The following is a 42,348-nucleotide window of genomic DNA, read 5'->3' on the forward strand; positions in this document are numbered from 1 at the left end:
GGGCGGCCGGGCGGGCTCCGGTGCGGGCGTGCCGTACCCGTCGCGGTGGAGGGTTTTGGCGGCGGCGGAGTGGTCCCCGCCGTGTTCGAGGAGGGCGTATGCGCCGAACTTGGTGTAGGGGACGTCCGTCTCGAACTCGGTGGAGGTCGAGAACACGAACAGCCGGTCGCGGTCGTCGCGCATGCCGGTCGTCGCGGAGATCCCGAGGCGTTTGTCGGGGCGTCGCCAGTACCTCGCGTTGCCGCGGTGTGCGACGACGGTCCAGCCGTGGGGGCCGAGGATCTCGCTCCAATCGGTGCGGGCCTCGTAGTCGTCCCCGGGAGTAGTTCCGCCTTCGGATTCCCTACCGGTTGGCTGGGAAAAGCTCGAGGTTCCCGCCGGGGCTTCGGGCCGGGGCGTCTGGTCGAACGTTGCGCACAGGGTGTGGAAAGCTGCGCGCTCGTCGGCGGTGATGGTGGGAATGGTGGCGGGGCCGCCGGCGAGCAGGACCCATGGGCGGCCGGTCTCGTGGGTCGAACCGTGGCTCGGGGCGACGACGACGAACCCGCCCTCCCCGCGCGTCTCGATCAGCGGGAGCCGGTCGGCGGTGCGGGCAAGTTTCAGGTTCCCGGGGACGGGCGCGCCGTCGAGCCGGTAGAGGATGTGGAGGCCGCCGGATGGGGATTGTTCGAGGTATCCGGTGAGGAGGCGGCGGGCGAGGTCGCCGAGCCCGGTTTCGTCGGCGAGCTGGACGAGTTGGGCGAGGATTCCGGCTTGGACGGCGCGGGCCTCCAGTTCGGTCATTTCGGTGTTGCCGGAGATGGCGCCGCAGACGATGCCGATGCCGGGGTGTTCGCCGTCGAACCATCCTTTGAGCTCGTCGACGCTCATGCGTTCGTGCTGGTAGCGCTTCCACGCGCCGAGGGGGGCTTTGGTGCCGTCGATGGCGGCGGGGATGACGGACAGGCCGGCGTCGTGGAGGGCGAGCGCCGCCGCGGTCAGGGTGGCGGGTGGCTGGGGCGCGGCGGGCTCGGTCAACTCGTCCTCCGGAGGATTACGTGGTAGGGGCGGCGGGTCAGCAGGCATCGGCGCAGCCATCTGGGGCCCGGGTCCTGGATGGTGTGGAGGTGGGTGCGGGAGCACCAGGGGCACATGTCGACGACGAGGAGCGGCCACATGACCGGGGGTGGCGGGTACTCGATCCCGGACGGCCCGACGTAGGTGGTTTGGGCCCTCGACGCGCGGACGATCAGCCTCGCGGCCACATGGGTGGTGATGAGGCAGAGGTGGACGGGCCCGGGGCGCCGGTACGTTTTCGCGCAGATCGGGGCGCACCACCCTCCCCGGCACGCGCGGCGGTGCTGTCGGCAGGTGACGCAGATGTCGCCGCACGGGATCGGGTCCGGTGGGGGTTCGTTGCCGGTGCGGACGCGGGGGACGCGGATGAACGGTTCCCGGGCCGTCATGCCGCGGCCTCGATCCGGTCGAGGAGCTCGGCGACCGCGTACGCCCCCTGCCTCGGGACGACGCCGTTACCCAACGCCTTGAGCTGCTGGTTGCGGGTGAGGCCGGGGACGGCGGTGACGTGGCCGTCGGGGAGGCCCATGAGCCACTCGACGAACCGGGGGCTCAGGCGGGGTCCGGTTCGTCCAGGCTCAGTTGGAGCTGGTGCGGGCCGTCCGAGGACGCGGGCCCATCGGTCGATCGCGGGGGTGTAATCGCCCCACTCAACGTGGGGTTGCCCCGCGCGAACCTGGTGCTCGTCCGGTCGCCGTCCGCCGCCGTCGGCGTCGGCAGCAGCACCTGCGACAGTGGGGGCCGCCACCCCGGCGAGGCGCGGCGTCCGGGTGTCCCGGTGTCGCTGGCCCTCGGTGTCGGCAGCAGCGTCGTCACGGCGGTGCGCAGGTCCGCCCCGCCCTGGCCGCGGGTGCCGGGTCCGTTGGTGTCGGAGGTCCGCGGCGTCGGCAACAGGCTCGCCGGCGGCGGCAGGGTCGGCGGCGGCGGCGAGGTCGAGGCCGCCGTAGCCGGTGCACATCGAGCCGAGGCGTAGCGGGTTGTTCACGTGCCCTCGATCGGTCGTGAACCGGTGCCCGGCCGCGCCGGGGTCGAGGACTGAGGTTAGGCGTGCCAGAGGTCGACGATCACGCCTGATCCGTCGGCGAAGTCGATGTGGAACGTCCCGGCGACGTCGGTGACGACCTGGGTTGACTTCGCGTTGGGCAGGGTTGCGGCGGCCTTCATGAGCTGGTCGCGGACCTCGTTGAGTCGCTCTTCCGTCTTGTGTGTTGTGTCGCTCATCGGGTTGTCCTCCTCCGAGGGGTTAGGCCCGGCCTCGCCGCCCCGGGGGAAGCGAGGCGGCGAGGCAGGGCCGAGCGGGTTATTGCTGCTGGGGGAGTTTCTGGAGGAGGGCGATGACCTCGGGGGTCAGGTTGGTGACGTCGACTCCGCCGATCGTCTGTGGCGCCGCCGGTGCGGGCGCGGCGGGCTGCGGCGGGGCGGCGGCCGGTGCCGCGGGCGGCTGCTGTGCCTGCGTCATGGCCTGACCGACCTGGGCGAGCGTCGGCGCCTGCGGGACCGGGGCCGCGGGCGGAACGGGCTGCGGCGCGTACTGGATCGGCTGCGGCGCGGGCGCCTGCGGAACGGGCTGCGGGACCGGGGCGGGCACCGGCTGAGGCTGCGGAGCGGGGGCGGGCGCCGGGGCCTGCTGCTGGGCGGGCTGCCCGAAATTGTTGATCGGATTCGCCGTCAGCCACGCCGACGCGCGCATGTCATCGGCGCCCGGCGTGAACGGCCCCAGCACCCACGCGGGGTTGCCCTTCTCGGTGGGGATCTGCCCGACCCGGCCGAGCACCATTTCCCCGGTGCGGGCGGCGGTGCCGAGCTTGTTGCAGATGCCCGGGTGCGACACGGTGACGCCCTGCTGCAGCTTCGGCGCGGGGTCGTCGAGGTCGACCATGTCGACGACGGCGAACGGCTTGTCCTTGCCGTACATGGAGTCGTACCGCTCGCCGGTCTCGGTGACGGCGATGATGAGGATGAGGTGCCCGTGGTGGTCGGCGGGCTTGAAGAAGCTCCCGCTGGACGGCTGGGCGAACTGGTGCGTCATGTGTTGTTCTCCGGTTTCCGATGTGGCCGTTGGCCGATGTGGATGTGGTGTTTCAGGTGGTCGGCGGGAGGTCGCCGGGGCAGCCGTCGCCGAGATCTTTGGAGCCGGGCCGGTAGTACGGGCAGTAGGTGCACTCGTGGCCCGGCTTCGCGGGAATCAGCCCGAACGCTTCGGGGTGGTGGTGGGGGTCGAGGACACTGACGAGCTGGTTGACGGTCGCCACGCGCTGGATGGCGTCGACGGCGACCTGCCGGTCGTACGGTTCGGTCCAAACCCAGATGTCGGACAGGCGCGCCGACTGGCGGGGGACGATGACGAGGCCGACTTCGCGGGGGTGGCGGCCGGCGAGTTCCCAGCCGAGCCCGTACGTGTGGGCCTGGATCCGGTACTGCTCCCGCGGCCCTTCTTTGCGGTATTTGTCGTAGGAGTATTGGCCGACGCATTTCCAGTCGAGGACGCGGTCGTAGAACGTGTCGTACAGGTCGCAGTGCCCGCCGGGGATGAGCGGCGGCGCGATGGTGAGGTGCTGCTCAACCAGGAACCGGCCGCCCAGCTCGGGGCGGGAGAACGCTTCGGCGGCCCACGTGTGGAACCCGGTGCCGATCACACTGGCGAGGGGGTCGCCGCCGCCGTTGGGCTGCTGCCAGCCGGCGAGCTTGTAGGCCATGCGCCGGTCGCAGGGGGTTCCGGCCTCGGACGGGCCGAGGGTGGTTTGCAGGCTGCGGGGGGCGTTGTTGGCGGCGTCGCGGATGAACTCGGCCAGCTCGAACGCGACCCCGTCGTTGGCGTCGGCCCCGGGCTGCGCGAACGTCACCGCCGTCACCGATTTCCCCGCCCTTCGCGCAGCGCGACGACGACGGCGCGGGCGCCCCACGACGGGACGGTCTCGTAGTCGCCGTCGTTGAATCGCTGCCGCTTGACGAACGCACCCGGGTCGGAGATCGCGAGACGGATGAGCCCTTCGTCGGCGGCGCGCTCGGCGAGCTGCTCGACCTCGGCGCGGGCCGCCGTGAGTTCGGCGTTGATACCGTCCTCCAGATCGCCGCTGACCTCCTCGGCGGCTCGGCCGACGTCGCCGAGCGCCTCGACCGCACGAGCCCGGTCGGCGCGGAACTGCTCGATCTCGGTGCGGGCGTCGGCGAGTTCCTTCTCCAGCTCGTCCTTGCGGGCTTCGAGGCGGCGGATCAGCCCCCAGGGCGCGTCATTCATTGCCGCCCCCGGCCTGCTCGTTGACGGCGAGGAGGACGTACGGGCGGACGGCCTTCTTCGCCTTCTGATACTTCGCCCACAGCTTCGGCTCGTCCGCGCGCAGCGACTTCTGGTCGAGGTAGGTGGACGCCTTGTTGGGCTTCCACGTGATGACCGGCCGCCCGGCGATGCGGGCCTCGTGCGCGTCCCCGATCCGCTCCTGAACCTTCGCCCGGACCGTGTCCCGCGCCTTCGTCAGGTCATCGATGCCGAGCTGCAGCCGCAGCGCCTCAACCTTGGCCTCGGCCTGCTCGATCTGCCGGGTGAGTTTGCGGTCGGCGTCGACCCATCCGGCGATGTCGTCGAGGTCCACCGGCGCCGGCGCGGCCTCGTCCGCCTTCTTGCTGCTGGTCATGCGTTGCTCGTTTCATTGAGTCGCTGGTCGTAGCGCATTGCGGTGCGGTAAGAGATGCCGACCCGGGCGGCGGCCTCCGCGCGGGACACCGACCGGTCGGAGCGGACAAAGGCGTAGTCCTCCACGCGGGACGCGACGGCGCCCGGGTCGCGGGATTGGCCTTTGCCGCCGGGGTTGCCGATCGGCGCGTCGCACTTGGGGTACCGCTTCCGGTAGCAGCCCAGGCACTCCCCGCGCGCGTGGTGCGGCTTGACCTTCCGGCACTTCACGCACTCCCGGAGAGGCCCGGGGCGGCGGTTCACGACGCGCCCGCTTTGAGGCGCCGGTCGTAGCGGAAGAGAGTGCGGATCGACACGCCGAGCCGCTCCGCGGCCTCCTCGCGGGGCACCTGCCACGAGCGGAGCTCGACGTAGTCCTCGATGCGGCTCGCGGCCTCGGCGCCGCGCCCTGCCCGCCGGGGTGGCGGCGGGCCCGAGTCGGGGCGCCCGGCGTAGACCCACCGCTGATAGCAGGCGTGACGCCACCCGTTCGAGGAGTGCCAGCCCTCCAGCCCGCAGCAGGCGCAGACGCACCACCGCCTGTACTTCTTGGCCGCGGTCATCGGGGCTCACCTGCCCGGAGTTCCTGCCCGTGCCGGTAGCACAGGAGCGTGCCGCCGTCCGGGCCCGAAACCCTCCAGCGGGCAACCGCGGCGCGCGGCCCCGCACCGCCGGTTTCGGCAATCGCGCGGGTGCACCAGTCGCAGCGGCGGTGCGTGTCGACGCGGGTCCACACCGGCCGGTGCGGGGCGGGTGGCGGCGCCGCCGGGGCGTCGGGGACGTCGAACAGCGTCAGATCGTCCATCACGCACCGGCCTTCGGCCACTCGACCTTGCTGAGGGCGTCGCGCTGCGCTTTCGGCAGAGCGACGGGCGCCTCGCAGACACTGTCGAGCGCCGCGCACCGCAGCCACCACGCGTCGACCTGGTTGTCGTCGCGCAGGTCAAGCCCGGTCCGCTGCAGCAGCGCGACCCGCATATCGGCCTTCGTCGCGTTTCCCCGCCCCGTCGCGTACTTCTTGAGCGTCGACGGCGTGACCACGGCGTACGGGATCCCGGCGGTGTGCAGCGCGCAGACGACCTGCCACCACAGCCCGGCGGCCTCGTGGTGCCCCGCGCCGAGGGCCCGCGAGTAGGCGGGGCCCTCGATGGCGACGACGTCCGGCACGCCCCCAGCGGTCGTGATGGTGAGGATGCCCTCGCGCATCTCGGCGAGGCGGGCGGCGCCGCGCAGGCCCTTGCCGGGCTGGACGGTCAGGGTGACGCCGCTTACGGGGGCGATGCCGGTAGCGGTGAGGGACAGATCGAGACCGACCGCGTTCACCGGGCGCCCCGCTTGTAGAGGGCGGCGGTGCGGTTCATCTCGGCGCGGTCCCGGCGCTGCGTGGCGGCCTGCTGCGCGCGGACACCGGCGTTGTGGCCGGCGACGTAGGCGACCATCGCGATAGCCGTGACGGCGACGAAGACGACGGTCGCCACGAACACGACGTCACCCGCCGTGTACACGATCACGTGCAGGTCATCAGACACGGTCAGACCCACTTTCCGATGTCGATCCGGTGCGGCGGCAGCGCCGTCACGGTGTGGGAGGCGAGCCACTTGGCGGTGTGGTGGCCGGGGTGCGGGAGCAGGTAGGCGCGGGCCACGACCCCGGCCGCCGCGGCGGCCAGGACGAGCAGCACGAACAACGCGATCACGACGCGGCCTCCGTCCCGTGGATCGGGCACGCGGCGTCCCCCGCGTCCGGGGCGGTGCAGGAACACGGCGCGGGCGGACGTCCAGCGCGGGCGGCGATCTCGTCCAGGTACGCCACGTCGTTCAGCAGCTCCGCCGCACGCGCCTCGTGCTCACGGGCACGGGTCCGGTGCTCGTCCGCCTTGGTCGTCTGCTCGTCGAGCACGGCGCGGATGCGGTCGACCTCGGCCATGAGTGGACGGAGCTGCTCGGCGAGCTGGTCGGCGTTGGCCTGCGCGACGCTCGCGGCCTCGGCCGCCGTGGACGCGGTCACCTTGTGCTCTCCGGCCTCCATGCGCTTCCGGTCGGCCTCCTGCGCGAACTGGGTCAGGAGCGTCGACGAGGGCGCCGGACCCGGCTGCACGGGCGCGATCTGCGGGGCAGTGGGGCGGTTGGGGCGCTTCAACGAGGTCACTGGTCGGTCTCCTTGCGGACGGGCATGAGCAGCACCGTCAGGGCGCCGTCTTCGGTGGCGAGAGTGATGGGCCGGTTGCGGGCGAACACGTCGACCGCGACGGGGGTCTCGCGGGGTGTGCGGGCGTTGAGGGTCTTCGCCACTGCGGCGAGCAGGAACGGGCGCAGGTGCACGCGGGAAAGCCGCTCGTCGTCCGGGGTCTTCGCGAGCTGGTCGAGGATCGACCGGTAGTCGACGAACGCGGCCTTTTCGCGGCCGGGGCGGGGGAACGTGACCGTCGCCTCGAATCCGTCCCCGGCCCCCACGTATGCGACGGCGACGCGGTGCTCGGCGTCGAGGCTGACCATGACTGCGCCCTCGATCGGGCGGCGCTTGGTCCCGGCGGGGATGAGGGCGAGGAGCCGCTTGGCGATGTGGGTGGGGATGAGGGTCTCGAACTTCGCGCGCGTCTCGTCGTGCACGGGGAGGGTTTCGACGGACAGGACGTACCGGTTCGTCGCGGCGACCTCGACCAGGCGGCCGGCCTCATCGCTAGGCCGTAGGTTGACGCCGTCGAGGGTCGGGATTTCGCCGCTCTTCTCGGCGAATGCGAGACCGGTGGCGAGCGCTGTCCGGAATGCGGCGGCGTCGACCATGTACGACTCGGGGCCCGTCATGACGCGCCCCCGGCGGGGACGTAGACAGCGCCGCGGCTGCGCGCGTACAGCTCGGCGAACACGACCGGGATGTCCCGATCCGGGACGGCGACCGGCACAGCGAGGTCCCCGTCCATCCGCTCGACGACGATCCAGGCGCCGTACTCGACGCCGACGCGGCGGGCAACGAGGCGGGTGGCGCGCTCCACCGTCACCGTGTGGCCGGCCAGCCCGGACCGGTGCTCGCCGGTGGCGGCAGGCTCGACCTCGATCGCGGTCTTGAGGCGGCGCGCCCAGTCGGGCATCACGTCGAGGACGTCGCGCCACCGGTAGCAGGTGCGGCGACCCACCTGCAGCGGCTCCAGGCGCCCGGCGAAGATCAACGCCCGCTCGGTCTGGCGGATGCCGTTGCGAGCGGCGACCGCGGGGAAGAACCGCGCGTCGAGGAGGTGGATACTGGACATCAGGCCCTGCTCCTTTTGTGTGTTTGTCTCGTGTGGGGTCGTTGGGCTCGTCGCCGTGCCGGGCGGCGGGCCCGTTCTTCACTTCTGGGTCTGGGCTGCGCGTTTGTTGGCGCGCTTCTTGACGAGCCGCGCCATGTAGAGGCGCTGCGCGTTGCGGGCGGCGGCGGGGATATCGGCCTCGGAGACCTCGCCCTCCTCGCGGATGACGCGCTCCCAGTACTCGACCCGCCCGGGGCTGGCGCGGCGCGCGTTCTCGGTGCGCTCGGAGCGGACGGGCGTGCGGGCCCACGAGGTGTTGACGGCGATGCGGGCGTTCAGCCGGCGGACGGCGGGGTCCTTCGCGGCCATCAGTCGTCCTCGCCAGGTCGCGGGGCGTCGTGCTGCGGCGTGTTGACGCAGACGACCGCGGTGTCCGGGTTCCACGCCCGGCAGGTCGGGATGGGGCAGATCCATCCGGGGGTGCGTGCCATTAGCTCGCCGCCTGACGGGCGAGGGCGGGGTCCAGGGGCATCAGGTCCTCGACGGGCAGCCCGAGCGCGTCGGCGACCTGGTGGAGGGTCTCCACCTCGGCCGCGACCCTGCCGTTCTCCAGCCGGGACACCGTGCTCTTGGAGATGCCGGCCTTGTCGGCGAGCTGCTGCTGCGAGAGACGCGCCCGGACGCGCGCCCTGAACAGGCGGTCTTTGTCCTGGGGTAGGCGCTTGTCTTCGATCACCTGCATGAAGCTACGTGGAACTTCAAGGAACTGCAAGTCTCTTCTTGAAGTTTCGTGCCGTCCTAGGCAGGTTCCCCTTACCTGACTTCCGGAGTTGCATGAAGTTCCGTACAGTTCCTTGAAGGAAGACCGAAGCTCCCCACCTTCCCCAAGGGAAACCACGACAATGACCGACCAGACCTCACCCGCCGAGGCCCTGCTCATCCGCCGCTACCGCGAGGCCCTCGGCATCTCGCCAGAGATCGCAGCCACCCGCCTACAAATCAAGCTCTCCGCGCGCCGCTGGCGCCAGATCGAAGCCGGCGAAGAAACCAAAGGCGGCAAACCCGCCGAGGCGAGCCCCAGCCAACTCGCCCACATGGCCACCGTCGTAGGGATAGAACCCGACCAACTCCGCGAGCTCGGCCACGACGAAGCCGCCGAAATCCAGGAGGTCATCAAGGCTCGCCTAGCGGCCGAGCCGACCTCGACCGACCCGCTAGCCGGCCTGCCCGCCGATCCGGGGGAGCGCGTCGCCGAACTCGCACGCCGTCAGCGCGTGCTCGCCACCGAACTCGAACGCGTCGCGGGCAAGCCACCAGAAGCGACGGACGAGGACCGGCGGCAGGAACGCACGAGATAGGGCAAACCCCAACAAAACCTGAACGCAACGTAACTAACTCCTGACCGAATCTGGCCGCCTGACTGACCCTTTACCCTGGCGTGACCTCTGAGTAGGCACGATCGGTCGACCCACGCGCGCACGACAACGACGTCATGGGGTCCACGTGACCGAACCTGATGGAGCCGACCACAACGGCGAGCGCCTCGACCGCATCACCCAACTCCGCCACCTCGAAGCGGAGTACGAGCGCAATCTCGCCGCCGTCCGCGCGGCCATCGCGGAAGAGAAGAAACGCCCCGCCCGTGAACGCGCCAAGCGCCGAGGATGGACCATCATCGGCGGGGGCCTCGCCGCTGCCATAGTCGCCGTGGAACGTTCCGTGCGACAGCATGCTCTTCTGACGACGACGGCCGTAGCCGCGGGAACAGCGGCGACCATCTCGCTAGGGGTTGTCCCGCTCGTCCAGGACCCGCCGCCCCGTCCACCCGCTATCACCGAACCCCGCCCATCCCCGCTGCCTCCGCGCGGACCGGCGCCCACGCCCGCGCCGGAAACCTCCGACGGGACCCCATCCCCGCCGCCCTACGAGATGCCGACCCCTACGCCGACCACGCCGAGCCCGACCGTGCCGCCCTCGACCACGACGTCACCAACGTCGGCCGTCAACGGCGGAGGCGAACCCGTCGACGAGCCCACGCCGCCCGACCAGACGACACCCCCCGACACCACCCCTCCGGCGGAGCCGGACGTCCCACCTGCCGGGAGCGGGCAAGGACAACCGGCTCCGCGTGCCTGCGTCCTCGGCGTGACAGCTCCGCGGCTGCTGCGGCTTCGCGTGTTGTGCGTCAGATCCGGTCCCCCGGCGACAACCGCGCGTGCGCTTTGAGCGCGCGGGCGTCCGCGCGCGCCGCGGTGTAGTGCTGCACCATGGCCAGCGACTTCCAGCCCCCGATGCGCATGAGGTCGAGGGGGTCGCCGCCGGCTTCGAGGAAGTTGTCGGCCATGGTGCGGCGGAACCGGTGCGGGTGCAACCGGCCGTCGATACCGGCCTGCTTGCCGCGTCGGTCGAGCATCTGCTGAATGCCCGTCTTCCCGAGACGGCCCTTCTTGCCCAGCCACAACCACGGCTCGGACCTGGCGTCCAGACGGCGCGCCCTCGCTCGGATGTACCGGTCGAGGGCGTAGACCGCCTTCCGCCCGATCGGCGCCTGATGTTCGTCCCCGCCCTTGAGGACGATGCGGAGCACGTACCGGGAAATGTGCACGTCCTGCGTGTCCGGGTCGTCCGGGGTAAAGCGGAGCCCGGCGAGGCCCTCGACGCGGACGCCGTTGTCCATCAGAATCCGGATGATCGCGGTGTCTCGCCGGTCCTCGAATGTGTCGCCCTTGCAGGTGCGCAGGAGGCCGCGGAGCTCGTCGTCGGTGAGTGGCGGGAACACCTTCCCCGGGACGTTCGGCTCGTCATCGGAGTCGACCGGGGACGGCGATTCCCGTTCCCCTTGTTTGATCAGCCAGTTGAAGAAGGTGCGGAGCGTGCGGAAGTGCTTGTGTGCGTCGGCGGGGGAGTTCCGGCGGCGGACGTGGATGAGGTAGCGGCGGATGTGGACGGTGGTGACGTGCTCGACGCCGGGCGCGCCGAAGTCGAAATCGGGGCTCTTGAAGTCGGCCCCGGCCGGGCACTCCGGCGGGTCGTCGCCGGTGTGCTCGTGGCAGGCGCACGCCGTTTCGTCCCGGAGCCATGCGACGAAGCGGCGGACGACGTACCCGTAGGTGTCGATCGTCTTGTCGGAGAGGTCGCGCGCTTCGAGCGCCAGGAGCCAGGAGTCCCATGCGGCCATGATCGGCAGGCCGGGCGGCGTCTGCTCGGCGGGTTTCGGTGTGCGCTTCGTGCGGCCTCGGCCGCGGCGGGACGGGTCGAACTGGATGACCTCGGCGTGCATCTGATCCTCCCGGAGGGGTGTTGGTCCGCCGGTGCCCTACCGGCCGACCCGTCCGGAAAGCCTGTGCTCTCCCCACGGTGTACGATCGACGTCGGTTGCGCCGATCCGGCGTTTCCGCAGGTGAACAACAGGATGACAAGGGGCCTTAGCTCAGTTGGTAGAGCACTGGCTTTGCAAGCCAGGTGTCAGGGGTTCGAATCCCCTAGGCTCCACCCACCAGAAAGCCCAGGTCAGAACCGAAGTTCCGACCTGGGCTCTGGCCCGTCACGACCTCTTCTTGCGCTTCCGTGCCCGTTGCGTGCCCGTTCTTGAGTTCAGCTCTGGCCATGGCGCTAAGTGTCTCCGCGATCTCCCGATGCCGCTCGTCCGTCGGGTGTAGGTAGATCATGGCCGCGCGGTCACTCGCATGACCCATGCGCTCCTTGAGCTCCGGGAGGGTCGCCCCAGCGATCGCGGCGAGGGTGTTCCCGGTGTGCCGGAGATCGTGGAACCGCACACCCTTGAGCCCAGCCATACCCACTGCCCGCACCCAGTTGCGCCGGAAGTTCGCCCGCACCTAGCCGCGCCCAACTCCACCGCTGGACGTCCGGCGAACTCAAGCGCCTTCCCTACACAGATCACTGCCGCGTCTTAGAGGCGATGTTCGGCGGCCGTCCTGACCGATGTCACGTCGAGCCGTTCGCCTGGAGGTTTGGTCCGCGAGGTCGGCGAGGACGAAACAGAGGCCGGCCTTGTTGGATTGTCGGGCTTCTTGCGGGCAGGTTGGTGGTCATGGATGTCAACTCCGTGATCATCGACTCTGCGGATCCGGATCGGTTGGCGGCCTTCTGGAGTGAGCTGCTTGACCGGCCGGTGGTCGCGCGGGCGGGGCCGTATGTCTGGCTTGAACGGAGGGACGGGTTCGGCGTGGGTTTCCAGCGGACGGACGGCTTCAAGGCTGGGAAGAACCGGCTTCATCTGGATCTGGAGTCGGACGATCCGGCCGCCGAGCAGGCCAGGGTGGAGGCGCTGGGCGGACGCCGGCTGACCGAATACGACCCGGGAGGCTTCCTCGTCATGGCCGATCCCGACGGAAACGAGTTCTGCATCATCCCCAAGGGCTCGTTCGAGCTCGACGACGAAGGCCGGGCCGATTACCTGACCGGAGACGTGGCTACCTGATCTCGGGCGCGTTAGACGGTTTTGAGTAGGCCGCTGTCGATTACCAGTTCTGAACCGCTCATGTTGGGGACTTGGCCGGAGGCGAGGAAGACGACGAGTGCCGCTATCTCGTGAGGGTCGGCGAAGCTGCCGGTTGAGAGGCCCATGCGCGTCGGGAGTTGGTCGGTGATGTTCTCTCTGGCGATGCCTGCGCGTTGAGCGAGGAGGTCGCCTGGGCCGCCTGGGGACGTCCATATGTCCGTCCGGACTGGGCCGGGGGAGATGGTGTTCACTCGCAGGCCTCGGGGGCCGAACTCCTCCGCGAGCGCTTTGCCGAGGTTGGATAATGCGGCTTTGGCGGCTGACTGGGCGATCAGGCGTGGTTGCGGCAAGCGGGCGTTGACAGAACTGATGTTGACCACCGCACCGCGGCGCTCCAGGAGACTTGGCATCGCTTTGCGGATTGTGCGCACGGCCGTCATGAGCGTCAGGTTGAGCGTGTGGTGCCAGGCGTCGTCGTCGAGTTCGAGGAATCCGCCGCTGGGAGTCGAAGTGCCCGCGACGTTGTTGACGAGCAGGTCGATGCCGTTGTGTTTTTCGAGCGCGTGACTTATGAGGCGGTCCGGTCCGTTGGGGAGTGCCAGGTCGACGGTGTACGTGTGCGGGGTTGCGGCTTGTAGGGCCTCGGTGGTCGTGCGGGTGCCGGCCACGACCGTGAAACCGTCCTTGGTGAGTGCGCGCACGATCGCCAGCCCGATCCCCCGGCCCGCTCCGGTCACCACGGCGATGCGCGTTCTACTCGACGTTGTCATCGCGATGTCCTCCACCCGCTGCCGCGGGGTTGCATGGTACGAATCCTCACGTCGGCAAGCATCCAGGTTGAACTATGGTTCAAGTCAATGAGTGAGCTGTCGATAGCCGAACTGCGGGCTCGCACCGGGCTGGCGTCGTCCGCCCTGCGTTTCTATGAGCGCAAAGGACTGCTCCGCGCCGCCAGGCGTGCGGGTGGCAAACGCGTCTACGACGAGGACGCCGTCGAACAGGTCGCGCTCATCGACCTGCTGAAGCAGGCCGGCTTCACGCTGTCGGAGATCGCGGTGCTCGTGGGTCCGAGCGGGCGGACGGCGCCGAACTGGCGAGCGGCCGCGTCGGCGAAACTGCGTGAGCTCGATGAGCGCGTCCAGCAGATACAGCGGGCGCAGAAAGCGTTGCGGCACGCCCTGGACTGCGAGCACGACCATCTCGACGATTGCCCTGTGCACCACCGCATTCTGCGAGCACACGCCGAAACGCTCGCGGCAGCCGCGAGGAAGGCGTCCCCCGCCGCCGACCACCGTCCCGGTCCCGCCTAGGACTTTTCCGTGGCGCTCGCAGAGTGCTGCGCATGACGGCGCCGGTCGGGGTGGACGGTGGTGTCATGCATCTTGTCGTATCCGCCAACGTGTGTGCGGTTGTGGCTTGGGGGGAGAGTGAGTAACGGGCTGGCTTTTGTCGTTGACGGTGAACGAATCGCTCGTTGTGTGGCTGTGCGGTGATGGTCGGCTCGTGCTTGGGAGGGCTATTCGCTGGGCGGGTTATTTGGTTCTGGCGGAAAAGGTGGGGCGGCCGCCTCGTGTAGTGAGGCGGCCGCCGTTGGTGGCCTTTAGCGGCCGGGGGTGCGCTGGGATTCGGCACCCTGGGCGAAGGCGGCGCGGAAGGTGATCTCGCCGAAGATTCCGTCGGCGTCGATCTCCTTGCGCTCCTGGAAGGCCTTGACCGCCGCCGTGGTGGCCGGGCCGTACCGGCCGTCCACGACGAGCGACCGGTCCTGCAGGACCTTCATCGCGTACTGGATGCCCTTGATCTGGGCCACGCGGCCGCTGCCCGCACCGACCTCGCCGCCGTCGTCACGGAGCGCGCCCCAGGTCTCGATGTCGAGCATGCCCGTCTGGGGCAGGTTGTGCGATTCCTGGTAGTCCTCCAGCGCGGCCGAGAGGTTCGACGGCCAGCCCTCGCCGGCGGACGTCGGCGTGCAGTCCTTGTAGAACTGGAACTGCACCAGGTAGCAGCGCATTGAGGCGATGCGGTAGTCGCTGTCGCCGGGGCCTAGTTCCACCCACGGCTGGGACTCGATGGCCTTGACGACCGCGGGATCGGTGTCCGGGCCGTCCGCGCTGGCCGTTCTCATCGCGCCCATGCTGGCGCCGATCGCCAGCAGTGTCACCGCGATGCCGAGCACCGCGCGTAGCAAGATCTTCATCTGTGGAATCCCCCGTTCCGGTCGATTGGATCCTGTACTTCGGTGTGATGCCGACCGATAAGGAATTGTTCTCGGCAATCTCGGATAATTTGGGCGGACGAATGGAACCGGGCGCGGGTTTACATGATTCTGAATAATTTACTTTCTTAAATTGGAGTCGGCTCGGCGGCGCGCTCCCGCCGCCATAGGGATCGGTAGAGGCCGGGGCGGGACACCAGGTCGGCGTGCGTTCCGCGGTCGGCGACGCGGCCGCCGTCGAGGACGATGATCTCGTCGACGGCGTCCAGGCCGGTGAGGCGGTGGGTGACGAGCAGGGTCGTGCGCCCTTCGGTTGCGGTCAGGAGGTCCGCGGTGAGGGCGTCGGCCGTCTCGATGTCGAGGTGCTCGGCTGGCTCGTCCAGGAGGAGGATCGGGAAGTCGGCGAGGAGGGCGCGGGCCAGGGCGATGCGCTGGCGCTGGCCGCCGGACACCCGCGCGCCGTGCTCGCCGACGCGCGTGTCGAGGCCCTGGGGGAGCGCGTCGATCCAGTCGAGGAGGCGGGCGCGGCGGAGGGCTTCGCGGATCTCGTCGTCGGTGGCGGTGGGACGTGCCAGGCGGACGTTCTCGCCGATGGTCGAGTCGAACAGGTGGGCGTCCTGGGCGCATAGGCCGATGATGCGGCGGACGTCGTCGCCCCTGAGGGATTGCACTTCTACTTCGTTGAGGGTTGTCCGGCCGCTGGTGGGTTCTAGGAAGCGGAGTAGGACGGCGGTGAGTGTGGTCTTGCCTGAGCCGCTTGGGCCGACGATCGCGCAACGGCGGCCTGGGGTCAGCTCTAGGGTGATGTCGTCTAGGACGTAGGTGCCGGTGGGCGTCCATTGGGCGCAGAGGTTTTCGACCCTGAGGGTGTAGGGCGCTCCAGGGAGGGGCGTGGGAGCGGCTGGGTCGTGCACTGGCTCGGGAGTGTCCAGGACGGCGAAGATGCGCGTGGCAGAACGGCGGACACGTTCCAGGTACTGCGCGGCCAGCGGCAGTCCGGCCACGACCTCGAATGCGGCCAGAGGCAGTAGGACGACCACTGCTAGAAGCACCCCGTCAAGCGTCCCAGAGCGGACGGCCGGTCCGCCCACGGCGAGACTGCCCCACACGGCCAGACCGCCCGCGAGAGCAGAAATTGCTGCACCGACACCGGCGGTGGTGGCGGAACGGGCCGACGCGCGGGTGAAGTCACGGTCTAGTTGGGTTGCCTTGGCGAGGTGTGCAGGGGCGGCGCCATAAGCGATGAGTTCGGGTGCGCCCTGGAGGGTGTCCACAACGTGGGTGGTTAGATCGGCGCGCAGGTCGGTCGTGCGGTGTTCGGCACGGCGCGCGACAACGGCCGACAACCAGGGGGCGACGACGCCTGCGAGGAGAAGGGCGCACAGGAGGACGGCGCCCGCCGATGGAAGCAGCGCCCAGGCGAGACCTACGGATGCGCTGCCTACGACAGCGGCGACCGTGCAGGGAAGGAGGACGCGCAGGTAGAGGTCCTGGACGGCGTCGACGTCGGCGACGAGCCGGTTCAGGAGGTCGCCGCTGCGGAAAGTGGGAAGCCCACCGGGCGCGAGCCGTTCCAGCCGTTCGTACACGCGGGCGCGCAGGTCGGCGAGGATCCGGAAGGTCGCGTCATGGCCGATGAGACGTTCGATGTAGCGGAACACGCCGCGTCCCAGCCCGAAGGCGCGGACGGCCACGATCGCGACCATGAGCGTCAGCACCGGCGGATGCTGCGCGGCGCGCGAGATGAGCCATGCCGACGTGGCCATGAGGCCGACGCCGCTGCCGAGCGCGAGAACGCCGAACAGGACGGCCAGGCCGAGCCGCCACCGGGCGGGACGGGCGAATGCGAGCAGCCGAAGGATCATGCCGCCTCCGGTCATGTCGTCACCGGGACGGGGTGGGACGGGATGGGGATCGTCCGGTCGGCGAGGGCGGCCAGGGCGGGGCGGTGGGCGACCAGGATCACGGTTCGGGAGGCTGCCAGGCGGCCGACGGCGTCCAGTACTGCCGCCTCGCTCTCGATGTCGAGGTTCGAGGTCGGCTCGTCCAGGAGGAGGAGCGGAGCGTCGCGCAGGAAGGCGCGGGCCAGGGCGATGCGCTGCCGCTGGCCGGCGGAGAGGCCGAGTCCTCGCTCGCCGAGCTGGGTGTCGAGGCCGGACGGCAAGGCGTCGATGAACGGCAGGGCGTTCGCGGCCCGGGCGGCGGCGCGGACGTCGGCGTCGGACGCGTCCGGACGGCCCAGGCGGATGTTGGCGGCGATCGTCCCGCTAAACAGGTGGGGGCGCTGCGGGACCCAGGCGATGCGGGCGCGCCAGGCGTCCGGGTCGAGGTCGGCGAGGTCGGTCCAGTCGATCAGCGCGCGGCCGGAATCGGGCTGGACGAAACCCAGCAGCAATGCGAGCACGGTGGATTTCCCGGCCCCGCTCGGCCCGGTGAGGGCGACCGTTTCGCCTGGGTGAACGGTGAAGGAGAGGCCGTCGAGCGCGGGCGCGTCCCGACTGTCGTAGGCGACCGTTACGTTGTCCAGGCGGATCGTGGCGCGGGTCAGATCGGGGACCGTGGTGCGGGTGCCGGAGGCGGGCGCGGGTGTTTCGATCACCTCGAAGATCCGTCCGGCGGCGGTGAGGCCCTCGACGCTCGCGTGGTACTGCGCACCCACCTGGCGCAGCGGTAGGTACGCCTCCGGCGCCAGGATCAGGACGAGCAGCGCCGTCTCCAGGCCGAGGCCGCCTTCGACGAGCCGGAGCCCGATGGAGACGGCGACGAGCGCGACGGAGATCGTCGAAAGGAGTTCCAGGACGAGTGCCGACAGGAAAGCGATCCGGAGGGTCGACATCGTGGCGCGGCGGTGCCGGTCGGTGACCTCGCGGATCTTGTCCGCCTGGGCGCGGGCGCGTCCGAAGATCTTGAGCGTGGGGAGGCCGGCGACGACGTCGAGGAAGTGCGACGACAGGACGGAGAGCATGCGCCACTGGCGGTCCATCTTCCGCTGGGTGGTGAGCCCGACGAGGATCGCGAACACGGGGATGAGCGGCAGCGTCACGGCGATCGTCACGGCCGACAGCCAGTCGCCCATCAGGATCCGCGCGCCCACCGCCGCCGGGACGATCACGGCGAGGACGAGCTGCGGCAGGTAGCGGGAGAAGTAGTCGTCCAGCGCGTCGATCCCGCGGGTGGCGAGGGTGGCCAGCTCGCCGCTGCGCTCGCCGGACAGCCAGCGCGGGCCGAGCCGCAGCGCGTGCGCGAGCAGCCGGGCGCGCAGCTGCGACTTCACGGCGGCGGACGAGCGGTGCGCGGCGACCTCCTGCAGCCAGGCGACCACCGTCCGGCCGAGGACGACGGCGAGGAGGAGCAGCAGCGGGACGCGCAGGTCGCCGAGCGCGGCGCCGTCCAGGAACGCGCGGGTGAGCATGTCGGCGAGCAGCGTCGCCTGCGCGATGATCAGCCCGGCGGTGGCGGTTCCGAGCGCGACGGACGCGACCAGGAAGGCGCGGGTCGTCCGGGCGTGCTTGAGCAGCCGGGGGTCGAGGGGCTTCATCGCACCGGCTCGGTCGGCCGCGCGTTCGGCGGGCTCGGCGGGGAGTCCGGTGGATTCAGCGGTTTCCGGTCGTCCCGGGCCGTCGCCGGGATGTGGGACGTGCCGATGCGCTTACGGAACACCCAGTACGTCCAGCCTTGGTAGATCATCACGATCGGGGTGAAGACGGCCGCCACCCACGTCATGATCTTGAGCGTGTAGGGGGTGGAGGAGGCGTTGTCGGTGGTCAGGGTGCCGGCCGCGTCGAGGGTGGACGGCATGACGTCCGGGAACAGCGAGGTGAACAGCGTCGCGACGGCGAGCACGATGGCGGCACCGGTGCCGATGAACGCCCAGCCCTCGCGTCCCCTCCGGTTGGCGACGGCGGCGACCGCCAGCCCGATCGCGGCGCCCCCGGCGGTCAGCCAGGTCACGGGCTTGCCGTGGTCGAGCTGCGTGATCAGCAGGAAGCCGCCTCCGGCCGCGATGGCCGCGATCGCGGCGACGCTCGCGATGAACCGGGCCCGCACCCGGATGTCCCCGGACGTCTTGAGCGCGAGGAACACCGCCCCGTGCAAGACGAAAAGGATCATCGTGGTGAGCCCGCCGAGCAGCGCGTACGGGTTGAACAGGTCGGCCAGCGTCCCGGCGTACTCGTGGTCGGCGTCCAGCGGCACGCCGCGGACGATGTTCGCGAACGCCACGCCCCACAGGAACGCGGGGACGAGGCTGCCCCAGAAGATCGCCTTGTCCCACCGGGATCGCCACCGCGCGTCGTCCCGCTTGCCCCGGTACTCGAACGCGACGCCCCGGACGATCAGCGACAGCAGAATGGCGAGAAGCGGCAGGTAGAAGCCGCTGAACAGGGTCGCGTACCACTCCGGGAACGCGGCGAACATGGCGGCGCCGGCGACGATGAACCACACCTCGTTGGCGTCCCAGACGGGCCCGATGGTGTTGATGACGACGCGCCGTTCGACGTCGCTGCGGCCGAGGACGGGCAGCAGCATGCCGACGCCGAAGTCGAACCCCTCCAGGAAGAAATAGCTCGTCCACAGGAAGGCGATGATGATGAACCAGACGGTGGTGAGTTCCATGACCGGCCTGCCCTCTCAGTAGGCGAACGCGAGCGAGCGCTCAGAGTCGTCATCGGAGCCGTCATCGTCGGAAGGGGGCGGTAGTGCCTCGTCCTCGGACGGCGGCCCGGCCTTGGCGTACTTGAGCATCAGCCCGGCGTTGATGACCGCGAGGACGGCGTAGAGCGCGGTCAGCGACACGACGGAGATGAGCATCGACGACGCCGTCACACCCGGTGACACGCTCGCGGACGTCTTCATCACGCCGTACACCGACCACGGCTGCCGTCCCATCTCCGTGAAGACCCATCCAGCGGAGTTGCCGATGAACGGGAGCGTCAGCGACAGCACTCCGACCCGGTACACCCACGGGCTGGACGGCAGGCGTCCGCGCCGCAGCAGCCACAGCCCGCCGAGCGAGACGAGCGCGGTGAGCATCCCGACCCCGACCATGAGCCGGAAATTCCAGTAGATGGCGGGCACGAACGGCCGGTAGTCGCCCGGCCCGTGCCGGGCCTCCTCGGCCGCCTGGATGTCGTTGATCCCCTCGACCTCGCCGTCGAAGGTGCCGGTGGCCAGGAACGACAGGACGCGCGGCACCTTGATCCCGAAGATCTCCTCGTCGCCGTCCGGCGTCCCGACCGTCAAGATCGAGAACGAGGCGGGCCGCTCGGTCTCGTAGAGCGCCTCGGCGGCGGCCATCTTCATCGGCTGCTGCTCGGTCATGACCCTGCCCTGCTGATCGCCGGTGATCGCGACGCCGATGGACGCGACCGCCGTCACGGCCAGCGCCAGCCGCAGCGACGGCCGGAACACCTCCACGTTCTTCCGCCGCGCTAGGTGCCAGGCGCTGACGCCCGCCATGAACATTCCGCCGGTGACGAACGCCGCCGTGATCGTGTGCGGGAACGCGACGAGGTGCGTCGGGTTGGTCAGGACGGCCCAGAAGTCGGTGAGGACGGCCCGTCCGGTCTCCTCGTCGATCCGGTAGCCGACGGGGTGCTGCATCCAGGAGTTCGCGGAGAGGATGAAGAACGCGGAAAGCTGCGTCCCGATGGCCACCAGCCAGATGCAGGCCAGGTGGACCTTCTTCGGCAGCCTGTCCCAGCCGAAGATCCACAGCCCGAGGAACGTCGACTCGACGAAGAACGCGAGCAGCCCCTCGATCGCGAGCGGCGCGCCGAAGACGTCCCCGACGAACCGGGAGTAGTCACTCCAGTTCATGCCGAACTGGAACTCCTGCACGATGCCGGTGACGATCCCCATCGCGAAGTTGATCAGGAAGAGCTTGCCCCAGAACTTGGTGGCGCGCAGGTAGGCGGTCTTGCCCGTCCGCAGCCAGGCCGTCTCCAGCCCCGCGACCAGCGCGGACAGCCCGATCGTCAGCGGCACGAACAGGAAGTGGTACACGGTGGTGATCCCGAACTGCCACCGCGCGATATCAACCGTGTCCATACCCCGGGCCGCCTCTCCGACTATCTACTACAAGCTGTAGTACTACGTCCCGTGGAATATACTACGACTTGTAGTACTACCGCCCGTCGTTAACTCCCTCACAGGCGTTCGAGAGGTACACGGGTACCCTGACCAAGTACCTGCACCAACGGACCGGAGGCGCTACCGGCCATGCACGCGCTGACTCTTCCGTTGCCCTCCGGCGACACCTGGACTCGGGCAGAATTCGAAGCGCTACCGGAAGATCTCCCGGTGCGCGTCAGTCTCATCCACGGAGAACTCGTCGTGAGCCCACGGCCTCGCCCGATTCATCAGCGCATCGCGCGGCGCCTGGCGACTCGGCTAGAAGACGCCGCTCCCGCTGCTTGGCAGGTCGACACGGACGTGGACGTTCTCCTGGACGACGACGAGGCCGAGCCGGTCGAGATGGCCCTCGGCATCGTCGTGTACTCCACTGACCACGACCCTTACGAACGTCCCATCCCTGCCCACCTGGTCACCCTCGTCGTTGAGGTGATGTCGCCGTCCACCAAGCGCAAGGACCGGCGGTCACACCCAGAGCTTTACGCGGAGGCGGGTATTCGCCACTTCTGGCGGGTGGAGACCGACCAGACCGCACCGGCGTTCGCGATCTACACCTACGAGATCGACGACGCCACCGGACGATACGTCGCGACCGGCGTCCACCACGATCGGGTCTCCGTCATCTCGCCATTCGCGCTCGACATCGAGCTCAAGCACGTCCACAATCACTGACCCTGGCCTGACGTGTTGGCCGGAATGCGGGCGGTGTGGATACTTGGCGACTACGCTCGGGAATCGGATGGACACGGTCGGCATGCGCCGAAATACTTGCGAGCCTGGCGAAAACAAGACGCCTCGCATCTCTCACGCGAGAGATGCGAGGCGCTTTCGGTAGGCGTTAGCCGCGGGGGGCGGTGCAGCCGGAGCGGTTGAAGTCGAGGGTGGTTCCGGGGGCTATGCAGTTGGCCAGGATGTAGGTCTGCTGGGCGTAGCCGATCTGGCGGCGCACCGTGACGTTGCCCTGCTCGTCGACCTCGCAGGGGTTGTTCATGGTGCAGCGGCCGCCGCTCTCGTTGATGGTGTTGTTGACGCCGATGACCTTGCCGGACGCGCCGTCGACGGCCGGGGAGCCGGACGTCCCGCCGATGACGTTGCACTGGGACGTGTAACGCAGCGCGTCCTTCCACGTCCACTCGGCCTCACGGATGCGGTAGGCGAACCCGTCGAGCTGGCACGTGTAGATGCGCTTCCAGTAGCCGGAGACGACGTGCAGGGTGCCGCCGGAGGTCGGACGCTGAAGCACCATCTCCAGCGCAGGAGTGTTGTACTGCTGCTTGATCTGGGCGTAGGTGGTGTTGAGCTTGTACAGGGCCGCGTCCGTGTCGGTCATGGTCGCGTACAGCAGCGTCGTCGCGCGCAGGGTGCCGAGGTTTCCCCCGCTGGAGTTCAGGAGGGTGAACGTCCGGCTGGACGCCCGGTTCGTGATCACCTGGCCGGCGGACGGCATGCCCGTCTCGATGCAGTGGCCGTTGGTGAGCACCATCGCGGGGTCGCTGTCGGCGGAGTTGGGGGTGCGCACGACCGAGCCGGAACAGTTGCTCAGGGCGACGATCCCGGTGAAGTCGGCGGCCTTGACTTTCGCCTGCGCGGGAGCCTGTGCGGGAGCTTGCGCGGGGGACGCGAATGCCGTGGCCGTACCTGCGGTCGCCGTGGCGGTGCCAAGGAATGCGGCGACGAGCACGCCGAGAATGCGTCTTTGCATGGCGGGGGGTCCTCTCGGTGTTCTTCGGTTGTGGCAGTGCTACTGGATCGGCAATGGTGCGGAACGTCCCGGCCCCCCCGGTACCGGCATCGCTCTGATCCAGGACGAACGTGCCAGCAGCGTGATCGTAACCGCGCTCCCCGCACCCAGGAAGCACGAGATTCGACTGACCTGGGAGAACGCGGCGAATTCGGCAGGCATTGCAAAGTCGCCCGAGCCGCCGGGGATCGGCTGATCTACACTCCCGGCATGGACATCAGGGACGCGACGCGCATGATCCTTACCGAGTCCGCGGCCCATCCGGAGCTGCTGCGGGTGACCCGGCAGGCGCATGACCGGTTGGCGCTCGGACAGCAGGTGGCGCACACCGATCTGCGCTGGATGCTCAGGGAGGCCGCCCGCAAGAACGTCTACCCCGACCTCCATTCGCGTTACGGCGCGGCGGCCTTCGACGAGATGGTCACCGTCCTGTGCCGCGAGATCGACCGCCAGGACCCGGTTTCTGTCGGGCATGTTCCGGTTCCCGTCCACCACGGCTGACCTGGGACGATGCGCGTCAAGGGGCGGGGAGCGCCGGACGCGGAGCATCCGTGGAATGAGATCGTCCCTGGCCTGTGGATGGGCGGGCACCATTACGCGACCGCGTCCGGAGAACGCGTCCCCGCAGTTGTGACGGACGAGTTCGACACCGTCATCAGCCTGTATCAACGCGAAGGCCACGGCCCGCCAGCAAATGTCGAACACCATTACGCCGAATTGCCCGACGCCCCGTTGACCGCCGACCAGCTAGAGGTCGTGTGCCGGCTGTCGGACACCGCCGTGGACGCGCTCCGCCGGGGAAGGCGCGTCCTCGTCCGGTGCCATTCGGGCTACAACCGGTCCGGGCTCGTCGTCGCGCAGGGCCTTGTCGGAATGGGATATCCGGCCGACGACGCGGTGTTCCTCATCCGGTACCGCCGGTCGAAATGGGCGCTGAACAATCACGTCTTCGTCGACTATCTGAACACCGGGCTGGACGTCGCGCGCCTGCTCACCGGTCTCGACAGCCTCGCCCAAGAGGGCGATCACTGAGCCTCGCCCAAGAGGGCGATCACTGAGCCGCGGCCGTCGCGCGGAAGGTGCGCCGGTACGCGGACGGCGAGGTCTTCATCGCCCGGACGAAATGGTGCCGGAACGTCACCGGGCTCTCGAAGCCGACCGCCGCCCCGATCTCCTCGATCGGTGTGCGGCCCTCCTCCAGCAGCGGCAGCGCCGCCATGATCCGCTGGGCGATGACCCAGCGGAGCGGGCTCGTCCCCGTCTGGCGGTTGAAATGCCGGATGTACGTGCGTGGCGCGAGGCCCGCCTCCCGGGCCAGGCGCGCGACCGTGATCGGCTCGGCGAGATGCGCGAGCGCCCACGCCATGCTGCGCGCGACCGCGTCGTCGTCCGCCGGAGGCGTCACGGCGGCCTCCACGAACTGCGCCTGCCCACCCTCCCGGTGCGGCGGGACGACCAGCCGCCGCGCGACCATGTTCGCGATCCGGGCGCCGTGGTCCTTCCGGACGAGATGCAGGCACATGTCGAGCCCGGCGGCGCTGCCCGCCCCGGTGAGCACGTCGTCGCCGTCCACGTAGAGGACGTCCGGGTTCACGCGCACGTTCGGATAGCGGCGCCGTAGCAGGTCGGCGTACCGCCAGTGCGTGGTGGCCTCGCGTCCGTCCAGCAGGCCGGCCGCCGCGAGCGCGAACGCGCCCGAGCAGATCGACACGACGCGGCCTCCTCGCGCGTGCGCCCGCCGGAGTGCCTCGACGATGTCGGGCGGGGGATCGTCCCGGACGTCGGGGACGGCGACGACGATCACCGTGTCGGCGGCCGCGAACTCCGCCAGGCCATGCTCGGTGGTCATCGTGAAGCCGCCGACCGCTCGTATCGGACCGCGTTCCGGCGAGCAGACCCGCAGGTCGTACCAGGGCACGTCCAGCTCGGGCCGCGGCAGCCCGAACACCTCGATGACCGAGCCGAGCTCGAACGGCGACATGCCGTCGAACGTCAGCACCGACACCGTGTGCCGGCGGGCGGGGGGAGCGATCGCCACCATGGCGAAATCTTATCGATAGTCGGCGATCTGGCCGCTTCCGCGACGGTGCGCCCGCCGCGCAGCATGGGGCCGTACGAGATTCCCGGCTCAAGGAGCGCCACATGACCGACTTCCTGCCCGCGTCCAAGGAGGAGGCCGTCCGGCATTTCGCCGCCCGCCTGTCGTTCGAGACGGACGTGTCCGACGTCGCCGACGACCTCGGCCGTGACACGATCGTGGTCGTCGACGCGCGCGGCACGCAGAGCTGGGAGCAGGGGCACATCCCCGGCGCGATTCACCTGCCGACCCCGGAGATCGCCGGACGTGCCGCGTCGCTGATCCCGCACGGCAGGACCGTGGTCGTCCACTGCTGGGGACCCGGCTGCAACGGCGCCACGAGGGCCGCCCTGGAGTTCGCGAAGCTCGGCTATCCGGTCAAGGAGATGATCGGCGGATTCGAGTACTGGGCCCGCGAAGGGCTCCCCGTGGAGACCGCCCCGGGGACCGTCACGCGCCGCTCCCCCGACCCGCTCACCGCACCCGTCGGCGCCGTTTCCTGCGCCTGCTGAAACCCCGATGGACGAGTGAGCTTGAATGTTCCGGCAGAGGCGGGGCATAACGAGGTGCCCCGCCGACGTTAGACTCTAGGAATCATTCTTCGACGCCCCTTGGCGTCAGGCTCGTCCTTGCAGCCCACGCGGATCGTGGTGCCTCCCGAGACGTGCCCCCCTCTCGGAAGGTAATGCGTGACCACAGCTGACGCTGCACAGAACCCGTCCATGCCCGCCACCACGGGCGACGACCGGGTTCCCACGTTCGCCGAGCTCGGCCTCCCGCCGGTGCTGGTGAGCTCTCTCGTCCGCCAGGGCATCGAGGCGCCGTTCCCCATCCAGGCCGCCGCGATCCCCGACGTCATGGCGGGACGCGACGTCCTCGGACGCGGCAAGACCGGCTCCGGCAAGACCCTGGCGTTCGGCCTGCCGCTCCTCACCCGTCTTTCCGGCCGCAAGGCCGCCCCGAAGCGCCCGCTGGCGCTGATCCTGGTCCCGACCCGCGAGCTGGCCCAGCAGGTCCAGACCAACCTGGAGCCGCTCGGCCGCGGGCTCGGCCTGCGCTTCAAGACCGTCATCGGCCAGACCTCGATGTTCAAGCAGATCGACGCGCTGCGCCGCGGCGTCGAGGTCCTGGTCGCCACGCCCGGCCGGCTCAAGGACCTGATGCGGCAGGGCGCCTGCGACCTGTCCGACATCGAGATCTGCGTGCTGGACGAGGCCGACCACATGGCCGACATGGGCTTCCTGCCCGACGTCACCGACATCCTCGACGCCGCCAAGCCCGGCGGGCAGCGCCTGCTGTTCTCCGCCACCCTCGACAAGGACGTGGACGTCCTGGTCAAGCGGTACCTGAACAACCCGGTGACGCACGCGATCGGCCCGGTGGACGAGTCCGTCGACACGATGGAGCATCACCTGCTCCTGGTCGCGCCGAAGGAGAAGGCCGCCGTCACCGCCGAGATCGCCAACCGCGAGGGCCGGACGATCCTGTTCGCCCGCACCAAGCACGGCGTCGACCGGCTCGCCAAGCAGCTCACCCAGGCCGGCGTCCGCGCCGCGGGGCTGCACGGCGGCAAGAGCCAGGGCCTGCGCACCCGCACGCTCGCCGAGTTCCGCGAGGGCTCGATCAGCGTGCTCGTCGCGACCGACGTCGCGGCCCGGGGCATCCACGTGGACGACGTGACCCTCGTCATGCACGTCGACCCGCCGGCCGACCACAAGGACTACATGCACCGCGCGGGCCGTACGGCCCGGGCCGGGGAGAGCGGCACCGTCGTCACGCTCGTCCTGCCGCACCAGGTGCGCGCCACGTCCGCGATGACGCGGCGCGCGGGCATCAACGCGCCCCGCGTCCGGGTCACCACCGGCGACACGGAGCTGGTCAAGCTGACCGGCGCCCGGCCGCCGTCGGGCATCCCGATCGAGGAGCCGATCATCCCCGAGCGCCCGCGCCGCGAGGGCGGCGGAGGCGGCCGGGGCCGTTCGGGCGGACGCCGCGGCGGACGCGGCCCGCGCTCGTTCGACCGCCAGGACGGACGCCGGCGCGGCGGCTCCTTCGAGCCCCGCAGCGGTTCCTTCGAGTCCCGCGACGGCGAGCACCGCGGTTCCCACTCCGGCGGCGGCGAGCGCCGCGGGGGCGGGCCCCGCACCGGAGGCGGCTCCCGGACGGGCGGAGGCCCGCGCACCGGCGGCGGCTCTCACGGCAACCGCCGAGGCGGCTCGTACACGTCCGACCGCCGCGACAGCGGCGACCGTCGCACCGCCCGCTACAACTGACCGACTGACCAGCGAAACCCAGGAGCCCCGCCCCACAAGGCGGGGCTCTTCGCTCGCCGTTTGCTCGCCGTTGCTTGCCGCGTCCCTGTCAGCCGGCCTCTTCGCGGAGGACGCCATCGTCGCGGAGCACGCCGTCGTCGCGCCGGACCCCGCCGTCGCGGAGGAGCGCGCTGTCGCGCTGGACCCCGCCGTCGCGCCGGACGGCTTCCTCGCGGAGCTTGTCCTGGAGGATCTGGAGGCCCTCCAGGCCGTTGACGGAGAGGGCCGCGAGCTCGTCCAGCGACATGAGCGGGTCGCTGCGCAGCGGCGGCTGCCAGCCGTTCTCCCTGTCGTGGCTGCGCAGGACCTTGGCCGGGACGCCGCCGATCACCGCGTGGTCGGGGAACTCGCCCCGGACGACGGCCCCGCCCGCGACCGCGACGTTCCGGCCGAGCCGGGTGCCCGGGAGGATGATCGCGCCGGTCCCGATCCAGCACCCGTCGCCGATCACGACGGGATTGTTCTCCGGCCACTGCCGTCCGATCGGCGTGTGCAGGTCGCCGTAGGAGTGGTTCTGGTCGGTGATGTAGACGTTCGGCCCGGTGAAGACGTCGTCGCCGATCTCGATGGACTGGTGGCCGACGATATGAGTGCCGCGTCCGATCGAGCAGCTCCCGCCGATCCGGACGACGACGTCCGGCCCGAGGTCGAGGCCGGGGACGAAGCCCGCCGAGATCGTGACGTGCGTGCCGACGAGCGTGTGGTCGCCGATCGAGATCCACGGCTCGCCGTAGATCGCGCCGACCGGGAAGCCGATGCACGCGCCCTCGCCCAGGTAGGCGAACCTGCGGCGGCCGGGCGTGTGCGGGGTGATCTCACCGTGCCGCTGGACCCACTCCAAGGCGCGGTGCACGGCGATGTGAACGCCCTGGCGGGCGCGCTGCCCGGCCCCGGCCGCCAGCGCCTGCCGAATCGAGCGTTTCCGCGACATGGCGTTCACCGTACCGGTTGGTAGCAACCCCCGGGACGGGCGGGACGCGATGGACCAGCGCACCGCGAAAGGCCAGCCCCAATGGACCGGCGCACGGCGAAGGGCCCGGTCGTGGATGACCGAGCCCTTCGGTGAGTCTCCTGAAGCCTGGAAGGGCTCAGTGCGGAGAATGCACCTGACCGTCGACATCGGAGCCGCTGACCGTCATGGAGTCGGCCGACGTGGCGTCCCCCGCATGGTCACCAGAACCCTTGGTGAGGTCGCGGATGGCGCCGCGCCGCGTCGCCACCGCACCGGCCACGCCGACGGCGGCGACCACCCCCATCATCGCCATGAGGGCACCGCGCCCGGGCCGGGCCGGCTTCGGCGGCTCCACCCGGTGGGCGACATCGCTCAAGAACGTGCTCACCCGCGGGGCCAGCCCGGTCTCCACATACTGGGCGGCCTGCCGGAGCCTCGGTGCGCTCCAGCCGCGGACGACCATGACGCGCTCACCCGCGGCGGGCCCGATCCGCTCGGCCGCGGTGGCCGCGCCCTGCCGACACATGTCGGCGCCCTGGCGGGCCGTCTCCTGGACGCGTCCGAACCGTGTCAGACCGTCCTCCTGCGGCTTCTGGCGGATACTGATCATTAGGGACACGCTAACCTCCCTGTTTGCGAGGTCCTGTCATGCAGCCTTCCCAGAGACCGGGGGGTAAACCCTGAACGCGCGACCATTCGACCACCCAGCGTGACATATTCGGGCATGACCGCGACCACGCCGTCAGACGTCACATAACCCACTCACGAGGAGGCGGCCAGCGTGGCCAACGAGATCTTCGCGAACCTCAACACGTCGCTCGGGACGATCGTCGTCCAGCTGTACCCGGAGCAGGCGCCGGAGACGGTGGCGAACTTCGTCGACCTGGCAGAAGGGAACAAGACCTGGCACGATCCGCGGACGGGGCAGAAGTCCGACGCGCCGCTCTACGACGGCACCGTCTTCCACCGGGTCATCGACCAGTTCATGATCCAGGGCGGTGACCCGCTGGGCACCGGCACCGGCGGCCCGGGCTACGAGTTCAAGGACGAGTTCCACCCTGACCTGAAGTTCAACAAGCCGTACCTGCTGGCGATGGCGAACGCCGGGCCCGGAACGAACGGCTCGCAGTTCTTCATCACGCTCAGTGTCGGGCACACCCAGCACCTGACGGGCCGGCACACCATCTTCGGCAAGGTCATCGAGGGCACGAACGTCGTCGACGAGATCGGCAAGGTCAAGACCGGCCGCCAGGACCGTCCGGAGAAGGACGTCGTCCTCCAGTCGGTGACGATCGAGCGCCGTTAGTCGTTTCATACGGTGAGACCCCACGAGGGGTGCGGCCCGAGGCGGGCCGGACCCCGAGACGGGTGAGACCTCGCGACGGCCCTACGGAGCCCTAGATGAGCACAGACCACAGTCCCGCTCCCGAGACCTCGGTGCCGACCTGCTACCGGCATCCCGGGCGGGAGACCTACGTGCGCTGCACCCGGTGCGACCGCTTCATCTGCCCCGAGTGCATGCGGGACGCGGCGGTCGGGCACCAGTGCGTCGAGTGCGTCGCCGAAGGCAACCGGGGCGTCCGCCGGGCCGTTCCCCGGACGCCCCTCGGCGCGCGGGCCGCCACGTCCGCCGTGCCGGTCGTCACGTACACGCTCATCGGCGCGTGCGTGGCGGCGTACCTCGCCGAGCTGGCGTCGTGGCGCGTCGTGTGGGAGTTCATGATGCTCGGCCGGGCCGTGCTGCCGAACGGGGAGGTCGGCGGCGTCGCCGAGGGCGAGTGGTACCGGCTGTTCACCACGATGTTCCTGCACCAGCGCGGCGGGTCGTTCGGCATCACCCACATCCTGTTCAACATGTGGGCGCTGTGGGCGATCGGTCCCGCGCTGGAGCAGGTGCTCGGACGGTGGCGCTTCATCGTCCTGTACGTGCTGTCGGGACTGGGCGGATCGGTGCTGCTGTACCTGGTCGGCGCCCCGCAGGACTCGGCCGTCGGCGCGTCCGGCGCCATCTTCGGCCTCTTCGGCGCCTACTTCGTGATCGGACGGCGGCTCGGCGGCCCGGTCGGGCCGATCGTGTTCCTGCTGGTGATCAACCTGATCATCACGTTCTCGGTGCCGAACATCTCCTGGCAGGGGCATGTCGGCGGGCTCGTGGTCGGCGCGGCGCTCGCCGCCGCGTACGCCTACGCTCCGGAGGCGCGGCGGCGCCTGATCCACATCGCGGCGCCGCTGCTCACCCTCGCCCTGCTCGCGACCCTGGTCCTGGTCAGAACGGCGGATCTGAGCCCGGCGACCTGACCCCTGGCAAGCGCGGACGCCGCCGCTCCCGCCCCACCAGCCCACGGGCGGCGGCGTCCTGGCACTTCCGCACCCGACTGGAACGTGCCATTCCGGCGAACGGCTACCGCGAAGACCGTGACCACGTCCACGACAGGGCGACCACGTCCACGACACGGTCGGCCCCCGGCCACACCGCGCCTGGTCAGGCCGCGGTGCGTCCGGAAACTCGCTGTGGAAAACCTGGGGAAAACCGGGGTGGGAGATGCCCGGCCTGTGGATAACCTACGGTCAGCGCCACCGGGTCGACAGGATCACGCCGAGGATGATCGCCGTGAAGCCGATGCCGAGGTTCCAGTTGTGCAGGTCGGTCATGTACGGCACGTCGGTGCCGGTGCTGGCCGTCACGTAGAAGACGGCGATCCAGATCAGGCCGACGAGCCACAGGCCGACCATCGTGGGCACCAGCCAGCGCGGGCTGACCTCCGGGGCCTTGGACTTCTGCGGGGGCGTGTAAACGGCCTTCTTGCGCACTTTGGACTTGGCCACGGTGGATTCGATCTCCTCGGGCGTCCGGCGGCCGGAGCGCCGGACCGCGCATGGGTGTTTTGTCGGTTAGCGTAGTCGCTGGTGTGCAGAGTACGGCTTCCAGCGTGGGGAAGCATCATCCCAGTTCTCACGCTCCTCGCGGGAACCCTGTTCGCGGCGAGCGCGAGCACGGCCCGCGGCACGAGCCTGCGCGAGCAGGGTCGTACGCGGATCACCGAGCTCATCGCCGCCGAGCAGCACCGGAGCCGTCAGGAGCGCGCCGAGTACCGGCGCCTCCGCCACGAGGTCGACGGTATCTCCCGCGAGGCCGGACGTCACGATGCCCGCGTGAAACACGCCCAGTCCGAGGCCGACCGGATGGCGTCCCGCGCCGGATTCACCCCGCTCGAGGGCACCGCCGTCCGGGTGTCGCTGGACGACGCGCCGCTGCCGGAGTCCGGTGATCTGCCGCGCGGCGTCCGTCCTGACGACCTCGTCGTCCACCAGGCGGACGTGCAGGCCGTCGTCAACGCGCTGTGGGCCGGCGGCGCCACCGGGATGCAGATCATGGACCAGCGGGTGATCTCGACGAGCGCGGTGCGCTGCGTGGGCAATACGCTGATCCTGCAGGGCGTCGTGTACTCCCCGCCGTTCCGGATCACCGCGGCCGGCGACCCGGAACGGCTCCGCGCGGCGCTCGGCGCGTCCCGCGAGATCGCGATCTACCAGAAGTACGTCCGCGCCTACGGGCTCGGCTATTCGGTGCGGACCGTGGAACGCGCCACGTTGCCGCCCTACACCGGCAACGTGACGATGAAGCACGCTACGGTGCCGGCCGGCGGCTAGCCCGGCCCCCGACGGAGGAGGACGCGCGGTGCGGATGGTCATCCGTGGCATGGGCGAGCTGTGCATCACCGCCGGACTCATCGTGATGCTCTTCGTGACCTACTCGCTGTGGGGCACCGGCCGCTACACCCAGGGCCAGCAGGACCGCCTCGGCGACGAGCTCCTGAAGGACTGGAGCAAGGTCACCACCGAGCGGGTGAAGCTCGGCAAGGGCCTCGCGATGATCCGCATCCCCCGCTTCGGGAAGGACTACCGCTTCGTGATCATCGAGGGCGTGGAGCGCAAGGACCTCCGCAAGGGCCCCGGCCACTACCCCGGCACCGCGCTCCCCGGCCAGGTCGGCAACTTCGTGGTCTCCGGCCACCGGACGACCTACTCCGCGCCGTTCAACCGGCTCGGCGAGCTGCGCCGCGGCGACAAGATCCTCATCGACACCCGGGACAAGCAGTACGTCTACACGGTCACCGGCCGCGACATCGTGAAGCCGTCGGCGACGGAGGTGACCGCGCCCGTCCCGCGACACCCGAAGCGCAAGCCGACCGAGCCGCTGATCACGCTCACCACCTGCCACCCCAAGTACTCCGCCGCCGAACGAATGATCATCTTCGGTGAGCTGGCGTCCGCGCTGCCCCGGGTGAACCCGGCGAGCCAGACACGGCAGCCGGCCGCCGGAACCTAGGAGGCACCCGTGTACGCGTGGATCTGGCGCCACCTGCCGGGCGAATGGCAGACCAAGACCGCCACGGCGCTCGGCCTCATCATCGCCATAGCCGTCGTCTTCTGGTACGTCGTGTTCCCGTGGGTAGAGCCCAAGCTGCAGTTCGACCACGGCGTCGTCGACCGTCCGAGCCCGTCCGGCTCACGCACCCCGGGCTGATCCGCCATGCGCATCCTCGTCGTCGACAACCACGACAGCTTCGTCTACAACATCGTCCAGTACCTGCTCGAACTCGGTGCCGCCTGCGAGGTCAAGGACCGCTCGGACGTCACCCTCCAGGACGCCGCGTCCGCCGACGGCGTGCTGCTGAGCCCCGGCCCCGGCCACCCCGCCGACTCAGGGATCTGCCTGGACCTCGTCCGGGCCGCCGACCACAACGGCACACCCCTCCTGGGCGTCTGCCTGGGCCACCAGGCGATAGCCCACGCCTACGGAGCCACGACCTCCCGCGCCCCGGAGATCGTCCACGGCTTCACGAGCGAGATCGTCCACGACCGCAAGGGCGTCTTCCGCGACCTCCCCGACCCGCTCCCCGCGACCCGCTACCACTCGCTCGCCGTAGACCCGGAAACCGTCCCCCGCGACACCCTGGACGTAACGGCCCGAACCCCCGACGGCGTCATCATGGCCCTACGCCACCGCACCCGCCCGATCGAGGGCGTCCAGTTCCACCCCGAGTCGATCCTCTCCACCGGCGGCCACCAACTCCTAACCAACTGGCTAACCACCTGCGCCGCCACCGGGACGCACCGAGCAGATCGCTGACCACCAGCCACCGACCGCACCCGCCCCAGCCCGCCACCGCAACCCCGCAACAACCTGAACGCCTGCGATCGCGTCCGAAGGCAGGTTTCGAGCCTGCGAGAAACCTGATCGCGCAGCGAGCCGCCAGGCGAGACGGAGCGATGCAGCGATCGCGCGCGTTGCTCGACGATGGAGGGCCGCCAAGGCCCGAAGGAGGAGAGCAAGCAATAAGCAAGAGGGCTTCCGCCACTCGGGGGCAATGGCGGAAGCCCTCGTTATGGTCTTCGTCACTAGACCTTGAGACGTTACGGATTTCAACCGAAATTTTCAGATCTCTCGCACATCGCTCCGGTCTGCCGCCGGACACGCAGGTCAGCGATGGTGATCCGCAGAGCTGCACCACCGGACGCACCCACCCCAGCCACCGGACGCGACCACCGCAACCGGCACCTCAGCCTGCAACAACCTCAACGCTGCGATCGCGACCGAAGGCAGGTTCGAGCGAAGCGAGAACCTGATCGCGCAGCGAGCCGCCAGGCGAGCCGGAGCGATGCAGCGATCGCGCGCGTTGCTCGACGATGGAGGCCCGCTAGGGCCGAAGGAGGAGAAAACGCAATAAGCAGGCTTACCCGTCGCCGCCGGGTGGGAAGGGGAAGGTGGGGTCCCCGGTGGGCGGCGGGTTCTGCTGCTTCTGCGCCACGAAAATCGTGACGGTGTCGCCCGGGGCGACCGTCGCGTCCGGGGTCGGCTGTTGGTCGTAGACGAAGCCGGGGGCGACGGGCTTGTCCGGCGGCGCCGGGCCCTTCTCCACGTTGCAGCGCAGGCCGAGGCCCTCCAGCTTGGCGCAGGCGGCGCGCTGGCTGTTGTTGAACAGGTTCGGCACCTTGAGGTTCGACGGGCCGTTGGAGACGACGACCGTGACGGTCGAGTTCTTCGGGGCCTTCGAGCCGCCGGGCGGGTCGGTGCTGATGACGTTCAGGCGCGGGACGCTGTCGCTCGACTCGACCTTCTTCTCGACGTCGAACCCGCGTTCCTCCAGGATCGTCTTGGCCGCGCTGTACGGCTTGCCGGTCACGTCCGGGACCTCGATCTCCGTGGGCGGCTTCTTGCCCTTGGAGACCAGCAGCGTCACCGACGCGCCCTTGGCCGCCTGCGTGCCGGGCCGCGGGTCGGAGCTGATGACGTAGCCCTTCCGGACCTCGTCGCTGTACTCCGACTTCGGCTCGCCGACCTTGAAGCCGAGCTTGGTGAGCTGCTCGGTAGCGTCGCTCTGGGTGGTGTTGACGATGCTCTGCGGGATCGCGACCTGGTCGGATCCGCCGCCACCGCCGCTCATCATCCAGCCGATGAGCGCCGCGCCGCCGATGAACAGCACGGCGAGGCCGACCCACAGCGCGGCCTTCTTGCCGGCGCCGCCGCGGTCGGGCATGTCGTCGTCGTAGCGGGCGGGCGGGAGGCCGTAGTCGTCCGGCGGGCGCCGCACCTGGGTGCGTGCCGGGCCGGGGTAGCCGCCCATGACCTGGGTGCCCTGCGGCTGCCCGCCCATGAGCATCGTGGACGCGGCGGTGGACGCCACCGGCTGCCCCTGCAGCACGCGCTGGATCTCCTGCCGGAACTCCGTGGCGTTCTGGTAACGGTTGTCTGGCTCCTTCGCCATGGCCTTCAGCACGATCGCGTCCGCCCACTGCGGGATCTGCGGATCGACCTGCGAGGGCGGGACGGGCTCCTCCCGGACGTGCTGGTACGCGATCGCGACCGGGGAGTCGCCGGTGAACGGCGGCTTGCCGGTCAGCAGCTCGTACAGGACGCACCCGGTCGAGTAGATGTCGCTGCGGGCGTCGACGCGCTCGCCGCGCGCCTGCTCCGGCGACAGGTACTGCGCGGTGCCGATGACCTGCGCGGTCTGCGTCATCGTGGCGGCGGTGTCGGCCATCGCGCGGGCGATGCCGAAGTCCATGACCTTGACCTCGTGCTGCCGGGTGAGCATCACGTTGGCCGGTTTGATGTCGCGGTGGACGATCCCGCCGCGGTGGCTGTAGTCCAGGGCGCGGAGGATCCCGTCGGTGACCTCCAGCGCCTTCTCGGGGAGCAGCGCGCGGTTCTCCCGAAGCAGGTCGCGCAGCGTGCTCCCGTCCACGTACTCCATCACGATGTACGGGATGGAGTTGTCGCCGATCATGTCCTCGCCGGTGTCGTACACGGCGATGACCGAGGGGTGGTTCAGCGACGCGGCCGACTGGGCCTCGCGCCGGAACCGGGCCTGGAACGTGGGGTCACGGGCCAGGTCGGACCGCAGCGTCTTGACCGCGACGACGCGATCAAGGCGCAGGTCCCGGGCACGGTAGACCTCGGCCATGCCGCCCCGCCCGATCACCGTCTCGAGCTCGTAGCGGCCGCCGAGCAGCCGAGGTTGACTCATATGTGCACTTTCCCTCGTACGTCTACACCTTGTCCTCCGAACCTAGCTTCCCGCTCTGTGTCGGAGAGGGATCCGGGCTCGGAGTTGACGGAGTCGTGGCGCTCCCCGTCGGTGTGGGTGTTGGGTCTGGGGCGGTGGGCGTCGCCCTGTGCGGATTCGTAGATGGCTTCTGTGAAGGGGACGTCTGGCGGGTCCCCGGCGTTGACGGACGGATCCTATGCGTCCGCGGCCCTTGCGTGACAGTTGGCCTGGGTGTGACACGGGACCGGTGCCTGGCCGAGCTGCCCGGCGCGGTGCCCGGGACGTCGACGCTGCCGTCCCCGACGGGCCTTGTGGCCGGGGCGCCGGGCGGGTCCCGTTCGTCCCCGCCGGATCCGGCGAAGGCGAACCCCTTCCACAGCGACCCGATGACGATGGCCGTGACGACCAGCAGCACGGCCGCGGCGGAGGTGTACGCCCGTGCCGGACGCCTGCCGGGGCGTGCGTGCCGGCGCGCCGGCCCCCTGGTGAGGTTATCCGCCGCCTCGGGTCCGTCAAATCCAGACAAAGCAGTCGATTGGGTAACAATATTGGGTCGGGCCGCCGGAGGGTGCCGAACGTCCGCCCCGATCGGCCGGCCCGTGCTGAGCCTCGTGCGGATCGCCAGGGCCCGGTCGGCGACCGTCCCCGCGTCGGCCGGACGGCCCGCGGGGTGCTTCGCCAGCATCTCCATGATCAGCTCGCGGGCGTCCGGCGGGAACCGCGCCGGCAGCTCCGCGGGCGCCTCCCGGACGTGCCGCAGCGCGACCTCCACCGGCGTGGAGCCGTCGAACGGCGGCGCGCCCGTCAGGCACTCGTACGCCACCACGCCCAGCGAGTACAGGTCGGCGGACGGCGTCAGCTTCAACCCCTGCGCCTGCTCGGGCGAGATGTAGTGCGCCGTCCCCATGACCATCCCGGTCGCGGTCTGCGACGCCGCCGCGAGCTGCCGCGCGATCCCGAAGTCGGTGATCTTCAGGACGCCGTCCGGCGACACCATCAGGTTCGCGGGCTTGACGTCCCGGTGCACGACCCCCGCCCGGTGCGCGACGGTCAGCGCCCGCCCCGCCTGCACCAGCAGGTCGAGGACGGCCTCCAGCGGCAGCCCGCCGTCCCGCGCGAGGATCCCGTCCAGCGGCTCGCCCGCCACCAGCTCCATCACCAGGTACGTCCGGCCGTTCTGCTCACCGAAGTCGTACGCCCGCGCGATCCCCGGATGCCGCAGCTCCGCAGCGAACCGGGCCTCCGACTCGAACCGCCCGCGCGCCGACATGTCCGACACGAACTCCCGGCGCAGCAGCTTCACCGCGACCGGATGGCCGGCCACCTCGTCGGACGCCCGCCAGACCTCGCCCATCCCGCCGACGGCCAGCCGCTCCAGCAGCCGGTACCGCCCGTTCAGGACGAGGCCCGTGCTCACTTCTTCAAGACCTTGGACATGATCGCCCCTGCGATCGGACCGGCATTCGTCGCGCCGTCGTTCGGACCCTCGGTCACCACGGCGAAGGCGTAGCGCGGGTTCTCGATCGGGCTGAACCCGACGAACCAGCGGGAGTTCGGGATTCCGGACGCCGGATCCTGCTCGGCGGTACCGGTCTTACCGGCGATCCGCATGCCCTGCAGGTTCTTCGCGGTGCCTTCCGTGATCACGGCCCGCATCATCTCCGCGAGCTGGTCGGCGTGCTCGCCGCTCATCGCCTCCCCGAACTCCTTCGGGGACGCGTTGTACAGCTCGCTCTGGTCCTTGGCCCGCACCTTCTGCACCACGTACGGGTTCATGATCTTGCCGCCGCCGGCGACCGCCGCCGCGACCATCGCCATCTGCAGCGGCGTGGCCCGCACGTTCTCCTGGCCGATGCCGGAGCGGGCCGTCCCGTCCTTGCCGGTCTGGATCGTCTGGCCCTTCGCGTCCGTGACCGACGTCGGGACCGCGCTCTCGGCCGCGAACATGTCCGGCTCCATCTTGATGCGCTCCCCGAACCCGAACTTCGCCGAGCCGTCGTGGAGCTGCTGGATGCCCATGTCGAGCGCCATCTTCGCGAACGAGGTGTTGCACGACTCGGCGAACGCGCCCTTCAGCGGGGCGGTGCCGGCGCAGCTGCCGCTGTCGTGCGAGTTCGGCAGCGGTCGTCCCGACTCCGGCAGGACCAGCTGCCCGGTGAGGACGTTGGACGAGATGTCGAGGTTGAGCCGCTCCATCGCCACCGCAGACGTCACCGTCTTGAACGACGAGCCCGGCGGGAACGTCTGGCTCAGCGCGTTGTCGACCAGCGGCCGGATGACGCCGCTGCCCTTGTTCAGCTGCTCCAGCCGCTTCGCGCCCTTCTCGCCCGTCTGCGGCGCCACCTCGTTCGGGTCGAAGGACGGCCACGACGCCGCCACCTTGAGCGCGCCGGTCTTCACGTCCATCACGACGGCGCCGCCGCGGCGGCCCTGCTGCGTCTTCGCCTTCAGCTGCTCGTACGCCGTCCGCTGCGCGTCCGGGTCGATCGTCAGCTCGACGTTCGCGCCCTCCGCCTTCTTGCCGATGAACGTGTCGAACCAGCGCTGCTGCGTGATCCGCTTGTCCTTGCCGCCGAGCAGCGAGTTGTACGCCCGCTCGACCTGCGTCGCGTTCCCGTTGAAGTACCCGGTGACCGGCGCGAAGATCGGGCCGTCCTGGTAGGTCCGGCCGTACTTCGGGTTGTCCTTGCCGGTCTCCTTCGACACCACGAGGACCTCGCCGCCCGCGGAGATCTGGCCCCGCGGCGAGTTGAACACGTCCGCGTACTGGCGGGCGTTGTTGCTGTCGGTGCGCAGATCCTCCGCCTGGCTCCCCTGGACGTAGTTGACCTGCGCCATCAGCCCGAAGAACAGCAGCAACGCGAAGATCGCCACCCGTCGAACCGGCTTGTCCATGTTCATGGGACGGAAATCACCTCGTGCTCACGATCTGGGTCATGCCCTCGTCCTGGATCGCCTGCGGGGCGGGCTTGCGCGCGTCATGGCTCATCCGCACCAGGATCGCGATCAGGATCCAGTTGGCCATCAGCGACGAGCCGCCCTGGGACAGGAACGGCGTCGTCAGGCCGGTGAGCGGGATGAGCCGGGTGACGCCCCCGACGATCACGAAGACCTGGAGCGCCAGGACGAACGAGACACCTCCCGCGAACAGTTTCAGGAACGGGTCGCGCGCCGCCACGGCGGTCTTCATCCCGCGCTGCACGATCAGCGCGTAGATCAGCAGCAGCACCATCAGCCCGGTCAGCCCGAGCTCCTCGCCGATCGAGTCGAAGATGAAGTCGCTGAACGACAGCGGCGTCCGCCACGGCTCGCCCTGCCCGAGCCCGGTGCCGAGGATGCCGCCCTGCGCGAGCGCGAACAGGCCCTTCATCAGCTGCGCGCTGTCGGCGTACGAGCCGCCGAGCTCGGCGCAGGCCGAGAAGCCGGGCGAGGGCGAGCCCTGCGCGTCGAACCGCTTGTAGATCTCGGTGTTGGGGTTGACGGGGACGACCTTGCCGCTCTCCAGCAGGCAGCCGCCGTCGAAGTAGGGCTTCGGGTTCTGCCAGATGTCGATGCGCTGGTTGACGTGGCCCATGAACGGCAGCAGCGTCGCGACGAACACGCCCGCCGCGAGCAGCCCGACGCCGATCACCACCCACGACACCCGCTGCGTCGCGATGTACAGCATCGAGATGAACAGGCCGAAGAACAGCAGCGCGGTGCCGAGGTCCTTCTGCACGAACAGGACGCCGAGCGAGAAGAACCAGAGCACCATGATCGGGCCGAGGTCGCGGGCCCGGGGCACGCTGAGCGGCCCGATCTTCTTGCCGATCAGCGACATCGCCTGCCGCTTGTTCACCAGGTAGCCGGCGAAGAACACGACGAGCAGCAGCTTGGCGAACTCGCCCGGCTGGACGGAGAACGGACCGAGCTGGATCCACACCCGCGCGCCGTTGATCTCCGCGCCGATGCCGGGGACGATCGGCAGCAGCAGGAAGATGACGGCGGTGAGGCCGATCAGGTACGTGTAGCGCTGCGCGGTCTTCGGGGTGAACGACAGCGGGGCGTCGGACTTGTCGGTGTCCCGCATGATCAGCACCGCGGCGACGAACAGGACGATGCCGACGAACGTCCACATCAGCTGGCTGGGCGCGTCGGCGGCGTCCGCCACGACCTTCTTGCCCGCGAGCGCGGCGGCCTTGCGGTCGTCGCTGGTGTCCAGGTCCAGCCGGTAGATCATCGCGAGCCCGATGCCGTTCAGCGCCACCGACAGCGGCAGCAGCAGCGGGTCGGCGTACGGGGTGAACTTCATCTGGACGAAGTACGCGGCGAGCGCCAGCACGGCGAGGCCGCCGCCGTACACGAACAGGCCGGCGGGGATGTAGCCGTCACGGGCCAGCCCGACCTCCGCGAACGCCGACAGCGTCAGCACCATCGCGAAGATCAGCAGGGCGAACGAGGCCGCGTTGCGCCGCTGGTACGGCAGGCGCGCCCTGATCTGCTCCCCGATCGACTGCATCTACGATTTCCCTCCGTTGGAGGGACAGTCCGCGGGCTTGTCGGGGGCGCGCTGGTTGCACTTGTCGCGGCGGTCCGTCATCTCCTTGAGCCTGGCCTGCGCGCCGTCCCGGCCGATGATGTCCTTGACGGTGCCCTTCGCGATCGCGCCCGCGTCGGACACGGTCAGCTCGGAGAACCGGACGTCGGTGGGCTTGACGTCTTCCTTGCAGTCCTGCTGCGCCCGGCCGCGCACGACGGACACCTTGCCGGACAGGTTGACGATGCTGTACTTGCAGACGCGGTCGACCAGCATCTTCCACTCGCCGGGGCCGTCCACGGTGTAGGTGTCCTTCACCTGCTGCTGGAGGTCCTGGGGGAGGTCCTCGACCATGATCGGCTGCAGGTTCTTCGTGTTCGCCTTGCGGGACATGTCGAAGCCCAGCACCGACTGCGGCGTCCCCCGGAACAGGACGGCCTGGCCCTTCTCCTCGCCGATGTAGTAGCCGTTGCGGACGTTCTGCATCAGCACGAACCCGCCCGCCACGACACCGACGACGACCACGCCCGCGACGACGACCAGCCACGTCCACCGGCGGGCGCCGCCCCGCCGCACCCGCATCGGCGCCTGCTGCATCGCTCCGCCCGCCATCGGCGGGCCGCCCATCGGGTCGCTCATCGGCGCGGGCGCGGGCGGCGGGGGCATCTCGTCCACGGCGACCGGCGGCTGCGGCCTGGTGTCGCGGAGCTGCGCGGCGCGTCCCGCCGGCGTGTCGGCCGTGGTCGTGTTCGCGCCCGGTCCCCCGCCCGGCGGCTCCGGCGGCGACGCGTTGGCCGCCGCGCCCACCGCGTGCCCAGGCCCGCCCGTCGGCGGCTGGCGCTCCAGGTCGATGACGTCGGCGACCACGCAGGTGATGTTGTCGGGGCCGCCGCCGCGGTTCGCCAGGTCGACGAGCTGCCGGACGGCCTGCTCCGGATCGTCCACGTCCGTCAGCACCTGGAAGATCGTCTCCGCTGTGACGACGCCGGACAGGCCGTCCGAGCACAGCAGGTACCGGTCGCCGACCTGGGCTTCCCGGAGGGACAGGTCGGGGTCGACCTCGCCGCGTCCGTCAAGCGCCCGCAGCAGCAGGGACCGCTGCGGGTGGGACGCGGCCTCGTCGGGGCTGATGCGGCCCTCGTCCACGAGCGACTGCACCAGCGTGTGGTCGTGCGTGATCTGGAAGAGGCTGCCGTCCCGCAGCAGATAGGCGCGGGAGTCGCCGATGTGCACCAGCGCGACCTGGTTACCCGCCCACAGCATCGCCGTCAGCGTCGTGCCCATGCCCTGCAGCGCCGGATCGGACTCCACGATGCGGTGCAGGTTGTCGTTCGCGGCCTTGACCGTGTGCTCCAGCGCGGCCAGCAGCTCCGTCGCGGGCAGGTCCTTGTCGAGCGCCCGCAGCGCCTCGATCGCCGCCGCGCTGGCGATCTCGCCGCCGACGTGCCCGCCCATCCCGTCGGCGACCGCGAGCAGGTGCGCGCCCGCGTACGCCGAGTCCTCGTTGCCCTCGCGCAGCATGCCGACGTCGGAGCGCGCGGCGTAGCGGATTCCCAGTGTCATTTGCGCAGCTCGATCACGGTCTTGCCGATACGGACCGGTACGCCCGGCGGGACCGGCATCGGCCGGCTCACCTTCGTGCGTCCTAGATATGTGCCATTGGTCGAGCCGAGATCTTCCACGATCCACTGACCGTCCTGCGCATAAAGTCGGGCATGCCGGCTCGAAGCGTAGTCGTCGGTCACTACCAGCGTGGCGTCATTCGCCCGACCAATGGTGATGGGCACCCCGGTGAGGTCGATGACCGTGCCGGCCCGTTCGCCCTGCACGACCACCAGCTTCGTCGGGGCGCCCTGCTGGGCGCTGCGCGGCTGCCGCGGCGGCTTCGGCTGGCGCGCCGGCCGCTCCCGCGGAGGCCGCGGCTGGGACGCGCGCTGGGCCGCCTTCGTCGCGGCCTTCGAGCCGAATAGGTCGGCCCGGATCACGCCGACGGCCGCGATGACGAACAGCCAGAGGACCGCGAGGAACGCCAGCTTGATCAGCGTGAGGGTGAATGGGGACATCGGAGTCGGGGTTACTCCCTATCGCGGCGGAACACAAGAGTGGTCCGGCCCATCGTGACCCGGGAGCCGTCGACCAGCGTGACCCGCCGGATCGGCTGCCCGTTCACGAACGAGCCGTTGGTCGACCCTAGATCCACGAGAGCGATTTCGGGACCTTCTACGCGTATCTCGGCATGGTGCCGGGACACTCCCGGATCGACAAGGCGCAGGTCGCAGTCCGTGCCGCGACCCAGCAGGGTCACGGGCGTATTGATCTCATAGGTGCGCTGGGTCGTGTCCGACCCCTCGACGGCCGTCGTCACCAGAAGCCGCGGATGCCCCCCGAACACCCCCCCCGCCCCTTATACCCCTCTGACGCTGCCGCCGAACGCCT

The 42,348-nt window shown here is 70.0% G+C and carries 54 protein-coding genes, 1 tRNA gene and 1 pseudogene; 16 read left to right on the forward strand and 40 right to left on the reverse strand.

What is annotated here, in order from left to right:
- The 3 genes from E1287_RS22495 to E1287_RS22505 all read right to left on the reverse strand — a co-directional run.
- A partial coding sequence (locus tag E1287_RS22495; RefSeq protein ID WP_207934388.1) for a bifunctional DNA primase/polymerase occupies positions 1-1,017 on the reverse strand: 1,017 nt, incomplete at its 3' end.
- The gene (locus E1287_RS22500) at positions 1,014-1,445 is read right to left on the reverse strand and encodes a hypothetical protein (RefSeq protein ID WP_131967029.1); all 432 of its coding nucleotides are present in this window, start codon (positions 1,443-1,445) and stop codon (positions 1,014-1,016) included. The genes E1287_RS22500 and E1287_RS22495, both read right to left, overlap by 4 nt.
- Positions 1,442-1,585, reverse strand: coding sequence for a hypothetical protein (locus E1287_RS22505; RefSeq protein WP_207934389.1), 144 nt, complete (start codon positions 1,583-1,585; stop codon positions 1,442-1,444). Before E1287_RS22505 ends, E1287_RS22500 begins: the two co-directional genes overlap by 4 nt.
- 126 nt (positions 1,586-1,711) lie before the next feature.
- On the opposite strand from E1287_RS22505, the gene E1287_RS43905 reads away from it, so the two are divergent.
- Positions 1,712-2,029, forward strand: coding sequence for a hypothetical protein (locus E1287_RS43905; RefSeq protein ID WP_165969142.1), 318 nt, complete (start codon positions 1,712-1,714; stop codon positions 2,027-2,029).
- Positions 2,030-2,097: 68 nt separating this feature from the next.
- On the opposite strand, the gene E1287_RS22510 is transcribed toward E1287_RS43905, so the two are convergent.
- The 16 genes from E1287_RS22510 to E1287_RS43915 form a co-directional block, all read right to left on the reverse strand.
- Positions 2,098-2,277 carry a hypothetical protein gene (locus E1287_RS22510; RefSeq protein WP_131967030.1) on the reverse strand — a complete coding sequence of 60 codons (180 nt, stop codon included), beginning with the start codon at positions 2,275-2,277 and terminating at the stop codon, positions 2,098-2,100.
- 79 nt (positions 2,278-2,356) lie between these two features.
- Positions 2,357-3,085, reverse strand: coding sequence for a hypothetical protein (locus E1287_RS44830; protein WP_207934390.1), 729 nt, complete (start codon positions 3,083-3,085; stop codon positions 2,357-2,359).
- A gap of 52 nt (positions 3,086-3,137) precedes the next feature.
- Complete coding sequence (locus E1287_RS22520) at positions 3,138-3,908, reverse strand: hypothetical protein (RefSeq protein ID WP_131967031.1); 771 nt, start codon at positions 3,906-3,908, stop codon at positions 3,138-3,140.
- Positions 3,905-4,294 carry a hypothetical protein gene (locus tag E1287_RS22525; RefSeq protein ID WP_131967032.1) on the reverse strand — a complete coding sequence of 130 codons (390 nt, stop codon included), beginning with the start codon at positions 4,292-4,294 and terminating at the stop codon, positions 3,905-3,907. The genes E1287_RS22520 and E1287_RS22525 overlap by 4 nt, the downstream gene beginning before the upstream one ends.
- Complete coding sequence (locus tag E1287_RS22530; RefSeq protein WP_131967033.1) at positions 4,287-4,688, reverse strand: hypothetical protein; 402 nt, start codon at positions 4,686-4,688, stop codon at positions 4,287-4,289. The genes E1287_RS22525 and E1287_RS22530 overlap by 8 nt, the downstream gene beginning before the upstream one ends.
- Entirely contained in the window at positions 4,685-4,957 is a 273-nt protein-coding gene (locus E1287_RS22535; RefSeq protein ID WP_131967034.1) for a hypothetical protein, read from the reverse strand. The genes E1287_RS22530 and E1287_RS22535 overlap by 4 nt, the downstream gene beginning before the upstream one ends.
- Positions 4,958-4,986: 29 nt before the next feature.
- Positions 4,987-5,289 carry a hypothetical protein gene (locus E1287_RS22540; protein ID WP_131967035.1) on the reverse strand — a complete coding sequence of 101 codons (303 nt, stop codon included), beginning with the start codon at positions 5,287-5,289 and terminating at the stop codon, positions 4,987-4,989.
- A complete protein-coding gene (locus E1287_RS22545; protein ID WP_131967036.1) occupies positions 5,286-5,531 on the reverse strand; it encodes a hypothetical protein in 246 nt (81 codons plus the stop codon). Before E1287_RS22545 ends, E1287_RS22540 begins: the two co-directional genes overlap by 4 nt.
- Entirely contained in the window at positions 5,531-6,049 is a 519-nt protein-coding gene (locus tag E1287_RS22550; protein ID WP_131967037.1) for a Holliday junction endonuclease, read from the reverse strand. The genes E1287_RS22545 and E1287_RS22550 overlap by 1 nt, the downstream gene beginning before the upstream one ends.
- A complete protein-coding gene (locus E1287_RS22555) occupies positions 6,046-6,255 on the reverse strand; it encodes a hypothetical protein (RefSeq protein WP_131967038.1) in 210 nt (69 codons plus the stop codon). The genes E1287_RS22550 and E1287_RS22555 overlap by 4 nt, the downstream gene beginning before the upstream one ends.
- Positions 6,256-6,257: 2 nt before the next feature.
- Positions 6,258-6,422, reverse strand: coding sequence for a hypothetical protein (locus E1287_RS43910; RefSeq protein ID WP_165969143.1), 165 nt, complete (start codon positions 6,420-6,422; stop codon positions 6,258-6,260).
- On the reverse strand, positions 6,419-6,874 hold the full coding sequence (locus tag E1287_RS22560; protein WP_131967039.1) for a hypothetical protein: 456 nt from the start codon (positions 6,872-6,874) through the stop codon (positions 6,419-6,421). The genes E1287_RS43910 and E1287_RS22560 overlap by 4 nt, the downstream gene beginning before the upstream one ends.
- Positions 6,871-7,530: a hypothetical protein gene (locus E1287_RS22565; protein WP_131967040.1), complete on the reverse strand. Its 660-nt coding sequence runs from the start codon at positions 7,528-7,530 to the stop codon at positions 6,871-6,873. The genes E1287_RS22560 and E1287_RS22565 overlap by 4 nt, the downstream gene beginning before the upstream one ends.
- On the reverse strand, positions 7,527-7,973 hold the full coding sequence (locus E1287_RS22570; protein ID WP_131967041.1) for a hypothetical protein: 447 nt from the start codon (positions 7,971-7,973) through the stop codon (positions 7,527-7,529). Before E1287_RS22570 ends, E1287_RS22565 begins: the two co-directional genes overlap by 4 nt.
- Before the next feature lie 78 nt (positions 7,974-8,051).
- The gene (locus tag E1287_RS22575; protein ID WP_131967042.1) at positions 8,052-8,321 is read right to left on the reverse strand and encodes a hypothetical protein; all 270 of its coding nucleotides are present in this window, start codon (positions 8,319-8,321) and stop codon (positions 8,052-8,054) included.
- A gap of 121 nt (positions 8,322-8,442) precedes the next feature.
- Positions 8,443-8,688: a helix-turn-helix transcriptional regulator gene (locus E1287_RS43915; protein WP_165969144.1), complete on the reverse strand. Its 246-nt coding sequence runs from the start codon at positions 8,686-8,688 to the stop codon at positions 8,443-8,445.
- 166 nt (positions 8,689-8,854) lie between these two features.
- Here E1287_RS43915 and E1287_RS22585 point away from each other — a divergent pair, with 166 nt between their 5' ends.
- Positions 8,855-9,310, forward strand: a complete 456-nt coding sequence (locus tag E1287_RS22585; protein ID WP_131967044.1) for a helix-turn-helix domain-containing protein — start codon at positions 8,855-8,857, stop codon at positions 9,308-9,310.
- A 70-nt stretch (positions 9,311-9,380) separates the two neighbouring features.
- Here E1287_RS22585 and E1287_RS22590 read toward each other — a convergent pair whose 3' ends face one another.
- Together E1287_RS22590 and E1287_RS22595 are read right to left on the reverse strand one after the other, a co-directional pair.
- Positions 9,381-9,683 (reverse strand): hypothetical protein, encoded by a 303-nt coding sequence (locus E1287_RS22590; RefSeq protein WP_131967045.1) that lies wholly within the window; start codon positions 9,681-9,683, stop codon positions 9,381-9,383.
- A gap of 454 nt (positions 9,684-10,137) precedes the next feature.
- Positions 10,138-11,232 (reverse strand): tyrosine-type recombinase/integrase, encoded by a 1,095-nt coding sequence (locus tag E1287_RS22595; protein ID WP_131967046.1) that lies wholly within the window; start codon positions 11,230-11,232, stop codon positions 10,138-10,140.
- 139 nt (positions 11,233-11,371) lie between these two features.
- Between E1287_RS22595 and E1287_RS22600 the strand changes: the two genes are divergently transcribed.
- Positions 11,372-11,444 (forward strand) — tRNA-Ala (locus E1287_RS22600).
- Here E1287_RS22600 and E1287_RS22605 read toward each other — a convergent pair.
- Positions 11,435-11,788 (reverse strand): tyrosine-type recombinase/integrase, encoded by a 354-nt coding sequence (locus tag E1287_RS22605; protein WP_279506243.1) that lies wholly within the window; start codon positions 11,786-11,788, stop codon positions 11,435-11,437. The two genes, E1287_RS22600 and E1287_RS22605, sit on opposite strands and share 10 nt — an antisense overlap.
- Before the next feature lie 215 nt (positions 11,789-12,003).
- Between E1287_RS22605 and E1287_RS22610 the strand changes: the two genes are divergently transcribed.
- Positions 12,004-12,393: a VOC family protein gene (locus tag E1287_RS22610; RefSeq protein ID WP_131967048.1), complete on the forward strand. Its 390-nt coding sequence runs from the start codon at positions 12,004-12,006 to the stop codon at positions 12,391-12,393.
- 11 nt (positions 12,394-12,404) lie between these two features.
- Here the strand turns inward: E1287_RS22610 and E1287_RS22615 are convergent, their stop codons facing one another.
- Positions 12,405-13,184 (reverse strand): SDR family oxidoreductase, encoded by a 780-nt coding sequence (locus E1287_RS22615; protein WP_131967049.1) that lies wholly within the window; start codon positions 13,182-13,184, stop codon positions 12,405-12,407.
- An 87-nt stretch (positions 13,185-13,271) separates the two neighbouring features.
- Between E1287_RS22615 and E1287_RS22620 the strand changes: the two genes are divergently transcribed.
- Positions 13,272-13,724: a MerR family transcriptional regulator gene (locus tag E1287_RS22620; RefSeq protein WP_165969145.1), complete on the forward strand. Its 453-nt coding sequence runs from the start codon at positions 13,272-13,274 to the stop codon at positions 13,722-13,724.
- A gap of 290 nt (positions 13,725-14,014) precedes the next feature.
- On the opposite strand, the gene E1287_RS22625 is transcribed toward E1287_RS22620, so the two are convergent.
- The 5 genes from E1287_RS22625 to E1287_RS22640 form a co-directional block, all read right to left on the reverse strand.
- On the reverse strand, positions 14,015-14,611 hold the full coding sequence (locus tag E1287_RS22625; protein ID WP_131967051.1) for a peptidoglycan-binding protein: 597 nt from the start codon (positions 14,609-14,611) through the stop codon (positions 14,015-14,017).
- Positions 14,612-14,757: 146 nt separating this feature from the next.
- Positions 14,758-16,494, reverse strand: a complete 1,737-nt coding sequence (gene cydC / locus E1287_RS44835; RefSeq protein ID WP_207934391.1) for a thiol reductant ABC exporter subunit CydC — start codon at positions 16,492-16,494, stop codon at positions 14,758-14,760.
- A gap of 11 nt (positions 16,495-16,505) precedes the next feature.
- Positions 16,506-18,167: a thiol reductant ABC exporter subunit CydD gene (gene cydD / locus E1287_RS44840; protein ID WP_207934392.1), complete on the reverse strand. Its 1,662-nt coding sequence runs from the start codon at positions 18,165-18,167 to the stop codon at positions 16,506-16,508.
- Entirely contained in the window at positions 18,164-19,243 is a 1,080-nt protein-coding gene (cydB, locus tag E1287_RS22635; RefSeq protein ID WP_131967052.1) for a cytochrome d ubiquinol oxidase subunit II, read from the reverse strand. Before cydB ends, cydD begins: the two co-directional genes overlap by 4 nt.
- 15 nt (positions 19,244-19,258) lie before the next feature.
- Positions 19,259-20,677 carry a cytochrome ubiquinol oxidase subunit I gene (locus E1287_RS22640; RefSeq protein WP_131967053.1) on the reverse strand — a complete coding sequence of 473 codons (1,419 nt, stop codon included), beginning with the start codon at positions 20,675-20,677 and terminating at the stop codon, positions 19,259-19,261.
- A gap of 171 nt (positions 20,678-20,848) precedes the next feature.
- Here E1287_RS22640 and E1287_RS22645 point away from each other — a divergent pair, with 171 nt between their 5' ends.
- Positions 20,849-21,433 (forward strand): Uma2 family endonuclease, encoded by a 585-nt coding sequence (locus E1287_RS22645; RefSeq protein ID WP_131967054.1) that lies wholly within the window; start codon positions 20,849-20,851, stop codon positions 21,431-21,433.
- 166 nt (positions 21,434-21,599) lie between these two features.
- On the opposite strand, the gene E1287_RS22650 is transcribed toward E1287_RS22645, so the two are convergent.
- Positions 21,600-22,463 (reverse strand): serine protease, encoded by an 864-nt coding sequence (locus E1287_RS22650; RefSeq protein WP_131967055.1) that lies wholly within the window; start codon positions 22,461-22,463, stop codon positions 21,600-21,602.
- Positions 22,464-22,712: 249 nt separating this feature from the next.
- Here E1287_RS22650 and E1287_RS22655 point away from each other — a divergent pair, with 249 nt between their 5' ends.
- On the forward strand, positions 22,713-23,003 hold the full coding sequence (locus tag E1287_RS22655) for a hypothetical protein (protein WP_131967056.1): 291 nt from the start codon (positions 22,713-22,715) through the stop codon (positions 23,001-23,003).
- 9 nt (positions 23,004-23,012) lie between these two features.
- Positions 23,013-23,534, forward strand: coding sequence for a dual specificity protein phosphatase family protein (locus tag E1287_RS22660; protein ID WP_131967057.1), 522 nt, complete (start codon positions 23,013-23,015; stop codon positions 23,532-23,534).
- Between the two features lie 19 nt (positions 23,535-23,553).
- Here the strand turns inward: E1287_RS22660 and E1287_RS22665 are convergent, their stop codons facing one another.
- Positions 23,554-24,543 (reverse strand): helix-turn-helix domain-containing protein, encoded by a 990-nt coding sequence (locus tag E1287_RS22665; RefSeq protein WP_131967058.1) that lies wholly within the window; start codon positions 24,541-24,543, stop codon positions 23,554-23,556.
- Positions 24,544-24,644: 101 nt separating this feature from the next.
- Between E1287_RS22665 and E1287_RS22670 the strand changes: the two genes are divergently transcribed.
- On the forward strand, positions 24,645-25,091 hold the full coding sequence (locus tag E1287_RS22670; protein ID WP_131967059.1) for a rhodanese-like domain-containing protein: 447 nt from the start codon (positions 24,645-24,647) through the stop codon (positions 25,089-25,091).
- A 210-nt stretch (positions 25,092-25,301) separates the two neighbouring features.
- On the forward strand, positions 25,302-26,852 hold the full coding sequence (locus tag E1287_RS22675; RefSeq protein WP_131967073.1) for a DEAD/DEAH box helicase: 1,551 nt from the start codon (positions 25,302-25,304) through the stop codon (positions 26,850-26,852).
- A gap of 88 nt (positions 26,853-26,940) precedes the next feature.
- Here E1287_RS22675 and E1287_RS22680 read toward each other — a convergent pair whose 3' ends face one another.
- On the reverse strand, positions 26,941-27,822 hold the full coding sequence (locus E1287_RS22680; RefSeq protein ID WP_131967060.1) for an acyltransferase: 882 nt from the start codon (positions 27,820-27,822) through the stop codon (positions 26,941-26,943).
- Positions 27,823-27,979: 157 nt separating this feature from the next.
- Positions 27,980-28,453, reverse strand: coding sequence for a hypothetical protein (locus E1287_RS22685; RefSeq protein ID WP_131967061.1), 474 nt, complete (start codon positions 28,451-28,453; stop codon positions 27,980-27,982).
- 171 nt (positions 28,454-28,624) lie between these two features.
- Here E1287_RS22685 and E1287_RS22690 point away from each other — a divergent pair, with 171 nt between their 5' ends.
- Together E1287_RS22690 and E1287_RS22695 are read left to right on the forward strand one after the other, a co-directional pair.
- Entirely contained in the window at positions 28,625-29,149 is a 525-nt protein-coding gene (locus E1287_RS22690) for a peptidylprolyl isomerase (protein WP_131967062.1), read from the forward strand.
- 95 nt (positions 29,150-29,244) lie between these two features.
- Entirely contained in the window at positions 29,245-30,141 is an 897-nt protein-coding gene (locus E1287_RS22695) for a rhomboid family intramembrane serine protease (RefSeq protein ID WP_131967063.1), read from the forward strand.
- A gap of 270 nt (positions 30,142-30,411) precedes the next feature.
- Here E1287_RS22695 and E1287_RS22700 read toward each other — a convergent pair whose 3' ends face one another.
- Positions 30,412-30,669 (reverse strand): cell division protein CrgA, encoded by a 258-nt coding sequence (locus tag E1287_RS22700; RefSeq protein WP_021597057.1) that lies wholly within the window; start codon positions 30,667-30,669, stop codon positions 30,412-30,414.
- Positions 30,670-30,750: 81 nt separating this feature from the next.
- Between E1287_RS22700 and E1287_RS22705 the strand changes: the two genes are divergently transcribed.
- Genes E1287_RS22705 through E1287_RS22720 form a run of 4 tightly spaced genes read left to right on the forward strand, consistent with a single transcriptional unit; the run spans position 30,751 to position 32,977 of the window.
- Positions 30,751-31,494, forward strand: a complete 744-nt coding sequence (locus tag E1287_RS22705; RefSeq protein WP_131967064.1) for a DUF881 domain-containing protein — start codon at positions 30,751-30,753, stop codon at positions 31,492-31,494.
- Positions 31,495-31,528: 34 nt separating this feature from the next.
- Complete coding sequence (locus tag E1287_RS22710; protein ID WP_131967074.1) at positions 31,529-32,173, forward strand: class E sortase; 645 nt, start codon at positions 31,529-31,531, stop codon at positions 32,171-32,173.
- Positions 32,174-32,182: 9 nt separating this feature from the next.
- Positions 32,183-32,371 (forward strand): hypothetical protein, encoded by a 189-nt coding sequence (locus E1287_RS22715; RefSeq protein WP_131967065.1) that lies wholly within the window; start codon positions 32,183-32,185, stop codon positions 32,369-32,371.
- A 6-nt stretch (positions 32,372-32,377) separates the two neighbouring features.
- Positions 32,378-32,977, forward strand: a complete 600-nt coding sequence (locus E1287_RS22720) for a gamma-glutamyl-gamma-aminobutyrate hydrolase family protein (protein WP_131967066.1) — start codon at positions 32,378-32,380, stop codon at positions 32,975-32,977.
- A gap of 604 nt (positions 32,978-33,581) precedes the next feature.
- Here the strand turns inward: E1287_RS22720 and pknB are convergent.
- From pknB to E1287_RS22755, 7 genes and pseudogenes are all read right to left on the reverse strand, one after another.
- On the reverse strand, positions 33,582-35,375 hold the full coding sequence (gene pknB / locus E1287_RS22725) for a Stk1 family PASTA domain-containing Ser/Thr kinase (RefSeq protein ID WP_131967067.1): 1,794 nt from the start codon (positions 35,373-35,375) through the stop codon (positions 33,582-33,584).
- A gap of 22 nt (positions 35,376-35,397) precedes the next feature.
- The gene (locus E1287_RS22730) at positions 35,398-36,813 is read right to left on the reverse strand and encodes a serine/threonine-protein kinase (RefSeq protein ID WP_131967068.1); all 1,416 of its coding nucleotides are present in this window, start codon (positions 36,811-36,813) and stop codon (positions 35,398-35,400) included.
- Complete coding sequence (locus E1287_RS22735; protein ID WP_131967069.1) at positions 36,810-38,297, reverse strand: penicillin-binding transpeptidase domain-containing protein; 1,488 nt, start codon at positions 38,295-38,297, stop codon at positions 36,810-36,812. The genes E1287_RS22730 and E1287_RS22735 overlap by 4 nt, the downstream gene beginning before the upstream one ends.
- A 10-nt stretch (positions 38,298-38,307) precedes the next feature.
- Positions 38,308-39,894, reverse strand: coding sequence for an FtsW/RodA/SpoVE family cell cycle protein (locus tag E1287_RS22740; protein ID WP_131967070.1), 1,587 nt, complete (start codon positions 39,892-39,894; stop codon positions 38,308-38,310).
- The gene (locus E1287_RS22745; protein WP_131967071.1) at positions 39,895-41,475 is read right to left on the reverse strand and encodes a Stp1/IreP family PP2C-type Ser/Thr phosphatase; all 1,581 of its coding nucleotides are present in this window, start codon (positions 41,473-41,475) and stop codon (positions 39,895-39,897) included.
- Positions 41,472-41,975, reverse strand: a complete 504-nt coding sequence (locus E1287_RS22750) for an FHA domain-containing protein (protein ID WP_131967072.1) — start codon at positions 41,973-41,975, stop codon at positions 41,472-41,474. The genes E1287_RS22745 and E1287_RS22750 overlap by 4 nt, the downstream gene beginning before the upstream one ends.
- Before the next feature lie 11 nt (positions 41,976-41,986).
- Positions 41,987-42,295, reverse strand: a pseudogene (locus E1287_RS22755) (FHA domain-containing protein); the annotation flags it as partial.
- Positions 42,296-42,348 lie beyond the last annotated feature (53 nt).

The sequence above is a fragment of the Actinomadura sp. KC06 genome (assembly GCF_004348735.1).
In the GTDB taxonomy this organism is placed as follows: Bacteria; Actinomycetota; Actinomycetes; order Streptosporangiales; family Streptosporangiaceae; genus Spirillospora.

Coding starts and splice junctions, on each gene's coding strand:
- E1287_RS44830 (WP_207934390.1), bottom strand. CDS start 3,085: ATGACGCACCAGTTCGCCCAGCCGTCCAGCGGGAGCTTCTTCAAGCCC.
- E1287_RS22720 (WP_131967066.1), top strand. CDS start 32,378: ATGCGCATCCTCGTCGTCGACAACCACGACAGCTTCGTCTACAACATC.
- E1287_RS22655 (WP_131967056.1), top strand. CDS start 22,713: ATGGACATCAGGGACGCGACGCGCATGATCCTTACCGAGTCCGCGGCC.
- E1287_RS22665 (WP_131967058.1), bottom strand. CDS start 24,543: ATGGTGGCGATCGCTCCCCCCGCCCGCCGGCACACGGTGTCGGTGCTG.
- E1287_RS22510 (WP_131967030.1), bottom strand. CDS start 2,277: ATGAGCGACACAACACACAAGACGGAAGAGCGACTCAACGAGGTCCGC.
- E1287_RS22640 (WP_131967053.1), bottom strand. CDS start 20,677: ATGGACACGGTTGATATCGCGCGGTGGCAGTTCGGGATCACCACCGTG.
- E1287_RS22620 (WP_165969145.1), top strand. CDS start 13,272: ATGAGTGAGCTGTCGATAGCCGAACTGCGGGCTCGCACCGGGCTGGCG.
- E1287_RS22740 (WP_131967070.1), bottom strand. CDS start 39,894: ATGCAGTCGATCGGGGAGCAGATCAGGGCGCGCCTGCCGTACCAGCGG.
- E1287_RS22680 (WP_131967060.1), bottom strand. CDS start 27,822: ATGTCGCGGAAACGCTCGATTCGGCAGGCGCTGGCGGCCGGGGCCGGG.
- cydC (WP_207934391.1), bottom strand. CDS start 16,494: ATGATCCTTCGGCTGCTCGCATTCGCCCGTCCCGCCCGGTGGCGGCTC.
- E1287_RS22745 (WP_131967071.1), bottom strand. CDS start 41,475: ATGACACTGGGAATCCGCTACGCCGCGCGCTCCGACGTCGGCATGCTG.
- E1287_RS22685 (WP_131967061.1), bottom strand. CDS start 28,453: ATGATCAGTATCCGCCAGAAGCCGCAGGAGGACGGTCTGACACGGTTC.
- E1287_RS22500 (WP_131967029.1), bottom strand. CDS start 1,445: ATGACGGCCCGGGAACCGTTCATCCGCGTCCCCCGCGTCCGCACCGGC.
- E1287_RS22615 (WP_131967049.1), bottom strand. CDS start 13,184: ATGACAACGTCGAGTAGAACGCGCATCGCCGTGGTGACCGGAGCGGGC.
- E1287_RS22570 (WP_131967041.1), bottom strand. CDS start 7,973: ATGTCCAGTATCCACCTCCTCGACGCGCGGTTCTTCCCCGCGGTCGCC.
- E1287_RS22540 (WP_131967035.1), bottom strand. CDS start 5,289: ATGACCGCGGCCAAGAAGTACAGGCGGTGGTGCGTCTGCGCCTGCTGC.
- E1287_RS22735 (WP_131967069.1), bottom strand. CDS start 38,297: ATGAACATGGACAAGCCGGTTCGACGGGTGGCGATCTTCGCGTTGCTG.
- E1287_RS22595 (WP_131967046.1), bottom strand. CDS start 11,232: ATGCACGCCGAGGTCATCCAGTTCGACCCGTCCCGCCGCGGCCGAGGC.
- pknB (WP_131967067.1), bottom strand. CDS start 35,375: ATGAGTCAACCTCGGCTGCTCGGCGGCCGCTACGAGCTCGAGACGGTG.
- E1287_RS22695 (WP_131967063.1), top strand. CDS start 29,245: ATGAGCACAGACCACAGTCCCGCTCCCGAGACCTCGGTGCCGACCTGC.
- E1287_RS22660 (WP_131967057.1), top strand. CDS start 23,013: ATGCGCGTCAAGGGGCGGGGAGCGCCGGACGCGGAGCATCCGTGGAAT.
- E1287_RS22525 (WP_131967032.1), bottom strand. CDS start 4,294: ATGAATGACGCGCCCTGGGGGCTGATCCGCCGCCTCGAAGCCCGCAAG.
- E1287_RS22585 (WP_131967044.1), top strand. CDS start 8,855: ATGACCGACCAGACCTCACCCGCCGAGGCCCTGCTCATCCGCCGCTAC.
- cydD (WP_207934392.1), bottom strand. CDS start 18,167: ATGAAGCCCCTCGACCCCCGGCTGCTCAAGCACGCCCGGACGACCCGC.
- E1287_RS22545 (WP_131967036.1), bottom strand. CDS start 5,531: ATGGACGATCTGACGCTGTTCGACGTCCCCGACGCCCCGGCGGCGCCG.
- E1287_RS22650 (WP_131967055.1), bottom strand. CDS start 22,463: ATGCAAAGACGCATTCTCGGCGTGCTCGTCGCCGCATTCCTTGGCACC.
- E1287_RS22645 (WP_131967054.1), top strand. CDS start 20,849: ATGCACGCGCTGACTCTTCCGTTGCCCTCCGGCGACACCTGGACTCGG.
- E1287_RS22575 (WP_131967042.1), bottom strand. CDS start 8,321: ATGGCCGCGAAGGACCCCGCCGTCCGCCGGCTGAACGCCCGCATCGCC.
- E1287_RS22565 (WP_131967040.1), bottom strand. CDS start 7,530: ATGACGGGCCCCGAGTCGTACATGGTCGACGCCGCCGCATTCCGGACA.
- E1287_RS22505 (WP_207934389.1), bottom strand. CDS start 1,585: ATGGGCCTCCCCGACGGCCACGTCACCGCCGTCCCCGGCCTCACCCGC.
- E1287_RS22530 (WP_131967033.1), bottom strand. CDS start 4,688: ATGACCAGCAGCAAGAAGGCGGACGAGGCCGCGCCGGCGCCGGTGGAC.
- E1287_RS22590 (WP_131967045.1), bottom strand. CDS start 9,683: ATGCTGTCGCACGGAACGTTCCACGGCGACTATGGCAGCGGCGAGGCC.
- E1287_RS22710 (WP_131967074.1), top strand. CDS start 31,529: ATGGTCATCCGTGGCATGGGCGAGCTGTGCATCACCGCCGGACTCATC.
- E1287_RS22675 (WP_131967073.1), top strand. CDS start 25,302: ATGCCCGCCACCACGGGCGACGACCGGGTTCCCACGTTCGCCGAGCTC.
- E1287_RS22670 (WP_131967059.1), top strand. CDS start 24,645: ATGACCGACTTCCTGCCCGCGTCCAAGGAGGAGGCCGTCCGGCATTTC.
- E1287_RS22750 (WP_131967072.1), bottom strand. CDS start 41,975: ATGTCCCCATTCACCCTCACGCTGATCAAGCTGGCGTTCCTCGCGGTC.
- E1287_RS22610 (WP_131967048.1), top strand. CDS start 12,004: ATGGATGTCAACTCCGTGATCATCGACTCTGCGGATCCGGATCGGTTG.
- cydB (WP_131967052.1), bottom strand. CDS start 19,243: ATGGAACTCACCACCGTCTGGTTCATCATCATCGCCTTCCTGTGGACG.
- E1287_RS22625 (WP_131967051.1), bottom strand. CDS start 14,611: ATGAAGATCTTGCTACGCGCGGTGCTCGGCATCGCGGTGACACTGCTG.